52 protein-coding genes and 1 tRNA gene (2 of these 53 only partly in view) are annotated in these 57,671 nt (G+C 49.2%); 30 read left to right on the forward strand and 23 right to left on the reverse strand.

Going from position 1 to position 57,671, the window contains the following annotated elements; translation table 11 throughout:
* Positions 1 to 834: the 3' portion of an acyltransferase family protein gene (locus MKQ68_RS07645; RefSeq protein WP_264282776.1), read on the forward strand. Its footprint begins 234 nt before the window's first position; only the last 834 of its 1,068 coding nucleotides appear in the window; the start codon falls outside the window, past its left edge; its stop codon occupies positions 832 to 834.
* Positions 835 to 838: 4 nt separating this feature from the next.
* Here the strand turns inward: MKQ68_RS07645 and MKQ68_RS07650 are convergent, their stop codons facing one another.
* From MKQ68_RS07650 to MKQ68_RS07670, 5 genes are all read right to left on the reverse strand, one after another.
* Positions 839 to 1,537 carry a DUF1826 domain-containing protein gene (locus MKQ68_RS07650; RefSeq protein ID WP_264282777.1) on the reverse strand — a complete coding sequence of 233 codons (699 nt, stop codon included), beginning with the start codon at positions 1,535 to 1,537 and terminating at the stop codon, positions 839 to 841.
* Between the two features lie 106 nt (positions 1,538 to 1,643).
* Complete coding sequence (locus MKQ68_RS07655; protein WP_264282778.1) at positions 1,644 to 3,110, reverse strand: RagB/SusD family nutrient uptake outer membrane protein; 1,467 nt, start codon at positions 3,108 to 3,110, stop codon at positions 1,644 to 1,646.
* An 18-nt stretch (positions 3,111 to 3,128) separates the two neighbouring features.
* Positions 3,129 to 6,293 (reverse strand): SusC/RagA family TonB-linked outer membrane protein, encoded by a 3,165-nt coding sequence (locus tag MKQ68_RS07660; RefSeq protein ID WP_264282779.1) that lies wholly within the window; start codon positions 6,291 to 6,293, stop codon positions 3,129 to 3,131.
* A gap of 343 nt (positions 6,294 to 6,636) precedes the next feature.
* A complete protein-coding gene (locus tag MKQ68_RS07665; RefSeq protein WP_264282780.1) occupies positions 6,637 to 7,539 on the reverse strand; it encodes a lytic transglycosylase domain-containing protein in 903 nt (300 codons plus the stop codon).
* Between the two features lie 34 nt (positions 7,540 to 7,573).
* Entirely contained in the window at positions 7,574 to 8,458 is an 885-nt protein-coding gene (locus tag MKQ68_RS07670; protein ID WP_264282781.1) for a helix-turn-helix domain-containing protein, read from the reverse strand.
* Between the two features lie 333 nt (positions 8,459 to 8,791).
* Between MKQ68_RS07670 and MKQ68_RS07675 the strand changes: the two genes are divergently transcribed.
* Positions 8,792 to 9,154: an L-rhamnose mutarotase gene (locus tag MKQ68_RS07675; protein ID WP_244838223.1), complete on the forward strand. Its 363-nt coding sequence runs from the start codon at positions 8,792 to 8,794 to the stop codon at positions 9,152 to 9,154.
* A complete protein-coding gene (locus MKQ68_RS07680; protein ID WP_264282782.1) occupies positions 9,147 to 10,769 on the forward strand; it encodes an alpha-L-fucosidase in 1,623 nt (540 codons plus the stop codon). Before MKQ68_RS07675 ends, MKQ68_RS07680 begins: the two co-directional genes overlap by 8 nt.
* A 68-nt stretch (positions 10,770 to 10,837) precedes the next feature.
* On the opposite strand, the gene MKQ68_RS07685 is transcribed toward MKQ68_RS07680, so the two are convergent.
* From MKQ68_RS07685 to MKQ68_RS07720, 8 genes are all read right to left on the reverse strand, one after another.
* Positions 10,838 to 12,856, reverse strand: coding sequence for a serine hydrolase (locus tag MKQ68_RS07685; protein WP_264282783.1), 2,019 nt, complete (start codon positions 12,854 to 12,856; stop codon positions 10,838 to 10,840).
* Between the two features lie 76 nt (positions 12,857 to 12,932).
* Positions 12,933 to 13,631: a LytR/AlgR family response regulator transcription factor gene (locus MKQ68_RS07690; RefSeq protein WP_264282784.1), complete on the reverse strand. Its 699-nt coding sequence runs from the start codon at positions 13,629 to 13,631 to the stop codon at positions 12,933 to 12,935.
* Positions 13,621 to 14,673, reverse strand: a complete 1,053-nt coding sequence (locus MKQ68_RS07695) for a sensor histidine kinase (protein ID WP_264282785.1) — start codon at positions 14,671 to 14,673, stop codon at positions 13,621 to 13,623. Before MKQ68_RS07695 ends, MKQ68_RS07690 begins: the two co-directional genes overlap by 11 nt.
* Complete coding sequence (locus MKQ68_RS07700) at positions 14,670 to 15,443, reverse strand: ABC transporter permease (protein WP_264282786.1); 774 nt, start codon at positions 15,441 to 15,443, stop codon at positions 14,670 to 14,672. Before MKQ68_RS07700 ends, MKQ68_RS07695 begins: the two co-directional genes overlap by 4 nt.
* Before the next feature lie 4 nt (positions 15,444 to 15,447).
* Positions 15,448 to 16,347: an ABC transporter ATP-binding protein gene (locus MKQ68_RS07705; RefSeq protein WP_264282787.1), complete on the reverse strand. Its 900-nt coding sequence runs from the start codon at positions 16,345 to 16,347 to the stop codon at positions 15,448 to 15,450.
* A 109-nt stretch (positions 16,348 to 16,456) separates the two neighbouring features.
* Positions 16,457 to 17,491, reverse strand: coding sequence for an endo-1,4-beta-xylanase (locus MKQ68_RS07710; RefSeq protein ID WP_244838207.1), 1,035 nt, complete (start codon positions 17,489 to 17,491; stop codon positions 16,457 to 16,459).
* Between the two features lie 181 nt (positions 17,492 to 17,672).
* On the reverse strand, positions 17,673 to 17,897 hold the full coding sequence (locus tag MKQ68_RS07715; RefSeq protein ID WP_264282788.1) for a (4Fe-4S)-binding protein: 225 nt from the start codon (positions 17,895 to 17,897) through the stop codon (positions 17,673 to 17,675).
* Positions 17,898 to 17,967: 70 nt separating this feature from the next.
* Positions 17,968 to 18,552, reverse strand: coding sequence for a Crp/Fnr family transcriptional regulator (locus tag MKQ68_RS07720; protein WP_264282789.1), 585 nt, complete (start codon positions 18,550 to 18,552; stop codon positions 17,968 to 17,970).
* Positions 18,553 to 18,691: 139 nt separating this feature from the next.
* On the opposite strand from MKQ68_RS07720, the gene MKQ68_RS07725 reads away from it, so the two are divergent.
* The 6 genes from MKQ68_RS07725 to MKQ68_RS07750 all read left to right on the forward strand — a co-directional run bounded on the left by MKQ68_RS07725 (position 18,692) and on the right by MKQ68_RS07750 (position 26,693).
* Positions 18,692 to 19,711, forward strand: coding sequence for an Atu2307/SP_0267 family LLM class monooxygenase (locus MKQ68_RS07725; protein ID WP_264282790.1), 1,020 nt, complete (start codon positions 18,692 to 18,694; stop codon positions 19,709 to 19,711).
* Between the two features lie 58 nt (positions 19,712 to 19,769).
* Positions 19,770 to 20,585 carry a pirin family protein gene (locus tag MKQ68_RS07730; protein ID WP_244838570.1) on the forward strand — a complete coding sequence of 272 codons (816 nt, stop codon included), beginning with the start codon at positions 19,770 to 19,772 and terminating at the stop codon, positions 20,583 to 20,585.
* Between the two features lie 91 nt (positions 20,586 to 20,676).
* Entirely contained in the window at positions 20,677 to 21,837 is a 1,161-nt protein-coding gene (locus tag MKQ68_RS07735) for a TlpA disulfide reductase family protein (protein WP_264282791.1), read from the forward strand.
* Positions 21,838 to 22,440: 603 nt separating this feature from the next.
* Complete coding sequence (locus tag MKQ68_RS07740; protein WP_264282792.1) at positions 22,441 to 23,844, forward strand: C1 family peptidase; 1,404 nt, start codon at positions 22,441 to 22,443, stop codon at positions 23,842 to 23,844.
* Positions 23,811 to 25,481 carry a caspase family protein gene (locus MKQ68_RS07745; RefSeq protein WP_264282793.1) on the forward strand — a complete coding sequence of 557 codons (1,671 nt, stop codon included), beginning with the start codon at positions 23,811 to 23,813 and terminating at the stop codon, positions 25,479 to 25,481. The genes MKQ68_RS07740 and MKQ68_RS07745 overlap by 34 nt, the downstream gene beginning before the upstream one ends.
* 645 nt (positions 25,482 to 26,126) lie before the next feature.
* Complete coding sequence (locus MKQ68_RS07750) at positions 26,127 to 26,693, forward strand: hypothetical protein (RefSeq protein WP_264282794.1); 567 nt, start codon at positions 26,127 to 26,129, stop codon at positions 26,691 to 26,693.
* Positions 26,694 to 26,712: 19 nt separating this feature from the next.
* Here MKQ68_RS07750 and MKQ68_RS07755 read toward each other — a convergent pair whose 3' ends face one another.
* The gene (locus MKQ68_RS07755) at positions 26,713 to 27,291 is read right to left on the reverse strand and encodes a YdeI/OmpD-associated family protein (RefSeq protein ID WP_264282795.1); all 579 of its coding nucleotides are present in this window, start codon (positions 27,289 to 27,291) and stop codon (positions 26,713 to 26,715) included.
* A gap of 43 nt (positions 27,292 to 27,334) precedes the next feature.
* Between MKQ68_RS07755 and MKQ68_RS07760 the strand changes: the two genes are divergently transcribed.
* On the forward strand, positions 27,335 to 28,225 hold the full coding sequence (locus tag MKQ68_RS07760; RefSeq protein WP_264282796.1) for a Nif3-like dinuclear metal center hexameric protein: 891 nt from the start codon (positions 27,335 to 27,337) through the stop codon (positions 28,223 to 28,225).
* Between the two features lie 9 nt (positions 28,226 to 28,234).
* Entirely contained in the window at positions 28,235 to 28,471 is a 237-nt protein-coding gene (locus MKQ68_RS07765; protein WP_264282797.1) for a GNAT family N-acetyltransferase, read from the forward strand.
* Positions 28,472 to 28,539: 68 nt separating this feature from the next.
* On the opposite strand, the gene MKQ68_RS07770 is transcribed toward MKQ68_RS07765, so the two are convergent.
* Positions 28,540 to 29,130: a chemotaxis protein CheB gene (locus MKQ68_RS07770; RefSeq protein WP_264282798.1), complete on the reverse strand. Its 591-nt coding sequence runs from the start codon at positions 29,128 to 29,130 to the stop codon at positions 28,540 to 28,542.
* 104 nt (positions 29,131 to 29,234) lie between these two features.
* Between MKQ68_RS07770 and MKQ68_RS07775 the strand changes: the two genes are divergently transcribed.
* The 5 genes from MKQ68_RS07775 to MKQ68_RS07795 all read left to right on the forward strand — a co-directional run bounded on the left by MKQ68_RS07775 (position 29,235) and on the right by MKQ68_RS07795 (position 34,515).
* Positions 29,235 to 30,956 carry an FAD/NAD(P)-binding protein gene (locus tag MKQ68_RS07775; RefSeq protein ID WP_264282799.1) on the forward strand — a complete coding sequence of 574 codons (1,722 nt, stop codon included), beginning with the start codon at positions 29,235 to 29,237 and terminating at the stop codon, positions 30,954 to 30,956.
* 30 nt (positions 30,957 to 30,986) lie between these two features.
* Entirely contained in the window at positions 30,987 to 31,442 is a 456-nt protein-coding gene (locus tag MKQ68_RS07780; protein WP_264282800.1) for a ferritin-like domain-containing protein, read from the forward strand.
* 225 nt (positions 31,443 to 31,667) lie between these two features.
* The gene (locus MKQ68_RS07785; protein ID WP_264282801.1) at positions 31,668 to 32,726 is read left to right on the forward strand and encodes a cell envelope integrity TolA family protein; all 1,059 of its coding nucleotides are present in this window, start codon (positions 31,668 to 31,670) and stop codon (positions 32,724 to 32,726) included.
* Between the two features lie 19 nt (positions 32,727 to 32,745).
* Positions 32,746 to 33,408: a hypothetical protein gene (locus MKQ68_RS07790; protein ID WP_264282802.1), complete on the forward strand. Its 663-nt coding sequence runs from the start codon at positions 32,746 to 32,748 to the stop codon at positions 33,406 to 33,408.
* A 156-nt stretch (positions 33,409 to 33,564) separates the two neighbouring features.
* Positions 33,565 to 34,515: a winged helix-turn-helix domain-containing protein gene (locus MKQ68_RS07795; protein WP_264282803.1), complete on the forward strand. Its 951-nt coding sequence runs from the start codon at positions 33,565 to 33,567 to the stop codon at positions 34,513 to 34,515.
* An 8-nt stretch (positions 34,516 to 34,523) separates the two neighbouring features.
* Here the strand turns inward: MKQ68_RS07795 and MKQ68_RS07800 are convergent, their stop codons facing one another.
* A complete protein-coding gene (locus tag MKQ68_RS07800) occupies positions 34,524 to 34,976 on the reverse strand; it encodes a hypothetical protein (protein ID WP_264282804.1) in 453 nt (150 codons plus the stop codon).
* A gap of 184 nt (positions 34,977 to 35,160) precedes the next feature.
* Here MKQ68_RS07800 and MKQ68_RS07805 point away from each other — a divergent pair, with 184 nt between their 5' ends.
* Entirely contained in the window at positions 35,161 to 35,688 is a 528-nt protein-coding gene (locus tag MKQ68_RS07805) for a hypothetical protein (protein WP_264282805.1), read from the forward strand.
* 10 nt (positions 35,689 to 35,698) lie between these two features.
* Here the strand turns inward: MKQ68_RS07805 and pdxR are convergent, their stop codons facing one another.
* On the reverse strand, positions 35,699 to 37,138 hold the full coding sequence (gene pdxR, locus MKQ68_RS07810) for a MocR-like pyridoxine biosynthesis transcription factor PdxR (RefSeq protein WP_264282806.1): 1,440 nt from the start codon (positions 37,136 to 37,138) through the stop codon (positions 35,699 to 35,701).
* 77 nt (positions 37,139 to 37,215) lie between these two features.
* Here pdxR and MKQ68_RS07815 point away from each other — a divergent pair, with 77 nt between their 5' ends.
* Positions 37,216 to 37,653 (forward strand): carboxymuconolactone decarboxylase family protein, encoded by a 438-nt coding sequence (locus MKQ68_RS07815; protein ID WP_244838160.1) that lies wholly within the window; start codon positions 37,216 to 37,218, stop codon positions 37,651 to 37,653.
* Between the two features lie 6 nt (positions 37,654 to 37,659).
* A complete protein-coding gene (locus MKQ68_RS07820) occupies positions 37,660 to 38,064 on the forward strand; it encodes a GNAT family N-acetyltransferase (protein WP_264282807.1) in 405 nt (134 codons plus the stop codon).
* 4 nt (positions 38,065 to 38,068) lie between these two features.
* On the opposite strand, the gene MKQ68_RS07825 is transcribed toward MKQ68_RS07820, so the two are convergent.
* Positions 38,069 to 38,422 (reverse strand): winged helix-turn-helix transcriptional regulator, encoded by a 354-nt coding sequence (locus MKQ68_RS07825; RefSeq protein WP_264282808.1) that lies wholly within the window; start codon positions 38,420 to 38,422, stop codon positions 38,069 to 38,071.
* Positions 38,423 to 38,511: 89 nt separating this feature from the next.
* Here MKQ68_RS07825 and MKQ68_RS07830 point away from each other — a divergent pair, with 89 nt between their 5' ends.
* From MKQ68_RS07830 to MKQ68_RS07840, 3 genes are all read left to right on the forward strand, one after another.
* A complete protein-coding gene (locus MKQ68_RS07830) occupies positions 38,512 to 39,042 on the forward strand; it encodes an NAD(P)H-dependent oxidoreductase (protein WP_264282809.1) in 531 nt (176 codons plus the stop codon).
* Positions 39,043 to 39,209: 167 nt separating this feature from the next.
* Positions 39,210 to 39,803: a hypothetical protein gene (locus MKQ68_RS07835; protein ID WP_264282810.1), complete on the forward strand. Its 594-nt coding sequence runs from the start codon at positions 39,210 to 39,212 to the stop codon at positions 39,801 to 39,803.
* A gap of 59 nt (positions 39,804 to 39,862) precedes the next feature.
* Positions 39,863 to 41,335: an aminotransferase-like domain-containing protein gene (locus MKQ68_RS07840; protein ID WP_264282811.1), complete on the forward strand. Its 1,473-nt coding sequence runs from the start codon at positions 39,863 to 39,865 to the stop codon at positions 41,333 to 41,335.
* Between the two features lie 45 nt (positions 41,336 to 41,380).
* On the opposite strand, the gene MKQ68_RS07845 is transcribed toward MKQ68_RS07840, so the two are convergent.
* Positions 41,381 to 42,124 carry an SDR family oxidoreductase gene (locus MKQ68_RS07845; protein ID WP_264282812.1) on the reverse strand — a complete coding sequence of 248 codons (744 nt, stop codon included), beginning with the start codon at positions 42,122 to 42,124 and terminating at the stop codon, positions 41,381 to 41,383.
* A 302-nt stretch (positions 42,125 to 42,426) separates the two neighbouring features.
* Between MKQ68_RS07845 and MKQ68_RS07850 the strand changes: the two genes are divergently transcribed.
* The 6 genes from MKQ68_RS07850 (at position 42,427) to MKQ68_RS07875 (ending at position 51,815) form a co-directional block, all read left to right on the forward strand.
* A complete protein-coding gene (locus MKQ68_RS07850; RefSeq protein WP_264282813.1) occupies positions 42,427 to 43,008 on the forward strand; it encodes an RNA polymerase sigma factor in 582 nt (193 codons plus the stop codon).
* A gap of 68 nt (positions 43,009 to 43,076) precedes the next feature.
* Positions 43,077 to 44,114: a FecR family protein gene (locus tag MKQ68_RS07855; RefSeq protein WP_264282814.1), complete on the forward strand. Its 1,038-nt coding sequence runs from the start codon at positions 43,077 to 43,079 to the stop codon at positions 44,112 to 44,114.
* A gap of 72 nt (positions 44,115 to 44,186) precedes the next feature.
* Entirely contained in the window at positions 44,187 to 47,351 is a 3,165-nt protein-coding gene (locus tag MKQ68_RS07860) for a SusC/RagA family TonB-linked outer membrane protein (RefSeq protein WP_264282815.1), read from the forward strand.
* Between the two features lie 11 nt (positions 47,352 to 47,362).
* Complete coding sequence (locus MKQ68_RS07865) at positions 47,363 to 48,802, forward strand: SusD/RagB family nutrient-binding outer membrane lipoprotein (RefSeq protein ID WP_264282816.1); 1,440 nt, start codon at positions 47,363 to 47,365, stop codon at positions 48,800 to 48,802.
* Between the two features lie 69 nt (positions 48,803 to 48,871).
* The gene (locus tag MKQ68_RS07870) at positions 48,872 to 50,980 is read left to right on the forward strand and encodes a hypothetical protein (RefSeq protein WP_264282817.1); all 2,109 of its coding nucleotides are present in this window, start codon (positions 48,872 to 48,874) and stop codon (positions 50,978 to 50,980) included.
* A gap of 247 nt (positions 50,981 to 51,227) precedes the next feature.
* Positions 51,228 to 51,815: a ligand-binding sensor domain-containing protein gene (locus MKQ68_RS07875; protein WP_264282818.1), complete on the forward strand. Its 588-nt coding sequence runs from the start codon at positions 51,228 to 51,230 to the stop codon at positions 51,813 to 51,815.
* A gap of 214 nt (positions 51,816 to 52,029) precedes the next feature.
* On the opposite strand, the gene MKQ68_RS07880 is transcribed toward MKQ68_RS07875, so the two are convergent.
* Both MKQ68_RS07880 and MKQ68_RS07885 read right to left on the reverse strand, forming a co-directional pair.
* Positions 52,030 to 52,113: transfer RNA gene (locus tag MKQ68_RS07880), tRNA-Leu, on the reverse strand.
* A gap of 62 nt (positions 52,114 to 52,175) precedes the next feature.
* Complete coding sequence (locus MKQ68_RS07885) at positions 52,176 to 52,520, reverse strand: cupin domain-containing protein (RefSeq protein ID WP_244838127.1); 345 nt, start codon at positions 52,518 to 52,520, stop codon at positions 52,176 to 52,178.
* Positions 52,521 to 52,581: 61 nt separating this feature from the next.
* Here MKQ68_RS07885 and MKQ68_RS07890 point away from each other — a divergent pair, with 61 nt between their 5' ends.
* Positions 52,582 to 53,238 carry a sensor histidine kinase gene (locus MKQ68_RS07890; RefSeq protein WP_244838125.1) on the forward strand — a complete coding sequence of 219 codons (657 nt, stop codon included), beginning with the start codon at positions 52,582 to 52,584 and terminating at the stop codon, positions 53,236 to 53,238.
* A gap of 62 nt (positions 53,239 to 53,300) precedes the next feature.
* Positions 53,301 to 53,951 (forward strand): DUF1349 domain-containing protein, encoded by a 651-nt coding sequence (locus MKQ68_RS07895; RefSeq protein ID WP_264282819.1) that lies wholly within the window; start codon positions 53,301 to 53,303, stop codon positions 53,949 to 53,951.
* Positions 53,952 to 54,013: 62 nt separating this feature from the next.
* Here MKQ68_RS07895 and MKQ68_RS07900 read toward each other — a convergent pair whose 3' ends face one another.
* Together MKQ68_RS07900 and MKQ68_RS07905 are read right to left on the reverse strand one after the other, a co-directional pair.
* Entirely contained in the window at positions 54,014 to 55,783 is a 1,770-nt protein-coding gene (locus tag MKQ68_RS07900) for a RagB/SusD family nutrient uptake outer membrane protein (RefSeq protein ID WP_264282820.1), read from the reverse strand.
* A gap of 5 nt (positions 55,784 to 55,788) precedes the next feature.
* Positions 55,789 to 57,671, reverse strand: partial view of a SusC/RagA family TonB-linked outer membrane protein gene (locus MKQ68_RS07905; protein ID WP_264282821.1) — the 3' portion only. 1,132 nt of this gene lie beyond the right edge of the window; the window shows 1,883 of its 3,015 coding nt (coding positions 1,133-3,015); its start codon lies beyond the right edge, outside the window; its stop codon occupies positions 55,789 to 55,791.

Raw genomic sequence — 57,671 nt, forward strand, 5'->3', positions numbered from 1 at the left:
GGTATGACGCTCGGTGCTATCGGTTTCTATTTCACTGATTCCGCGATATGGCCACTTATCCATACAGTTCCCGTATGGAAGTTGCTCGTCGTTATGCTCATCGGCTACACGATATTCCCCATCCCTTTATCGATGGACATTCGCGGCTGGCAGGAGATGCATCCGCTTAACAGTGTGGGCTGGTCTTTATTTTTCGAGTACATCGCCAATATTTTATACGCTATCGGCCTTAGAAAATTATCCAATAAAGCACTCTCCGTTTTCGTATTGATCGCTGCCGCCGTCCTTTTTCATTTCGTTCTTACCAATCCTAATGGCGACGTCACCGGCGGCTGGACGCTCAACTGGGAACATATGCGCGCCGGCATGACCCGCGTGATGTATCCTTTCTTTGCAGGCTTATTACTGTCACGCGTCGCGAAACCCACTTACATCAAGAACGCTTTCCTATGGGCGACGCTGCTGATCATCGCAGTGCTTTTCATGCCCCGTATCGGCGGCGCGGAACATCTTTGGCTGAATGGTTTATACGAAGCGATCTGTATCACCGTGGTTTTCCCCGCGATCGTGTACATCGGTGCGAGCGGTGTATTGCATCAACCCCGCGAACGCCAGGCGTGTAAGTTTTTGGGAGATATATCTTATCCGTTGTATATGGTGCATTATCCGCTGGTGTATTTCTATGTGGCCTGGGTGAGTAACAACAAAGGCGTAACGATCGCGGAGGCCTGGCCATATGCGTTGGCGACGCTCGTAGGGTCAATTATACTGGCTTATGTAAGTTTGAAATGGTTCGACGAACCGGTGCGGAAGTGGTTGCGGAGGATGAGTTAACATCTTAGCAAATCAACAACAACCTGTACACCCCCGACTTCTCCTCCGGTGCCCTGTGCAAACAAGGCGGCACAGCACTTTCCGGATGATCGACCGCCAGCCGCCACAAATGCCCGACGCCCAGGTTCACCGGACGTGCCCCTGGTTTCGCCTGGTAATGCAGGTCAAAGAAGTGCTCACTTAAAAACGCTTCAAAGCCCTCCTCCGGGCCGTCATATAGTTGCCTGAGCTCGCGCCGGATCTCCGGGATCAGTACTTTCTGTACGCCCTGCGAGTTGGGCAGTATATCGCTCGAATCGCCATGATACGTGCATAAGAAAGTATCCGTCGGTACGGGCGACCGGTCTACGTGAAACGAATAAACGTCGGTAGCAAAGAACGGCAGCGCATCATCGCGGTCATAGTATTTTATCACGTTCAGGCTCGGCGACGCACCATGTGCTTGTAACAGCGCCATGTCATTTAAAAGGATGTCACGGGCAAGTTGTCCCCGCTCACTTAGCTGTAGTTCAAGCAGCTCATCCGCCTCAACCGTTGTAATATTCCCGCTTAACGGCAGCTTGTTAACGATCTCAGCGAAATCGCCCGCCAGTTCGCGCTCCCAGCAAATCGCATTCATCTGCCCGGAGAATGGCGTAGCAACCAGTTCCTGGAAACTTTTCACCAGTTGGACCTGGCCTTCTCCATGCGACAAATCTATCATGCGGTGAAGATACAAAAAAGAGAGGCTGACCAAAAAGTACTGGTCAGCCTCTCTTTTTTCGGGCTCCATGGAGAGCGATGCTCAAAGCCCTCCATCAGCCTTTAAGCTATTGATTGTACTGTGGATTCTGCTGTGCCTGTAACCCCGGGTTCGCGTTAATCTCCGTCTGCGAGATAGGAAGAAGGGTTTTAAAGAACGTTCTGTCGATCGTTTTCGGCCGCGTGGCCACGGTTAAACCAATTACCTCATCATTGAACGTGATGGATTGATTCAAACGGATCATATCAAAGAACCGGTGTCCTTCCCCAAACAGCTCTTTACTTCTTTCCTCCAGGATCATATCCAGCGTTACCGTAGCAGCGGTGGCGGCGGGTAAGTTTGGCGAGCGTTTACGAATAGCGTTCAGGTAAGTGGCGGCCTTGCCTGCATCGGTGGGCATAGCAGCTTCGGCAGCAATCAGGTAGATTTCTGAAAGGCGTATCACTTTAATGTTCACGGCTGTTGGGGTGGTCTTTCCATCGCCGGCCAATGTGGTGCTGCCATTGTATTTGTACAGGGCGCCTTTGCGGGGAGCAGCCGGGGTGGACAATTCATCATCATTCATCACGCCCCAGCGCACATCCGCCGGGTCTTGTTTCAACCGGGTCAGGAAGTAGTCGCTCGCCATGTACCAGCCCAGCACATTACTGCCGCCTTCTCCTTTTTTCCGGAGATAGGCCCCCAGGGATGTAAGCCCCAGGTCTCCTTCCAGCGGGTAAATACCCAGTTCAAAAATAGACTCCGTACCAAACTGGGTTTTCCACGAATCGACCCAATTGCCGTTGGTGTAAAGTACATAAGGACTGGTCGTGATCACCTCTTCCGCAAACTTCAACGCGTTCATATAATCCTTCATGTACAGGTAAACACGGGCCTGCAACGCAATGTTGCCGAAGTAGTTGATAAAGCCGTTGTTTTTTGTCTTACCAAGCAAAGGGGCCGCGGCTTTCAGGTCGGCGAGTATCTGCGTATAGTTTTCTTCCACAGTATTGCGCAGCGGTTGTGCGGAAGATGGGATCGGCGTCGTGATGTTCGGTACGCCATAAGCGGTCTTGTTGTCATCGTACGATTTACCGTACAGTCGCACCAGGTCAAAGTACATCAGCGCCCGTAGCGTAAGCGCCTGTCCCTTATAGGTATCAAAGCCGGTAACGCCCGTTGCCTCCAGTTGCGCAATGTTTTGCAGCAGGTTATTCACTTGCAGCAATACAAAATAAATCTGTGACCAATACCCGGAATAACTGCCCGTAGTGGGAGCGTGGTTAAAGGTGTACAGGCCGTCGTTGCCCCGGCCTTGCGATGGAATGGTCATATCGCCGCCTTTGGCATCGGCATACAAAACGAAATTCCTGCCGTAATAGTCGCCGTTGGTCATGCTGCGTTCAATACCGTTGATCATGATCTGTGCATCGGCAGGCGTTTTGATCGAGGTGCCGGCATCTACCTGGTTAGAGGGTTTTTCGTCCAGGAATTTGCTGCAGGATGACAGGCCGATCGTAACCATGCATGCCAATAGTATTTTCACTTTCTTCATCTTCAATAATTTTATCAATTAGAAATTGAGGTCGAGGCCAAAGGTGTAGGTTTTGCCGATCGGCGTTTCCCATCCGCGGGTGCCGTATTGGTTCACCTCGGGATCCGCAATTTTGTACCGGGAGAACGTCAGCAGGTTGGTGCCGTTAAAAAACACCCTTGCGTTGGAGATGCCAACCCTGCGCAACAACTGGGTGGGTAGGGCATAAGCCAGGTTGATGTTTTTAAGCCGGAAGAAGCTGGCATCGTGCAGCTGCCGGCTGCTGTGTTGTATGGGGTCGGTTAAGTCCGTGCCACGCAGCAGGGGCAGGGTACCGCCTTTTCTTTCCGGCGTCCACATATTATCCCATACTTCCTGTGCCCTGATCCTTTCCCAGTAATAGCCATCGTCTGCCACATCTTTAAAGGCCCCATCATATAACTGTCCACCGATCTTGTAAATGAAATTGAAGGCGAGGGTAAGGCCTTTGTACGAAACGTCGGTATTTAAGCCGCCATATACGTCGGGCATGGCATTCCCGATGATTTTGTAGTTCGCTTTGGCAAAGCTGTTCGTAGCACCGCGCCCGTTATACAAGAAATCGCCGGTTTTTGAATCGGCAGGATCATTCACATACCAAACGTTCGCGCCGGTTTCCGGATTTACGCCCGCCCATTCAAAGCCATAAAAGCTAAGCGTGGGTTGCCCTTCGCGGTAGATGAACTGGGCGCGGGAGTCCCCGCCGGTGGGGTCGTACCAGATAATATCCCGGCCGCCATACAACTTTGTCACCTTAGCCTGTATGAAGGAGGCGTTCAAAGAAGCAGTCCATCTGAACCCGTCTGCGTTGTTGATGATGTCTCCGCCCACTTCTATTTCTACTCCCCGGTTATTCATTTCGCCTACATTGCCTAACGCACTGCCGAAGCCGGTCGTCGTGGAGATGGGAATGTCCTGCAACAGGTTCCGGGAGTCGCGGTTGAAGAACTCAATGCTACCGGTAAGGCGTTGTGCGAACAATCCGAAGTCGAGGCCCACGTTGGCGGTGTAGTTTGTTTCCCAGGTGAGGTCCGGATTGGCGTTGGTGGCAAGGAAACCGCCAGCGTTACCATTGTACTTGTTGGTATAGTTGGTGAGGGAGCGCCATCCGTAGTTCTGCGTCGGCAGCGTACCGTTAATACCGTAGGATGCCCGCAGGCGCAGGTTGCTGATCACTTCCACATCTTTCATAAATTCTTCTCCACTGATCTTCCAGGAGGCTGCGCCTGACCAAAAGTTGCCCCAGCGCGTTTCCGGTGCGAGTTTGGAAGAACCGTCGCGACGATAAGAGGCGGATGCAAAGTATTTCTGGTCATAATTGTACTCTAACCGCGACAGCACCGAAACGATCGCATTCCCGTAGTCGAAGCCGCTGGCAGTAAACGCACCGGCGGTGGAAAGTGTCGCTAACGAACTGGAGGGAAGATTAGTGCCGGTGGCACTCTGGAAGGATACCTTGTTTTTCTCCGCTTCAAAACCTGCCAGTGCGGTTACATTATGCTTACCTAACTGTTTTGCGTAGTTGGCGGTATTGGATGAAACCAGTTTGCTGATGTTGGCGCTGGTCTCATTCACCACGCCGTTAGTAGCCGCGCCGTTGTAGTGGATGGAGCTGTAATACAGGTGATCATTGATGGCCGAGTTGTCAAAAGAAAAAACAGATTTCAGGCTCAACTCCGGCAGTATATTCAGGGTGATGGCCTCATTTACCGAGAACCGTTTGGTGATGGATTCATTGTCCCAACGGTCGTTATAGTAAACGTTGTTCTGCGCCAGGCTGCCGTAACGCGCCGTCCATGGCAGCCCTGTTTTATAATCGGTTGGCCAGTAAAAAGGCCATAACAGGTTTCTCACCTGGAAGAAGTAGTTAGCGCCGGTATTGCGTGTATCGTTGAAGCCCGACTGCCCGTTACGCGCAATCGCGATGTTCGTGGCAAATTCCAGGTGTTTGCCTACTTTCTGAGTAATGTTCGCACGGCCGGAAATACGGTCGAATTTATTGATCTTAATCCTGTTTTGATCTTTCGTATAGTTCAGCGAGGTGTAATAGGTGGTATTGGCATCGCCACCGCTTACAGAGAGATCATTCGTCTGGTAAATGCCCGTACCGAAATACGCATCTTCCCAATCATAATACGTACCCTCGCGGTTCACCAGGCCATCTGTCATACCTGTAATGTTCACGTTCTCATTCAATCCAGTACCGGCGGTAGCGAACTTATAACCATGTTTGTTGAATCGCGTATTCAGCTGGTTAAGCGCATACGTATTAGCCTGTGTCGGCGTTTGCCCGGCGGAGGTGCGGTAGTCATGAAACACCCTGTAGAGCATGTTCACCTGTTCCTGCACGCCTGCAGTCTCGTAGTTATCGGTCGCCCACGAAGGGGTAAAGCCGATAGAAGAGGCCAGGCGCACCGCAGGTTTACCCTGCCGCCCCTTTTTGGTCGTGATCAGCACCACGCCGTTGGCTGCGCGGGAGCCGTATAAGGACGACGCGGCCGCATCTTTCAGGATAGTGATCGTTTCAATGTCGGCCGGATTTAAGGTGTTCATCACGTTATTGGAACCAATGTAAGAGCCACTCAGGTTGCCCTGGTCGCCGGATACGACGGGCACACCGTCTATCACATACAAAGGCTCATTACTCGCATTCATCGACCCCATACCCCTGATGCGGATGGCAGGGGTGCCGCCGGCCTGGCCCGTAGAAGTAGTCACCTGTATGCCGGCTGCCCGTCCCACCAACGCATTCTGGAAGGAGGTGGAGGGCACATCTTTGATATCATTTTGTTTGATCACAGACGCGGCACCCGTGTAAGTACCTTTCTTCGCAGTGCCGTAAGCCACGACCATCACTTCATCCAGCGCCTGAGTGTTTTGCTGCATTTCAACATCCACTACCGCGCGGCCATTAACGGCCACTTCCTGGGTGGTAAAGCCCATCAGCGAAAACACAAGCGTATTGCCATTCGCCGGCATTACAATGGTATAGGTGCCGTCGCCTGCGGTAACGACCCCTGTATTGGTGCCCTTTACCTGTACGCTCACACCCGGCGCACCCGCCTGGGTATTGTCTGTAACTTTGCCCCTGACCGTCGTTTGGGCATACGAGGCCATACTGCCGGCTAACAGCCCGAACAGCAGCAATAATGCGTTCTTGATCATAGTCGATAATTTGAGGTGATGATGCTTCATAAAACAGATTACATATTAATGCATGGATACGCTGGCAGGGTGTACGCGCCGGGTTGGCGGCATAACGGCAACGCAATGTAGTGTGGGGGGATTGCTTCAGTTGTTCGCTATGGGCCGGAAACGGGCGATTTTGGTTGAATGGGCGCCGGTGGTCGATAGATCAGACGACTCGCCTGACACCCGCTTTGATATAGCACGTTATTTCCGAATAGTAAAGTAGAAAATAATTATTATAGTTGGCGGGAATTTTTTTTAGGCGGTTGAACAAACAATAAAAACAAAGGGCCCGATATGTATCGGACCCTTGCCAACCTTATTTAGCCGGCAGATACAACGTGTGCGTACTGCCCGCCGCTACACTCAATGATTTTCCTCGTACCCAGGGATTCATCAGCCTTAATGTTTTATAATTCGTGCCCTCCTGTATCGCAAACGCCGCCAGGTCGGGTATAGAACGTGATACGGTCACTTCGCGAGAAGCAATGGGCTGGTATTTATCTTCTTCAGCCAGATGGAATCCCAGTTCATCCGCATTCGACATCAGGTGTTTGAACGTCAGTATCCGGAAGATGTAACGACTGGTTTCCTCCGGCAGATGCAGGTCGTAATAATGCTGCGTACGCTGGTAGCTGGCGTGTGAATTATAACCGCCCATCCCGCAGTTGTAGGAAGCCGCGGCGGCCGTCCAGCTGCCGAAGCGGGCATAGGCCTGTTTCAGGTAACGGCAGGCAGCATCTGTGGATTTGCGGATGTCGTACCGCTGATCTACCTGCTGGTTCACGGATAAATTATAATTGGGCGCGGTGCCATTCATAAATTGCCAGAAGCTTACTGCACCTGCTTTCGAAATGGCGGTGGCAACCAGGTTGCTTTCCGCTACACAGAGGTATTTGAAATCATCCGGTACGCCATTGGCTTTCAGCCTTTCTTCAATAATGGGAAAGTAGCGGTTGGCTAGCTTGATGGTATACAGGATGTGCGGCTTGTTGTGGTAATTAAACAACAGTTCGCGGTCGAGCCGTTCCCGTACATCCCACCGGTCCAGGGGCACGGCTTCCCCGGCAAAGGTCATTGCTGCCGGTACCTCCGGCTGCAACGTATTCCGCAGCGTATCTGCCGGTAAGGGTTTGCTGATGCTGTTCTCTTTAAAGCCAAGCAGGGAGATGAAAAGCCCGCCGGCCAGGAACGCCAGTGTAACGGATGTAAAATGTTTCATGGGCATACCGGCGAAAAAAACATGCCATTCTCTGCTAGATGGTGTTGACTGACCGATGCTGCTGCCGGTACCGGTTCGGGGTATTGCCGGTTATCTTTTTAAACACTTTTGAAAAATGGGGCAGACTGTCGAACCCTACTTCTTCGGCAATGTCTGCATAGGGTGCGCTGCTCGCCGCAATAAGATATTGTGCCCGCTCGATCCTTTTTTCATGCACGTAATTTAAGGGCCGCATCCCGGTAAACTCCAAAAACTGGCGGGAAAAATAATCGCGGTTCTGGTTGATGCGGGCAGCAAGGTGTGCGATGGTCAGCGGCTTTTTCAGGTTGATCTGGATGTAGGCAATCGTGTCTAATATCTTGGATGGAATGATCGGGTTTTGATGGATCGTGTTTTTTTCACTGCCCACAAATCTCGAAATCAACTGCAGCAGGATGCCCTGCGTTTCCAGGTAAATCGCATCACTTTGCAAATGATTCAATTCCTGGTATTCGCGGTAATAAACATCTTTTTCATACACTTTCGGATTGTCCGACCTGTTAATGCCGCGTCCGGGATTAATTGCCAGGATGCGTTTGATATTGACAATGTCGGTGTCTGATGCAGGGACCTTCATCAGTGCGCGGTTGTGGTAGAACAGCGATATGCCATCCGGTGCCTCTTCAAAAAACTGGATAAAATACTGGCTTAAATAAGATGGGCAACTCAGGTTGCATAAGGTAAAACTGGGAATCAGGTAGAGGAATCCTGGCTCAAGGGTTAGTTTATGCTGCTCGTTCGATACCATCCCTTCGCCTTCATCGATATAGTACATCCGGTAGTATGGACTGATCACGTGTTTATAATTCCATTTCGTATCCAGTTGAACGTGATCTACGTGGAGCAGGGAAAAAGAGTGCTTCAGAAGTCTTCTACTCATACTGCTAAAATTAAGCTAATATTCTTATTGCGCAGGTCGTCGTCGCCAGTTTTTTTACGGCTTTTGCCGATGGTCGGATTTATACAAAACAAAGTCTTATTTGTAGTGTGTAAGTTCTTTTGCGGAAGGTAATTTTGATTCGTCGGCCTGTAAGCCCGGCCAGCTGCCGTCGCCCATCGACGATGCGCTGTTCAACGAAACGAAAAACAAACATACGTATTGAAATTACTGGTGCGCTCATAGCCTCCCTTGTTTCCGGAGATATTTACACGAAGTATATGATCGGGAAAGTCATCTATTATTCAGCTTAAAAAACCACGTCGATATTAAAATATGAAAAGGTACACACTGGCGCTCGATCTTGTAGACGATCCGGCGCTGATCGCAGAATATGAATTATGGCACAGGGCGGAAAACGGTTGGCCCGAGGTGCGCAAAAGCATTGCAGATGCGGGTATCGAGAATATGGAAATCTATCGTACCGGCAATCGCCTGTTTATGATCATGGAAACGCAGGAGAATTTTTCTTTCGAACGAAAATCGAACCTCGATGCCGGTAATCCAAAGGTGCAGGAATGGGAGGCATTAATGTGGAAGTTCCAACAACCGCTTCCCTGGGCACATGACGGACAAAAATGGATATTGATGAACAAAATATTTCAGTTAACGAACAAAGATATCAGCCACCATGAATAGGAGAACACTGATCAAACAACTTGGCATGTCCATCCCGGCCTACCTTGTCGCCAAACAAGCCGGCGCCTTTTTTCCGGGAGATGATGCTGCTATCGCCAACGGACCTTTTAAACCAACCTGGGAGTCTTTGAGCGGTTATGCCGTGCCGGAGTGGTACCGTAACGCAAAGTTCGGAATATGGGCACACTGGGGCCCGCAATGTGAACCGGAATATGGCGATTGGTATGCAAGAGGCATGTATGAAGAGGGTAGCGGGCAATATAAATACCATGTGCAGAAGTACGGGCATCCGTCTAAATTTGGTTTCAAGGATGTCATCAATCAATGGAATGCAGATAAGTGGGATCCCGAATACCTCGTTTCTCTTTATAAAAGAGTAGGGGCGAAGTACTTTTTTGCCATGGCCAATCACCACGACAACCTGGACCTCTGGGATTCTAAACATCAGTCGTGGAACTCGGTGAAGGTAGGCCCCAAAAAGAATATCATCGGCGGATGGGCGAAGGCGGCAAAAAAAGCCGGGCTGCCATTCGGCGTAAGTGTACATGCATCGCATGCATGGAACTGGTTGGAAGTAGCACAACGGTCGGATAAATCTGGCCCGATGGCTGGTATCCCATACGACGGTAACGTCACCGCCGCCGATGGTAAAGGCAAGTGGTGGGACGGCCTCGATCCGCAGGAGCTTTATGCGCAGAATCATCCGCTCAGTAAGCCCGGTCATCATTGGGAGTGGGGCAATGGCGCCACGCCGCCGTCTAAGGCTTATTGCGAAAAGTTCCTGAAGCGCACGATCGAATTAATAGATAAATACGAGCCGGAACTCATTTACTTCGATGATACGGTGTTGCCGTTCCATGAATTAAATGATATCGGCCTGCAGATCGTTGCGCATCACTACAACCGCAGTATCAAACGGAATAAGGGAAAGTTGCAGGGTGTGGTGAACGGGAAGATCCTGAATGAGCAACAACGTAAATGCCTGGTGTGGGATATCGAACGGGGGCAAAGTAACCGGCTCGAACCTTTTACCTGGCAAACCGACACCTGTCTCGGCAACTGGCACTATGACCAGCGGGTGTATGAAAATAATTGGTATAAATCTGCCAAAACCGTTGTGCAAACATTAGTAGATGTAGTAAGTAAGAACGGTAATTTCCTCCTCAACGTGCCCGTAAAAGGAAACGGATCTATCGATGAAAAAGAGTTGGTGATCCTCGAAGAGGTAGCCGCCTGGATGCAGGTGAACTCCGAATGTATTTACGATACGCGTCCCTGGAAGATATTTGGAGAAGGCCCGGCGATCAGCGAAGCTGCGGCTATTTCAGCACAAGGTTTTAACGAAGGAAAAGGACGCCCGTTCGGTGCAGAAGATATCCGCTTCACCCAACAAGGAGATACACTGTATGCCATCGTTTATGGCTGGCCGGAAGATCGAAAAGTAAAAATTAAAAGCCTTGCCGAAGGTGGCAGTTATCGCCCCGCTGCGATCTCGAAAGTGGAAATGCCCGGAGCGGGACAACTTGCCTTCGCGCGCAACCGGGAGTACCTCGAAGTAACATTGCCCGAAAATAAACCAGCTGTTACGTATGCGCTGGTACTTAAAATAGTTTAATGTACCGGGTGTGCTCAGCGAGGCGTAAAAGCGCCTCGCTGAGCATGTACTATAATTGCTATCTGGCACTATTTAAAAAGCTGGTACGCTTTACTCAAAAACACCGGGTAAAGCCGGTCTCTTTTCGGCATATTCAGGTAAAACAGTGCGATCATATCATTCTCCGGATCTATGATGTACTCCGTGCCATACAATCCGCCCCAGGCGAAAGCGGTATTAGACACTTCCGGTACCGGCTTTTTCTGTGCATTGTACAATTCAAAGCCAAGTCCGAACTGAAATCCTTTACCGCCTCCATTCTGTTCGGGCAGCTGGTTCACCGTGGTCATCAGCGTAACGGTTTCCGGCTTCAGTATCCGGCGTCCGTTCCATTCGCCTTTATTCAGCAACATCTGGCAGAACTTTGCGTAATCTGCAATCGGGCCGTTGAGGCCAATAGCTCCTTCGCAATAGGTTTGTACCGGGCTTACCGTGCCTTCGCTATAACGGTTCGAGGCCGCCTCCAGCTTTCCATCTGCATAGCTATACGCCTTTACAAACCGTGCCAGCCGCCCGGGCTCAAAGTACCAGTCGGTGTCATTCATCTCCAGCGGTCCGAGGATGGTTTCTTTCACATACTGACGTAACGGTTTGCCCGAAATTACTTCCACCATGTAAGCGAGCATATTTGTACTTACATGGTAATTCCATTCAGATCCCGGATCAAAACCAAGTGGATATTTAGCGAGTGCCAGCATATCATCTTTCAGGTAACGGGCGTTCATACTGGCATCCGCCGTGCGCTGTCCGCCAGCGGTTGCGCCACCCGGCCGCGCGGCCGCACGCCTTAACTGACCGGCCAGTCCGGCCCCTATTCCCGATGAATGTGACATCAGGTGCGCAAAGGTCATCGGTGTTTTTACAGGCCGTGTTTTATAATTTCCATTTTCAACGGCAATGACTACACTATCCGGAATACCCGGAAAGTATTTCGAAACAGGATCATCCACCTTCACCAATCCCCGTTCTACCAGCGTCATAAACGCAACAGTGGTTACCGCTTTGGTTTGAGAGAAAAGAATGTAATAGTCCTGCGGCGAAGCCGGGGTTTTGCGCTCCAGGTCTTTATACCCCTGCGCATTATGATAAAGCGTTTTGCCACCTTTCGCCACAAATGCCGCGACACAGCTCACTTTGCCCTGATCCACGAATGAACGCAGGAGGGAGTCCATCGCCGCAGTTTTTGCAGATGTGCTTACGAAATTCTTCGACCTGATCTGCCAGCCAGATGTAAGCTTAGCTGAATCTGCCAGGAACATTGTTGATTTTTCGTTACGGCCTTTCAGTTGCCAGTCCAGCCAATCCTTCGCCATTCCAGAGAACGCGCCTCCATATTCTTTAGCAAAAGTGCCGGCGTGCCCTACGTCCAGGTTGGCGATGGATACAGGTACGTGTTGGATACGCTCGTAATCCAGTTCCGCGTTCTTGTACGCAATATCCGTTGGCCCGCCAATCATGTAGAGGATAGGATGATGTAGTTTTGACAGGGAAGTCCGGTCGGCGCCTGCCATCTTCATATCGCCCATACCCGCATTAAACAGCACCGATGTTTTCACCCGCGGATCTGCGGATACGAACATCGTTTGCGCGCCGCCGCAGGAGTGCCCCATCACTGCGATCCTATTGGTATCGACATTTCCCTTGTAATCTTTGTTGTTCGTCCGGCTGACCCAGTTAATGGCATCCGTTAACATCGAGGCCGGCGTGGACGTACGGTCCTGCACACCATTTTTTACGAGTGGCCCGATGGCAATAATCACGTAGCCATGTGAAGCAATGTCCGACAACATCCTTTCTGTTTCTATAGATGAATTAAAGCAACCGCCATTCCCGAAGGCAATGACCGGCAGGGGGCCATTCGCCTTCGCCGCACCGGTCATATCTTTCGGCCGATATACCACATGTTGCGGTAGCGTGGCTTCGCTGGCCGCGATGGCTTTGTAAGGACCGGTGCCACCATTGTCGATGGTTTTAAAATCTTTTACCTGGCAAAAGGAGGGGAGCGTTGTACTGAGGACAACGCACGCGGATAATAAAAGCTTTTTCATAACGTAAGTTTGGTCGTGTCAGGTTGCTTGTCAGATGATTGTTTATTTGACACGTATTAAAGATAATATACGTTTTTCATTTCCCCGAACCACCCACCACAATCTGATAAAACGCCTTCTTATAAGTCTCCGAAATAGGGATGATATTCCCCGCGATCGATATTTCATCGCGTTCAATGGCATCTATCTTATCAATACCCACCATATAAGATTTATGCACGCGGCACACAATGGCTGGTGGAATGTTCTGCTCAAACTCCCTGAAGGTCTGCAGGGTCATGATTTTTTTAGCGATCGTATGCACCTTCCGGTAATCGCGCATGCCTTCGATGTAAAGGATGTCGCTGAGCATCACCTTTTCCAGCCTGTATTCCGTTTTTACAAAGATGTATTTCTTTCCGGGTGCCGCTGATGATTTCGCCAGGCTGGCCTGTGCCTTGTCCACGGCCTGTACGAAGCGTTCAAATGTAAAGGGCTTCAGCAGGTAGTCCGTCACGTTAAGGTCGAACCCCTTCAGCGCATATTCATGATAGGCGGTGGTGATAATCACCTCACATGGTGGATGGGCAGTTTCGAGCAGGCGGATGCCGGAGAGCTCGCCGATATTGATGTCCAGGAAGATGAGATCCGTTGTATTGGATTTCAGGTATACCAGTGCATCGATGCCGTTCTCGAAACAGGCTGCCAGCTGTAGATAAGGCAGCCTCGATATGTAGTTGCGCAAACGTTCCTGCGCCAGTGGTTCGTCTTCGACGATTATGCAGCTAATTCCCATTTGTTTGCAGGCTTAGAGTCACAGAATAGGTGCCACCGCTGTTTTCAATATGTAGCGTATGGCGATCGGGATACAGTAGTGTAAGGCGTTTACGAAGCAGTTCGTTGCCAAGCCCGTTATGCTCGCCGCGGTCGGGCAGCTGGCGGCTGTATTTATTGGTGCAGGTAAATCTTACGTTTTCTTTTTCGATCCAGATATGAATATCGATCGCATTCTCCGACTTCCGGTGTTCCGAGTGTTTAAAGGCATTTTCAATATAGGAGATGAACAGCATGGGACTGATCATCGTATTCCCTGCCTCACCCGCTACTTCGTATGTCACATAATGGGCATTGGAAGATCGGATCTTTTGCAGCTCAATGTACTTGTCGATATACGACAGTTCTTTTGATAAGGGGATCAGGTCGGACTTTGTTTCGTAGAGCATAAAACGCATGATGTCCGACAGCTTGTTGAGGTACAGCGAGGCTTTGTCCGCATCCAGGCCTATCAGTACATCGATATTATTGATCGTGTTAAAGAGAAAGTGCGGATTGATCTGCGACTTCACCAGTGCCAGTTCGGTTTCATAGTTCTTCTTTTGCAGATCTTCTTTCAGTTTGATATCACCATACCAGGAAATAAACCCTTTCATCACTATGGCGATCACGCCATGAATAGTGCCCAGGATCGCTACAATGACTGCCATGATGATCTTTTCTCTTATACTGCCCGCAAAATGCCATGGAACGGGTAACGACATGACAATAATCGGTATCGCGCCGCTAAGTAGTGAAAACATTATGGCCCCTGCTGCCAATGGTACAAAACGTTTACGCAGCAGGAAGCGATTGAACAGCAGGAAATAGTAGCTGTAAAACGCCGTCACTCCCGGCACAATCGTCATCAGCACAAATGGAGAAAGGAACATCATCGATAGCAGCCCAGAGAACGAAAGCGCCTGCTTATTCGCCCTCGGCAGGATCAGGAAAAAGAGGCATATCAGCAACAAGTACATGCACCAGTAACTGATATGAAGAAGTATGATGGCCGTTTTTCTCACCCTTTTTCTTTTTTATGAAGATATAATACAAAACTCAATACCAGGAAGATCAGCGCGTATCCCGCAGCAAAATGGTAAATGTTCGCTCCTGTATTGCCGGCCAGCTCGCGGCCCTGTAAGGAGCGTATATTGTAAATGTAAGGCAGCAGGTATCCATACTTCCAGGATACGGCGATCATGGAAGCTACATATAATCCGAAGCCAACGCCCACCGGCACCAGGAAGTTTTTGAATTGTAAACTCAACAAATACTGTAGTGTAATGATGGGTAAACTGGCGAGCAGGAACTTGCCGCTACCGGCCAGGAATGTAGAAAACGGAAAAGCAGCAGCCGGGTAATCGACGCCCGGTAATAGTGCGGGTAGCACCCCGTTGAGATAGATGCCCAGGTTAAACAGGATAAAGAACTGTAACAGCATCAGCAGGATCACCGATAGTTTCGCGAAGAACGTAATCGCATAAGGCGTAGGCGTAGCGAATAGCTGTTTCCAGGTATTGTTCCGGAACTCGAGCTGCGTGATGAGGCTGGTGGCGAGGATAACGCCCATGGGCAGTAACAGCACTGCCATAAACTGCCAGGCGTTACCGTAAAGCGTGTCCCATACCTGGGGTGATTGATTCGCGGCGGCGAGTTCTTTGTATTTGGTAAAACGGGCAATGAGCAGGATGGCCGGAATGAGTCCGCTGCCGGCGATGGTCAGCCAGGCTGCTGCGCTGCGGCGTTTCTTGAGCCATTCGCTCTGGAAGCTGTGTAGGAAGGTTGCTAGCATGAGTTTAGGGGTTGATCAGTTGCATGAAAATGGATTCGAGGTCGTTCTGAACGGTGTGGATGCCATATACGTCCATGCCGTGCTGCACCAGCTCCCGGTTGATTTGTGCCGTATGTTTGGCACTACCGGCGGGTAACAGGAGTTGCCCACTCTCGATAACGGGATGGTATGCCGCTAACAGCGCTGCCGCCTGTTGCGCATCGCCGGTGTCGAACTTGGTCATGGCAGACCGCTGCTGATAGCTGTTAAGCTCCTGCAGTCGTCCCTGGAACAACATGCGGCCATTATTGATAATGCCCACGTGCGTGGCCAGCTTTTCTATTTCGGGCAGCAGGTGGCTGGAAATAAGGATCGTCAGGCCTTGCTCCTTATTCAGTTTTTTGAGCAGTTCCCTGATTTCAATGATGCCATTGGGATCGAGGCCGTTCGTGGGTTCGTCGAGGATCAGCAGGGAAGGGGCGTGCAGCATGGCGATAGCAATACCCAGGCGTTGTTTCATGCCCAGTGAAAAGCGCCCAGCCTTCCTGGTACCGGTATGCGCCAGGCCGGTAAGTCGTAACACCTCATCGATGCGGCTTTTGGGTGACTGGTAGATCTTTCGCCATACTTCCAGGTTTTCCGTCGCAGTAAGGTGCGTGTAGATAGACGGGCTTTCGATCAGCGAGCCTGTTTTTTGCAGGATGGCGCTCCGCTGTTGCTGGAACGACTGACCGAAAAACCGGATGCTGCCCTGTTGTTTCCTCAGCAGGCCGAGTACCAACCGCAGGGTGGTGGTTTTGCCCGCTCCATTGGGTCCTAAAAAACCGTAAATGGCCCCTTGCGGCACCCGCAGGTTAATGTCCTGCAAGGCGTAACCCATACCGGGAAACTGGTGACTAAGGCCGGATGTTTCGAGGCAATACATACGTTCGTATTTGTTATGCCGCAAAAGTAACCGGCGGACGGCCGCGGTTGAAGAACGCTTGGTGTATCAGGCGGGTTTGTCTGCAAAAGGTGGGATTTGTTCTGCGAAATTATTGCGCAACCCTATAGTACGCCTTCTTAGGCTGCAGTTTTTCATCGAACAGCAAAGGGTAGTTTTTTCTTCCGCGCACCGGGAAGTTATCCAGCCAGCTCGACCGGTCAGACAAGTTCCAGAACGTAACGCCCGTGATCACATCACGGTACTGCCTGAATACCTGGAAGAACATATCATACTGATTGGCCTGTTGCTCCTCCCAGTTTTCGGGCGGTGCTGTTGCTTTGTCGTTCGTAAACACCGATACATCCAGCTCTGTCACCTGCAATTTTACGCCCAGTGACGCGTATTGTTTGATCGCCGTTTCGAGCAATTCACGTGTAGGATTCTTCACCGACCAGTGCGCCTGCAAGCCGACCGCCTGCACGGGCACATGCGCGTCCCGCAGCTTTTTGATAAGCCGGTATACTTTTTCCCGTTTTACCGGGTCCTCTGTATTATAATCATTGTAAAACAATACGGCCTCCGGGTCGGCTTCATGTGCGTACAAGAACGCCTGCGCTATAAAGTCTTCGCCGCATATCTGGTGCCACAATGAGTTGCGCAGCCATTCGCCCGGCGCATCGGAGATGGCTTCGTTCACCACATCCCAGGCATATATCTTTCCCTTGTACCGGCCCACTACGTCGAAGATGTGTTTACGCAGACGGGCTAAAAGCACTTCTTTGCTCACCAGCTGACCGGCAGCGTCGTAAAACATCCACTTTGGCGCCTGGTTATGCCAGCAGAGCGTATGGCCCCTCACTTTTAAACCGTTCGCCGTCGCAAACTGCACAATGGCGTCGGCTCCCGCCCAGTTGTACCGGCGCTCTTCCGGGTGTATGGGCTCCATCTTCATGGCATTTTCGGCCGTGAGGCTGTTGAAGTGTGTGCGGATGAATGTGGTGAGCGACGAGTCCTTCAGGTGTGCAGGCGTAATCGCTACCCCAATCGGGAAGTAAGACTTGTAATGATCTTTGAGTCCCTGTTGTGCACGGGCGGTGCCGCACAGCAGTGTGGCGGCCAGGAGTAGTCTTATGGCGGTAGTCATACGCTAATGTACAAACGTTCGGGTGTTTTTTTTAACATATTTCACCGACTTACCTACAGCTCGATTGTCGGGTATAAAATAACAACTCGGCTCCGGCTGGCGGATGATAGCTTGAAGTGTACCACGAGTTTACTCGCAAATTTATTTGCAAGCAACTTACATCAGATGCTTTAAAATAGCATCATTCGTCTTTTTCAACATCTTGCTGAACACTCAACGCCCCCGACGGACACCTCGCCACCTGCGCCACCAGTTCAGCAGTCGTCGCATGCTCCAATCGTATCCATGGGCGCGCTTTCGGATCATACACCTTCGGCAACGTCCTTACACAAACGCCGGCATGAATACAAGCTTTCGGCTTCCAGAGGATGGTTACTTCCCCGTTCGAATATTTCATTGTTTCCATAATAAGCAAAGCTATGGAACAAGGGATAAGGAGAAGACGGCATTCGTCAGGAAAACCCGTAGACAAATGTCTACTTCAAATTCCGCTGCCGCTTCACACGACTCAGCGTATCCTTATTAACACCCAAATAAGAAGCAATAATATGCTGCGGGAAACGCTCGCAGAGTTCAGGATAACATTCCACAAAATCAAGGTAACGTTTGTCTGCCGTGGAGCTGATCGCGGACGTCAGGCGACGGTTGTTCGCCATCATATTACGCTCGTCCAGCTTCATTTTCATTTCCCGGAAGGCAGGTACTTTATTTTGAAGTTCCAGCGTGCCTTCCATGGTGATGTACAGTAACTCGCAATGCTCCCAGGCATCGATGTGGTAGCGGCTAGGGGTGAGCATCACAAAACTTTCCCGGTCACCCATCCACCAGTCTTCCACGCCGAGCCGCACAATGTGTTCTATCCCTTTGTCATCTACCGTATACATCCGCATGGCACCTTTCACGATAAATGCGAAGTATTTGCAGCGGTCTCCCGCCTGTAACAGGAATTGTTTTTTCCGGAGTTTAAAGGGCGTGAAGGTCTGGATGATCAATGCTTTCTCCTCTTCTGTCAGCGGTTCAGCACTAAATTTCTTCAGGTAGTCAAAAAAGGCCTGGTACATGGGGACAAATATAAGGGTTAAAGCACACTCTTGCCAGCGGGGGATTTCATCGACAAATGTCTACGTTTTTTATATACAAATATCATCTTCCAGGTGGCGCGGGATGCGGAAATTTGCGCTATTAAACACAGGAGAGGATATGGAAATAGGGATACATAGTTTTGCTTCCGCCATGTATGGCAGCAATGAGCTGAGCAGTGTGGATGCCATGGAACAGTTACTCGACAGGATCGTTCGTGCAGACGAGGCCGGGCTGGACGTTTTCGGCATAGGGGAACATCATAAAAAGGAGTTCCTGGACGCGGTTCCTTCGGTGATACTGGCCGCCGCCGCTGCCCGCACGAAAAAGATCAAGCTGGTCAGCGCCGTGACGGTACTGAGTACCTCCGACCCCGTACGCGTATTTCAACAATTTGCGACACTGGACATCATTTCCAAAGGCCGCGCGGGCATCATCGCCGGCCGTGGTTCTGCAACGGAAGCCTTTCCGCTGTTCGGATATAACCTGAGTGATTACGATGCCCTGTTCGAGGAAAAACTGAAGTTATTGCTGCAGGTGCGGGATGAGGAGTTTGTCACCTGGTCGGGTAAGTTCCGGCCGGCCCTAAGGAATCAGCCCGTGTATCCGCGCCCGTTGCAAGCCAAACTGCCCGTATGGGTTGGCGCCGGCGGTTCCCCGGAATCGTTCGTTCGTGCCGGTAGGCTGGGATTACCATTGATGGTGGCCGTGATCGGCGGCGAAACCGCCAGCTTCGCCCCGCTGATCGATCTTTACAGGAGAGCCGGGAAAGAAGCCGGTTTCAGCCCCGATCAATTGAAAGTAGGACTGCATTCGCCCGGCTATGTTGGTGAAACCGACGAGTCAGCCATTGCAGATTACTTCCCCGGCTATAGGGAATCATGGAGTAAGATAGGCCGTGAACGCGGCTGGCCGCCAGTGACAAGAACGCAATTTGATGCCATGGTGGCGCCGAAAGGTGTACTCGTGGTCGGCGGACCCGAAACCGTCGTCGCCAAACTGCAACGGCATAGTAAAGCACTCGGAGGCATCGACCTCTTTTCCTTCCAGATGGATATTGCCGGTCTTACGCACGAACAGCTGATGCGTTCTATTGAGCTGATCGGCTCCAAAGTCATCCCACAAATCAATCAATCATGAAAAAGAGTAGTAGTTTTTCCACCCACGGCAAACGGGCAGATATTGGCGACCTCGAAATATACCGCCTGTTACCGAACAGGTACGCAAACGCCGTAGGCCCTTCGTATTCCTCGACCACGTTGCGCCCAAGGTTCAGGAGAAGATCAATAAGAGAGGTACCGGCGCGCACCCGCACCGCGGCATCGCCACTTTAACTTACGTGCTGAATGGTGAGGACGAGCATTTTGATAGTGCCGGCAACTACGCCATGGTACATTCCGGCGGCGTACAGTGGATGAAGGCCGGCAACGGCATCATTCACGACGAAACCCTGAATTACGACTCGCAAACCAATTCTAAATTGATCCACGCTTTCCAGTTCTGGATCAACCTGCCTTCGAAAATCAAAGCCGAATCTCCGGGGTATCTGGCGATCGAAGGCAATGAAGTACCGTTTAAAACACTGCCCGATGCGAACGGCTGGATCAAAGTAATCGTGGGTACGTTCGAAGAGTTGAAATCGGCCATCCCCGACTATTCCGGGCAGTTCCTGTATCATATCCATCTCGAAGCAGGCGCAGTTTTCAACATCGGGTTTGAGGAACAAATCGAAGTAGCCGCATATCTGCCGACCGCGTCCGCAACGATCAATGACGAAAGTTTCAATGCAGGTGACTTTGTAGAATTTGACAGGAAGGAGGGAAGTATGGAGATCCGGAACCTTAACAGTGATGCTTGTGATGTGCTGTTGTTTGGTGGTGAGCGTTACAGCGAGCCCATTGTGGCAGAAGGCCCTTTCGTGATGAACGCCGAGATCGAAATCGGAGAGGCTTACCGGGATTTTTATGGCGGGAAGTATGGGAAGATTGATTATGAGGGGCAGCGGGCGAAATAAACGAAAGCGCACGGTTACACGTAAACTTATCTTCCTCAAGATTGTCACCGTGCGCCCATTTTTTGTTAGCTTTAGGGAAATATCACGTTATATGTTCCGCATCACTTTCCTGCTCCTTTTATCATCTGCATCCGCATTCGCCCAACAACCTTATACTATCGAAGGCACGCTTAAAAACGTACCCGATGGTGCCGTGATCTCCCTCATGCGCAACGAGGGCAACCTGCTGAGCGAAATCGCGAAAGATACCGTAAAAGGCGGAAAGTTTCGCTTCGACGGCTCCGTTGATGCACTCACCTCCCTGGGCCTTTCCGGCCGGTCATCAGGCTTTCCTTCCATGTGGCTCGATCTATGGGTGAAACCAGGCAGCCAGGTAAAGGTTACGGGCAATCGCACGCACCTGAAGACCTGGACAGTAAAAAGTGACATCCCCGAACAAAAAGACCAGCAAAGATTCATGTCCCGCAGTAAAGCACTGCTCGATCAATACCAGGAATTATCCGTGCAGGAAAGTGCCCTGTTTGAAAAACGTGGAAAGGTAGATAAGTCTGAACACCCCGCTATCAGGAAAAGTATAGATTCTATACGTAAACTGCAGGAGCCCATCCAGGATGCGATCAACAGGAATGAACTCAGCCTGCTGGAATCCACCTCACAACATGGCACTTACTGGATGAAGATATTGAAAGAACGCGCCCGCTTCTCTAAATACAGCAGCGATACCACCTTGCTTTTCCGCACCAAGGCCATCTACCACGCATTGAGCGAGCAAGAAAAAAGCAGCTATAACGGCGCCGAGATCCGCAATCTTCTCTATCCTCCTACAGTAGTAAAAGTAGGCGAGAAAATAGCCGACACCGAGCTTAAAGACCTTCAGGGCAACACCCATTCGCTGGCCGAATACAAAGGTAAATACCTGCTCATCGATTTCTGGAGCATCGGTTGCGGCCCCTGCATCGCCGCTATGCCCGAACTTAAAAAGCTACACGAAAGCGCTCCCGCCAACCTGGCTGTGATCAGCCTCAGTGTAGACGAACGCACCGAGACCTGGAAAAAAGCCTCCGACAAGTTCCAGTTGAACTGGATCAACCTGAGCGACGGCAAAGGCATGACTGGGCTGGCGGCGAATTATGGTGTGACGGGTATACCGCATTATGTAATCATTTCACCGGACGGGGTGCTGCTGGATTCGTGGGTGGGGTATAGTGAGGGGGCGTTGGAGAAGAGAGTGGGGAAGTTTTTGGGGAGATAGGAAAAAGATAGTTGCCTGACGTCAGTTAAAAGAGCGAGGCCTGCCGAACAGGAGGCCTCTTTATTTGTTGACGTGAACGAGTTTTTATATGGTTCGTGTGATGCTGCCTGTATTGATCTATTTCCCCCCTCGCCACTACAGATTTTCCCCAGGGTTGTCTCATGTTAGAGATGTTTAATTTAATATGCTTTGATAATGTGCTCGACAAACGCTTAGCTTTTTTAGTCGTTTAGAAACGGCTATACTTTAATTGAAAAGCATTACTATTGAATACCGATTTACATAATGACAATGAGAATTCAACACTTGGTTAAAGTGTGACTATGGTGACAAGGGCGTATTAGGCTCCCGGAAAATGACCAACCTTATTCCGATATGCAAAAGTACTCGCTAGGGGTACTATTGGGCTCCCCAGTATATGGCTCTTTGAGTGCACTCGTAATACCAATAGTTTTTGGGCTATTCTATAAAATGTAACCTTAATGGACTTACGGCGCTCTACTCTTGTTTAGCTTTAGGAATAGTCAATTGTGTTGAATAGATTTTCTTGTCATTTATCCTATGGAAAGTATCCGGATGTTCATCTATAATAAAAGGCATTGCATGAAATTTATTTTGACATTGGTACTATCGTTGTTAGTCTGGCGCGCCCAGGGGCAAGATTATGGTTTGGGTGACAAAACAACGCAAGCGGAATTAAACAGATTGCCCCTTTCTAAAGAAATTTCAAGTAAGGAGATATTGCCCACTTCTTACACGTTAAAAAGGTATACGCTTCCCCCCGACAACCAAGGGCCTAGATCCACTTGTGCGGCCAGGGCGGTAGCTGCAGCCAGATCAATTCTCTACGCCTATGCACGAGGGTTTACAAATAGCGATAGTTTGAGGAAATACAAATTCTGTCCGGAATATTTATATTATAAGATTAAGAAACCGAACGACAGTGGTTGTATAAAAGGTGCGTCTGTTACGAAAGCGCTGGATGTTGTGAAGAAAACAGGAATCGTATTGAGAAGCCAGGGCTTAGGTGATTGTCCCCCGTATGTGGATAGTAATTCCGCAAAGCAGGCGGGCCGTTATAAATTAAAAGCGGATTCTCTCTTAAGCGATAAAGGGGCCGCTTTGAGTGCCACAACGATACTGAAGATAAAAAGGGCGCTTAAGCGAAACAATCCTGTGGTGATTTCAATGAGGTTTTATGAATCATTTCGTAAAGTTGGGCGCGATGGATTTTGGGCGTATTCACCTACCGAATCACTCGGTGATACCCTCCACCATGCGATGTGTATTGTTGGGTACGACGACTTTAAAAAGAATGGGTCATTTGAGGTGATTAACAGCTGGGGCAGCGGTTGGGGTAACAATGGTTATTGCTGGCTTACCTATGAACAACTGCTGCAACATGTGCGCTATGCCATTGAGGTGATCGACTATAACGCTAATGCGGAGATTATTACCGGAAAGATAGAACTGTTATTGCCGGATAATAGTCCGTTAAATTTTCGCTTAAAACAGCCGGGCAATAATGAGACGGATACCCGGCTTGGGAATGCCGTTCGATACGAGATGTTAGACACCTTTCCAACCGGGATCACGTTTAAGATGAAGCTCGGTCTTACCGCTAATGGTTATGTATACCTGTTTTCAAGAAAGAAAGATGATTCTTTTTCGTTGGTTTATCCCTCTCAAAAAACTACGCCGGCAACATTCAATTCTGCTAACCAATCTTGTACACTGCCTTCTAAAGGAAGCTTTCATGTAAATGAGCATAATAGCGAAGAACTCTGCGTTATATTTTCGAAGGATATCCTGGATGTAGACCGATTGCTAGATTGCGCTAATACCAACAGGATGGGCCTGCAGGAGGCGCTGCAGGAAATATGTGGTGTTCCGCCAGAGCAAATTAATGACGCCTTTTTTGACATGCAAAATATGCAGTTTAAAACACCAAAACACCGTCGCTATTTCCTGATTTGTTATTCATTCAATATAAATACGATGCTATGAGGTATTTATTAATCTTATTAACGACACTATTATCTATATCAGTTGCATACGGCCAACCAGTAAAAAATACACCTGAAGTTACCTGGATTAGCCCTAAGACAGTGCAATCCAACACAACTGCCGATAAGTTGAGTGTAGAGGTCTGCGTTAAAAGCAGTACCAAACTCAAGGATGTAAAACTGTACCTGAACGATAAAGAAGTAAAGCCTAAAACGTTAGATACCGTACCGGACGTTGTATCTGTACGTCCCAATAGCTGCAACAAGCTAGTAAAAGAGGTGTTGGTGTTGTCGAAAGGCGCCAACTACCTTAAATTGGTCGCTACGAATGAAGCTGGTGCTACCACGCAAACCTATACGGTAAGGTATAGCCAGCCGAGGATTAGTGTTGTAGACGCACCTAAGCCGGAACGAAGGAAGGCTCTGGTAATCGGCAATGCGCGCTACGCATCCCAGGCGTATATTCCCAATTGTTATAATGATGCCGATTCGATTGAACATATCTTTAAGAAATTGAATTTTACAGTGGTCAAAAAGATGGACCTTTCCATGCAATCATTTTTGCAGACCCTCGATTCTTTTTGCGTGGACATTGATCAATACGACGCCGTAGTCGTCTATTACAGCGGACATGGATTCGAAGTGAACGGGTTTAATTGTATGTTCCCGGTAGATGCCACGGTAGCCGACTTGCCAAATTTATTAGGTCAGTATAGTATCACCAGCGATCCCAGTAACCCGATCATGCAACGTTTTTTTGCAAATGGCGTAAAAAAGACAATTTTTATTTTGGACGCCTGTAGAGACAATCCGTTAAGCGATGCGCTTAAAGATGATGGGTATGGCAAACACCTAAAGTCAGCTCATTTCGATAAAAAGACCTTTTTAATCGACAGTAGTGATCGTACGAGGATGCGAATTGAAAAGGACAATGGGGTTAGTGCCCCAGCCGGCTGCCTGATAGCGTATGCGACCGTTGCGGGAATGAAAGCGGAATCTGTTTCCCGGAATAGCGGACGTAACAGTCCATACACCGCAGCGCTTTTAAAAAATTTGAAACGACAAGGACTGCCAGTCATCGACATGCTGAAAGAAGTGCAGCGTACGTTGAAAAATACCCGGCTACTTGAACAGGATTGTTCCTTTTATTACAGCCTACCGGAGGATTTTACGTTTAATATGATAGATACCTCCTTATATGCTAGTAGAAATGGCGTATTGATGAATTATACAGACGAGCGGGATAAAAAGTATTGCGGTGTATACAGGAGCATATCGATAGATACGGAAGCCATGGAGGACACCGTAAGTGGCTTGCAATTTCACCTCGATTTTGAAGTGAATGGTATGCGGGGAGATGGGCGTGTGTATATAGAGTTTTATGACGAGCAGGGGCTACCGCTGAAAGACTTTAATCAGGCCTGGACGGACGGGAATATACGGTTGAGGTCGGAATTTTCCACCAACAACTATAGTTACTCAAATAGTGATCTTAGCCGCGACCTGTTTTTGTCTTATGCCAGTTTTGATCCGGCGTTGAAGGGGCAAACAGTGCATTATGTTATCACAGCGAGCGCGAATGACTATATAAAACTAAAAACGAAATTGCGGCCTTTAGTGTTGCCAGTTTGGAAATAGAAGTTTTGGAATTTAAAGCGTTAATACGGACATCTCCGAAATTTCAATCTAAACAGAAAGTCAGCCTATTCCGGTTGGCTTTCTGTTTAATTGTTTTAATCCCTCTACTAGGCGTCAGCTCTTTGTTTAAATAAACAAGTCGCCCATGCCACCCTCATGAGCAGATATTGAGACTCGAAATACACCGCCGGATACTTCCCTCAATAGCAGGCGGGTGGTCAGCATAAGATCATCCCCCATGTGGATGGCCGAAGTTCTTTAGTTTTTTGGTTTCCCATATTTTTCGGCGGCCAGGGCTGATGGGGATGATGTATATGGGGTGCGCGGGTGGCATCTCCTTGCCCTTTGAAAAGTCGTATTTTCCTTATTCGAGTTGCACGTATCAGGTTTTTGATTTATATTCGACATAAAGGAATTTACCCCACTTTGCCGCCTCAATACCTGTTATGAAAGGATTTGTATCCACACTCAGCACATTCGTAGTCTTATACTGTGTATTAATTGGGATACTTTACGCGATTCCTGAATTGCAGCCAGGTTTAAATTTCCAACGCTCGCTTTTACGCGGAGAGGTGTTGGTACCTGTAACCGCTATTTACATACTGTTATTTTATCTTGTTTCTTACTACCTAAAAAAGCAGAAGTATGATAAAAAGAAGTCTTAGCACTATCATATTATCGCTACTTTTCCTAGCTAGGCCAGCTGCCGCTCAGGGCATAATGGATGAAATGATGGCTGTCCCTGGAACAGTTGTTTCATTTTTTTCGGGCTTAATAAAAAAGGGAGAAAGTCTCGCCACGTATCAGGATAAGAAAAGCTTCCTGAAGATTAGTTCTTCCATTTATTCAAAAACAGGCAAAGTGATTAAACGGAAACAACAAGTGCTGGCGGCGTTGAAAGACTCATCTGCCACACGCCAGCAGCTTACGCGGGATGTTGACAAATGGATGTCAACTATGCGTGATCTTATAGAGATAGTTGATAAGAGCAACGATATCGGCGAATCGGTAGGGACAGATGCCATTAATCAGTTAAATCAATTAACGGCCGATCTAAATGGGAAAATGGCCTATCTGGAGTCTGGAAAGCTTGTTAACCATACCGACCGTGCTGAGGCTGCAGTGAAATTGCAAGAAAGTATAGATGTTCTTTCGAAAGGGCATAGTCAATTGAAGGTGTTTATTGATAGTTTGAGGAAGAGTATTGAATAGAGAAGGCGACATGCCCCCCTCAATGAAACCTCTCCCCCCGCTCCAGCTTCCCAATAATCACCAACATCCTCTTCTCCCGCGTCTCCGCCTTCTTCGCCGTCTGCAACCGCCAGTTAATCGCAAAAAGATTGGTCTTATTCAGCGTCTTAAAAAAGGCGTAAGCCACCTTGTTCTTCTTTAACAGCGCAATAAAATCAGCAGGCGTCTCGCTGCTGGACGGTGGGTCGTAGGCAGCAGCCCAGCGGCCGTCTGCCTTGGCTTCTTCGATGGCTTTGTGCCCGGCGGCCTGCATCCTCCCGGCTTCGGTCAGCCGGGCTACATGATCAATGTTGACTTTCGACCAAAGGCTTTTGGGGCGGCGGGGGCAGAAGCGCTGCAGGTATGACTGATCATCATGTTTATTGGCCTGTCCGTCGATCCAGCCGTAACAGAGGGCTACGTCCAATGCGCCGGCGCGGTCCAGGGATTTAACGCCGGAATCTTTCTTATAGAGTTGCAGCCAAACGCCCGATACTTCCTGGTTTTTCTTTAACCAGGTTTCGAATGCTTTTGCTGTCGTAAAAAACTTTATTTCCTCTCCGTTTTTTGCTGTTGCCATAAGGTAAATTTAATGAATTATCTTACGGGTACAATCAATTCACATGTACCCTGAATTCAACCACTCAATTCCACGGAGAAAGTTCATTGGTGACCTCAGCAAAACTGCAGCGGGACTGGCAGTCCTGGGCTGGCAGCCGGGGCATTTATCGCTAACAGTACAGCAGGTGATGGACCTGGTCCTGAAAGAAGGCAACCTCTCACGAATCGCCGACACGGTCGATACGCTGAAAACCGGGCACGCCGCGCAGCCTGTCACGGGTATCATCACCACGATGTTCCCCACGATCAATGTCATACAGGAAGCGATTAAACATAAGGCAAACTTCATCATCGCGCATGAACCTGCGTTTTACAACCATAAAGACGATAAAGGGTGGGTGAAGGACAACGGGGTGCTCCGGCAAAAGCTGGCGATGATCGACAAACACCAGATAGTTATCTGGCGCTTCCATGACTACTGTCACGCTTTACAGCCAGATGCGGTGAGCTATGGTGTGGCCCGAAAGGCAGGGTGGGAGCGGTACTACAAAACAGGACAACTGTCGCTGACAATCCCTGCTATCTCCTTAAAGCAATTGGCGCAGCACCTTAAAACGTCATTAGGTATCTCGCAGGTCCGGGTTATTGGCGACCTGGCCCAGTCTTGTACACGTATTGCTTTGATGCCGGGCGCCTGGGGCGGACAGCGGCAGGTTAATGCGGTGGAAACGGAAAAGCCGGATGTCCTGATCGTCGGCGAATTGTCAGAATGGGAAACGGCCGAGTATATCCGCGACGCTAACCTGCTGGGGCAAAAGAAAGGGCTGATCGTTCTGGGGCATAGTGTAAGCGAGGAGCCGGGCATGGAATATTTCGCGGAGTGGCTGCGGCCTAAACTGCCTGGTATCAAGGTTACACATGTCTCCTCTAATGATCCTTTCACCTGGTTGTAACAACATAACATGTCAAATAGAACTTTCGACCCTTTTCCTTTGCTAACGACGCAAAGACTTACGCTCAGGCAGCTCCGCATTGATGATGACACGGCAATTTTCACATTGCGTGCGGATGAGGAAGTAGGGAAATACCTCAACCGGCAACCAGCCACCACTATTCATGATGCAAGAAATTTCATAAGCAGGATCAACGAAAACGCAGCTAAGGGCAACGCTGTACATTGGGCGATTACGTTGACTTAAACAGACTTGTTGATCGGCACCATTTGTCTGTTCAACTTTTCTGACAACAACGAAAAGTGCGAGATCGGCTACGAACTGCTGCCAGGTTCCCTGACCTTCTCCACGATCTTTCTGCGGATGTCGCCGGGCTTCAATACATAATCGGGATGATCATTGGCGATCAGCGTATGAGGCATCCTCGGAAATGCCGCTGTTTCCGGGTCCTGGACGATAACAATGCCACCGGCTTTCTCTATGGCGTAGGCGCCTGAAAGTCCGTCGGTGCCGGAACCGGAAAGGATAATGCCGATAGACTTTTCTTTCGCATGCTCCGCAAGACTGTGGAATAGTACATCTATACTATGGTTCACGATATCTTCCGGTGACCGTTCTTCGATCATCACCAGCCGGTCCCTGACTTTCAGTTGGTGGCCGTAAGCCGGTACGTATACAGTCCCGGGTTCCAGGTACTCCGTGGTTTCCACTGCCACAACCTTGATATCTGCCCGCCGTTCCAGGATATGCGCCAGGTTACTTTCTACATTCCTGAGGATGTGATGCATCACAATAATCGCTGCCGGCAAATCTTTAGGTAGCTGGCTGATGATTTCCACCAAGGGCTCCAGGCCACCGGCAGAGCAGCCGATAGCAATCACATAAAAGTCTGACTCGTTGATCATAAAAAGTACGGGTTCCTTACAATCCAGGGAATTGACAACATGTATGCCACTCGCATGTATGGCTGGGCACGTTATTTGGAATACTGAAGCCTCAAATCCTTTTTGTGTATAAAGATCACACCCCGAATTTGGCGATCATCGGTGGAGGGCCTGGTGGCCTGTTCATGTTTAAACGACTACTGGAGCAAGATGAAAAGAATTGGACGATTACCATTTTCGAAAAGAATGACTGCCTGGGTGCAGGAATGCCTTACAGTAAAGACGGCGCCTGCCTGGAGCATGTGACCAACGTATCCGGCAACGAGATCCCGGAAATCGTAGTAGGGTTGGCAGATTGGGTCAAAACACAGCCTGCCGCATTCCTGAAAAGTTACGGTATAGACGCAGATAAGTTTCACGAATACAAGGTCGTGCCACGGCTGCTGTTTGGCGCTTATCTCAGCGACCAGTTTAAACGCCTGAAACAACGTGCCGTCGATGCAGGCATCAAGGTGACTTGCCACTTCGGGACGGAGGTGACGGACATTATCGACGAGCCGGAAGGCCGCACAGTTACGGTTTGTACGGCGGATAAGTCTTATACGTTTGACAGTGTCATTATTGCTACAGGGCATTTCTGGCCGCGGATACATGAAAACGAGGTAAAGGGATACTTCGACTCACCGTATCCGCCTTCCAAGCTCGATTTTACGGTGAATGGCCCGGTGGCGATCAAAGGTGCGTCGCTCACCGCTATAGATGCTATTCGTACGTTGGCCCGCAACCACGGACACTTCCAATCCAATGATGACGGCCGGTTGCAGTATACGCTGAAAACGGATCATCCGGACTTTAATATCGTTATGCATTCGCGCAATGGCTTGTTACCTGCGGTACGGTTTCACCTGGAAGATAGTACGATGGGACGGAGTACGGTGTTGACGCGCGACGAGGTGGTGGCCAACCAGGAAGAAAACGGTGGTTTTCTGTCGCTGGACTATGTCTTCGAAAAGACCTTCAAAGCGCCACTCCGTGAGCGCCATCCGGCGTTTTACCAGGAAATCCACGATATGGGGATCGAAGCATTTGTCGACAGGATGATGACGATGCGCGAAAATATTCCTCCGTTCGATCTGTTTAAGGCGGAATATGTGGAGGCGGAAAAATCCATCCGCAGGCAACAACCCGTACACTGGAAGGAAATGCTGGCGGTACTGAGCTTTACGATGAACTTCCCCGCTAAATATTTTTCGGCAGAAGATATGTTACGCCTGCAAAAAACACTGATGCCGCTCATCTCATTGGTGATCGCTTTTGTACCACAAAGTTCAGCTGCCGAAATGATCGCACTTTATGAGGCAGGAATATTGCAGTTACAAAGTGTCGGTGATAATAGCCACGTAGAACCGCAGCAGGAGGGAGGTGTTATTTACTCCATTTGGGATGATGCGGGCGAAGAACGCAACACTTCGTACCCGTATTTCATCGATTGTACAGGCCAGCCGCATCTGAAATTCGAGGACTTTCCGTTCAAAGGTCTTCACAGTGGCAGTATCAGTCCTGCAAAAGTGAAGTTTGCGGACCAGGCAAAAGGCGAAGCGGCGTATAAGGATGGGGATCCCAGGGTGAGTAAGGATGCCGCAGGCAATTACTACCTCAGTGTGGGTGGGATCGCGATCAACGATCATTTCCAGATTGTGGATCAGTATAATGCTTATAACGAGCGCATTTACGTGATGGCTGTACCCTTTATGAGCGGATTTAACCCGGACTACTCAGGACTCGATTTTTGTGAAGCCGCGTCGGCAGCCATTGCAACAGCGCTGTGTATATCCGCGACAAAGTAATTTTTCCATTAACCATATAACAAAACAATCATGAGTATTACATCCAAAACAATCGGAACCCTGAATGATCTCATCGAACTGAATAATGACCGCATCGCCGGTTTTGAAAAAGCGATGTCAGACATTAACCAGGAAAATGTGGACCTGAAAGAGTTATTTCAAAAGTTTGCCGCTGACAGCCGCAAATTCTCACAGGAACTGACAGCCATTGTTGCTACCCAGGGTGGCGAGCCTGAAACGGGCAATTCTGCGTCCGGCACCTTACACCGTGTGTGGATCGACGTAAAGGCGATCTTCGGTGGCTCCGACCGCAAAAGTATTCTCGCCGAAGCAGAGCGTGGTGAAGACGCGATTAAAAAGGCTTACCAGGATGCGTTGATCGACGGCGAATTGTCCGGAAATGCATTAGAAACGGTGCGGGAGCAATCCACTGCCATCACTGCAGGCCACGATGCGATCAAGGCGCTGCGGGATGCGCATAAATAAGTCTGCGACACATGACATCCGGGCTCCTAAGCCTGGGAACTATTTAAATGACGAAAGGGGCAGTGTTGTACGCTGCCCTTTTCGTTATTGGGGCCTGGCTGATTGCCGGCTTCCAGGTTAAAGGTGAATAACCCGTGGTTAAACCCCGACTTTCAGCAACATACCAGCTGTACTAAATTCCTGCCCCGGTTAAAAAAACACTATATTCGATCTACAAAATCACCTATGTTAAAAACCACGGCCGTTTTCCTTATACTGCTGCTCTTTTCTGCAACCAGCTACGTTTCAGCCCAATCTCACATTGGTACCACCGGTTCTTTCTGCAGGTATGCCAAAAATAGTCTTCGGGATAGAAATATCTACAGGGAGGGCCATACCCAATGCCCCGCCTGTGATCTGGAAGACGAAAAAGAAGAGGTTGCCAGAAGAGCGGAGGATAAACGCCGGCAGGATGTGAAAAATGCTGCAATCGCCGCACAGCGGCTGGCAGAAAAAAAGGCACAGGAAGAACTTCTGAAAAAGAAGCGGGAAGCAGATAAGGGCGTAACTGAAGTCGCTGTAACCATGCCCGCTGATAAAAAAACGGTAAATAATGCTGTAGCTGCCAGTCCTGCAGTGGGGGACGGGATGTTAGCCGGTTACTTTTATGACGAAGCAGCCACAAATAACCAGTCGCTCGGCCACATGATCTTCCATATAAACCAGGGCGAAAGAAACAACCAGACGTATAAATTATACAGTGATGTCAATTATTTCGTACTGAACAACAAACGGATACTCGATAACAATGAATTTAAAGCGTGCATAGGGGTCAGGAGGTTGTCGGATAAAGACCAGGGTAATGCGTATCAATTTCCAGCCGGCGTCGGTATCGTTATTTTAAATGAAATCAACGGGGAGCACGTGATTGCAGACCTGGTAGACGTTACGGGAAAGAGGTTGCTGAAAGACGACAATATATCCACGATCGTTCATTTTTACGGCGACTACTTTATCCTGCTGGAAGGGAAGGTTTTTACCCCCGGCAGTTATCCTCATGCTTCTTTCCAGTTTGACGATGGCGTGATATATAATTATAAAACAAAACAACGGCATCCACTGGCCCGGTACAGTGAAACCCGGGTGAGCGTTGGATGGCATGTGAATGCGACTTATCTCCCCAAAAACAAACTCCGTGATAAATCTACTTATAACGCCTTTTTGGAAGTGCACACAGGCTGGAATACCTCTTCGATATATTATATCACCAATGAGGGCAAAGTAGCATCCGATGCTATTCATTAGAAATTTAAAACACGGAAAGTTGAAACATTTTCTTTTTCTCCCGATACTGCTGATCAATATTGTTACCGTACAGGCGCAAAAGTTAGCCTACGAGCGGGCAGACTATTACTCAAAGGCGTTAAGCGGCTATCAGCTGGCGGGCAGCAACGGCTCTTATACGATCCAGGGTGTGAAGTATTCATTCGCCTTTCCTGAAGCCAGTTTCAGGATCACCTTCTATAACCAGATGGCTGCGCTCGCCACTTACTATAGTACGGGAAATAAGGAGATGCTTGTCCTTGTTGATAGCATCGACATGGCCAAAGTAAAAGGAATTACCTACCATAAAGTGGGCGACGAAGTGGTGGACGTCAGACTACACTTAAAAGGCAGCGCGCCGGCTTTCTTCCGGGAGATTTTAGATGGGAAGGAAATATCCCGCACAAAAGTGGATGTAGTTCATAGCTATGTGAAGAAAGGTCCTGCATTAAGTGAATTTGTTACCACACTTTACAAGCTGTGTTTCGAAATGCAGGTAGCACAGGGTTTAATTACGCAGGCAGAAGCGGATGCACAAAACCGGGACCGGAACATAACGCCGGAAACTTTTATTACCAGGTATCCAAACTCTATTTTCAACATGGAGGCAAAACAGTTGATAGAAGCGAGGGCAAGGGCGGCAGGAAATAATCGCAATAACTGATTAAATAGCGAAGGACCAGGTTTTACGGCCTTTTCACCACTTAGCTGATGCCAGTTCCTTCAAAAACGGGAGCGAGGTTTATTTGATATGCCGAAATTACTTTGGTATCTTTCTACCCGGTATTGCATGTAAACTTTCTAATTAATCCTTGATATTATGCGACTGCGGCAAAATCCCCTCTCCGGAAAACGCAAGTACCTGTTCGGGTCTTTGCTATGCCTGTTTGTGGCTGTCATCTGCGTGGCTTTCACGATGGAAAGCGATGATGATTTTGGTATCGCCAGGAGAGAGGTGTTACTTCGCAGGATCGGGCACGAACTGCTTCTGCTTTCCGGGGACAGCACCTCCAGGGTGCTCCCGGTAGAAAAGATCGCGGAAAATGAGTACCAGGTAAAGTTTGAAAACGCGTTTACATTCGCACCCGCATCCCTGATAAGCACCACCCGCCGCGTACTGGCCCAGGACCCGCTGACCGGTAATTACGTTGTTAACGTCCTCAATGCTGGCACTTCCAGCGTCACCTACGCATATGCTGTTTCCAGGAATGAGAAGAATGATATTGTAACGTGTGTAGGCAGGCAGCAACCCCGGGCACATTATATGATCAACTTTAAGTTTGAGCCTACGACCACAAATACCGCCAAAACCGGATTCTTACTGGGCAGCCTGCCGTTCCTGGCGCTCGTTGGATTTGTCTTTTTGCGTCCCGATAAGCCACGAAGAGATTTACCCGGGGAGCAGGAGCCTGTAGCCGCTTTACCTGTGGATAGCGCACCTGTACCCGCAGACATTCCACAAACAAGTGGGATCACCTTAGGCTCAGTACTGTTTGACGCCAACGGCCGCAAGCTGTTAGTAGATGAAAAGACAATAGACCTCACACTAACCGAAACCCGTGTCCTGGCGATTTTTGCATCGGCTCCCAATGAAATTATCGAGAGAAGCCGGCTGCAGAAAGAGATTTGGGAGGATGAAGGGGTGATTGTCGGCCGCAGCCTGGATATGTTTATCTCCAAACTGAGGAAAAAACTGGAGGCCGACCCGGCCATCAGGATTGTGGTGGTACGTGGGAAAGGGTATAGGCTTGAAATTGGCGCTGTGAAATAATTAGTAAGCTATTCCTTTGGGACCCTCATCGGAAAGATAAACAACTTCCCCTTCTTACGATACTCCCTCATCGTATTCAGTAGCCATTTAGAGTGGTGAGCGAAGTCTGCGTCGTTATACCGGGAATAAAGTTCAAATCCCTGCCCGCCTTTGTCTACGATCACATAGGAGTAAACATCACCTTTTTTACCCGTTCCCCATAACAGGCTATCCCTCGTCTGATAAAACGGAAACCCAAAGTAATCAGCAACATGTTTTTTGAATTGATCATCCTTCCAGATATCATCTTCGAAGGGCCTGAAGAGGGGATAGGTCGCAAAAACATATTTCCCGTTCGAATATCTGTCATCTTCCCCCGTCAGATTGTCGCCCGCTATTAACTTAAATCCCTTGGGAAAAGATATTTGTCCAAATGTATTCGCAGTATAAAACAGGAAAAGAAAGCAGAAAAGGTATTTCATCGGGAAGTTTGATAGGTGAAGGCGAATGTAGAAAGAATATTTCAGTACATGGCTCAGCAGAGTAAGGATTTTGCTATGATGCAGATTGTCAATAGTTTATTTACAATGTTTACATAGAAAAATTACAATCCTTTTGCTTCAGGCTGAAAGGATCAGGGTAGATTGCTGTATCAAACTTTAAACTATGAAAAAAGTTATCTATCCACTGATTTTGGCGCTGCTCGTAGTCAGCGGCCTCGTGTTCGCCAATCGCGAAACAGAAAAAGAAGCACCTAAAAAGGCAGCTGCACAACCACTTACGGAAGCCGAACTGAGGGCAGCCAGGCAACAATGGGAGGCTACCCCCGGTGGTATAGCCTACAAAAATTGGAAAGCATCTCCCGAAGGTAAAAAAGTGCTCGCTGCTTCCGCGAAGATCCAGCGGTGTAATAAGGGGTATTCCGATCTGGAGGCGGTGATCACCTCACTTTCTCTGCCGGCGGGCTCACGCTTAGGTTTCGGGGTAATGGCCAGCATTGATGGTGAAGATTATATCCTGAGGTTTGACGATGATCCCCAGCAGCTACGTAGCCTGAAAGTGAATGACGTAATCATGATAAAACCACACAGCGTATCGCATGCGCCTAAGTATGCCTATCCGATAGTAGCGGGTGAACAGGTGGAACGGGATGGAAAAATCCTTTATAAGCATCTCCCCTGGAAAGGTTGTTAATAGCGTAATGTTATGATGGGAGGGAGTTTAGAAATTTGTTTATCTCCCCAAAATTCAGCGACGCAAACCCAAGCCGCATATGGTTCAAATCGCCCTCATCAAACAGCATATGACGATGAAAGGAAATCCCCTGCTGCTGCAGCCGCTCGCCGATAGCGCGCACCGGAAGCAGTTCCGGAAATTTCATCCATACCGACATGCCGCCGTCTGGCACCCGGTACGAGATGATGTTGCCCAGGTGCTGGTCTAGCAGCCGGCAGAGGTAGTCCCGCCGCTCCTTGTACAACTTATTCGCTTTCCGGGTATGCCGGGCGATTTCGCCCTGCTCGAATAAGTTAGCCACGGCGTTTTCCAGCAGGATGTCGCTGCGGATGTCGACCATCTTACGGAAGTGTTGTACAGCGCCGATCAGGTCCTCCGTACCGGCGATAAATCCCAGTCGCAGGGAGGCTGACAGGCTCTTGGACAGGCTGCCGATATACACCACGCGGCCCTGGTGATGGTAGCTGGCCATTGGCAGATGCGGGGCGGAGGCGTAATGATAATCGTAGTCGTAATCATCTTCTATGATGATGAAATTATATTGCTCCGACAAGGCCAGCAGCTTCATGCGCCTTTCCGGCGAAAGGGTCACCGTGGTAGGGTAGTGGTGATGCGGGATCACGTACACCGCTTTCACTTTTTTTCGTTTGCAGATGGCGCCGATCTTATCTACGTTGATGCCATGTTCATCCACCGGTACTGTTGTCACGCGCGCCCCGTTGGACGTGAAGGCCTGGTTTGCCAGGCTGTATCCCGGGGCGCCTGCCAGTACTACATCGCCGGGGGAGAGTAAGGCTTTACTCACTAAATAGATGCCCATCTGCCCACCGTTTGTTACGTAAATATTGGGTGCTGACAAATGTATACCTCTCGAATCTGCCAGGTGTGCGGCCAACGCGCGGGCCAGTCTCGATGAGCCTGCGGAGGTTCCATGATTTAACTTTTTCAGTTGATGCGGGCGGTCGGTCAGCGCCCGTAACTCGCGCAACAGGGGCTTGTATGGAGCGATGCGCGGATCTGGCAGGCCATCGTCCAGGAAGAGACCCTGTAACTTCCCTGCAGGCGGCAGGATGTTTGAAAAATGCAGCGGTACCGGCAACTTTGCCGGGTATTTGGGTGCGGTGGCTTTTTTAACGGCAACCTTTGTGATGGGCATGTCCGGGTTCACATAGTAGCCGCTTTTATTCTTTGAAGAGATCCATCCCTGGTGGATCAGCTCTTCGTAGGCCGCAGTCACCGTTTTGCGATGCAGTTGCAGCAGTTCCGCCAGCAAACGCGAGCTGGGTAGTTTGGTGCCGGGCGGTATCAAACCTTTGTTGATCAGGTGGTGTAAACCGGCAGCAAGTTGCTCGTAGCGTGGCTTTTTACCCTTCGCATCGATTTTGAGGAGCGATTTGTATGGCAGCATCTGGACTATTTGTGATCTGGTATCTGGTCCCCTAAAGTAGTCCAATTCCTGTTTACATTCGCCTAAAAAGATAGCAGATGACGAAACGGAAATTATTGGGAGATACGGATCCCGCAGCCTACGACACCATGCTCGCATTTGAACGGTACCTGGCGAAAACATCTTTAAGTAAGATACATGCAGAGCTGATTAAAATCCGTGTATCGCAGATCAACGGCTGCTCGTTCTGCATCGACAAGCACGTAAAGGACGCCCTGAAGATCGGGGAAGATCCGCGTCGCTTGTTTGTGTTATCAGCCTGGAAAGAAACTCCCTTCTTTTCAAAGGAAGAACGTGCCATTCTCGCCTTAGCGGACGCGATGACGCTGATCGCACAGCAGGGCGTGCCGGACGAAATCTACAACAACGCGCTCGACGTACTTGGACAAACTTACCTTACCGAAGTAATGATGGCCATCGTGGCCATGAACGCCTGGAACCGCATAGGCATCACCACCGGTCGCGAACCCCAATAAAAGCATATGAACACCAACATCATTTACAAAACAGGCGTATTTCCCACCATCCATCAAATCATCGACCTATATGCAAATGCCGGTCTAAAAAGGCCCGTAGCCGACATCGCCAGGATGGAAAAGATGTACGCTCATTCCAACCTTATAGTTACCGCCTTGGACAACGACGTGCTGGTGGGCATTTCCAGGGCTATGACGGATTATAGTTACTGGTGTTACCTGGCAGACCTGGCCGTGAATACCCGCTATCAGAAACGGGGAATAGGCAGGCAGCTCATCGCGCACACGAAGGCGGCCGCCGGGGAGGAGTGTATGTTGCTGCTATTGTCGGCACCGACGGCCATGACTTACTATCCGCAGATAGGATTGCGGCATTTGCAGAATGCGTTTGGGGTCGATAGAGAAAAATAGGGCATTACAACTGCTTATGCTTCTCCCCCCATATTTCCAACTGCTGGATCACCGGCTTCAGATCATACCCGATCTCCGTGAGTTCATACTCCACCCGCGGCGGCACCTCCGCATATACCGTACGTTTCACGATCTTGCTCTCCTCCAGCTTTCGCAGTTGTAACGTAAGCATACGCTCCGTAATGGTCGGTAACAACTTCCGCAGTTCGCCAAACCTAAGCTTGCCATTCATGAGCCAGGAACAGATCACCAGCGACCATTGCCCGCCAATGATATTGGATGCATATACCTCCGGGCACTCGTCCATCAGTGCCTGTTTGTTCGCGAAGTTGGTAGAGCTTTCCTTTATTTTAGACATTACTTACATTTTTTATAGTACCCTACAATCGGTAGCTAATGTACCAAATAAACGGTGGCCCCTTTAATTTTGTTGTTAAAACAGGTAAGATGAAAACATTGGTGATTGTAGCACATCCGGATATCGAAAATTCAACCGTTAATAAAAGATGGGTAGCAGCACTGCAGCAGTACCCCGACCTATATACCGTGCATCCCCTCTACCAGGTGTACCCGGACGAAAAGATAGACGTACTGGCAGAGCAACAACTGGTCGAGCAACACGATCGTATCGTCTTTCAATTTCCGTATTATTGGTTTAATTGTCCCCCCTTACTAAAGAAGTGGCTGGAGGATGTGATGTTACACGGCTGGGCATACGGCAGTAAAAGCGGCTACAAAATGGGCGGAAAGAAGATTGCATTGGCCGTGTCCGCTGGCGTTGACGAGGAAGAATATCAGCATGGAGAAAAGTATAAATACACCCTGGAAGAACTTTTACGCCCATTCGAGTTGACCTTCGAATATGTAAAGGCGGATTACCGGCCCTTTTTCGCCTTTTACGGACTGGAGTTTAATGTTTCGGAGGAATATGTGGAGCAGAGCGTACCGAAGTATTTGGCGTTTTTACAGTCGTTCTGACAATACGACCCGACCGTCACGCAACCGTCACCCGACCATCACTGAACCATCGGATGGGTAATCTGACCCTTCCCGAAATCCAACTTTGCCCGAAAGTGTATCTTTTCTGCGCGAAAAGGTCTCATTGATCCGCCGTTTTGACCCTCATATTTGCAGGAAAAAAGCATATGATCCAGGAACAATTTAACGCCATCTGCTCCGGTGCCCGCGGCAAGTTCGGCAAACAGATCGTGTCCTATTTCCGGTACGGGAGGCAAATCATCGCAAAGGCCCCGCGCAAACGTCCTGGCAGGGGCACCGACGCGCAGGAACGTACGAAGGCAAACTTCCGGGACGGGGCCGTATGGTCTGCCAGGGTACGCAAGTCGCAGGAGCTGCATGCCATTTATAAAGCCGGCAGGCATGGCGCCCTGAACGCGCATAATCTCGCTATTTCCGACTTCCTGCAAGCCCCTGTGATCCATCACGTGGAGATCGGGGATACGGGCATCGTGGTAACGGCTACGGATAACTTTAGAGTGGCGGGTGTGACCGTGCAGCTGTACAATCGTAACGGGCAGTTGATAGAAAGTGGGAAAGCCCTGGCCAGTGGAAATGATACCTGGTTGTACGAGCCTGTTAAGGAGCAGCTGGATGGCTGTCGTATTGTGGTGTCCGTAAAGGATTTGCCGGGCAACGAGGCGGTGAGGGAGATGGTGTGGAGGGGGAGAAGGTGGAGTATGAAGTGGCGGGGGATATGCCGTTGGAAGCGTGCAACGTAGCTAAAGACTGCATTCAGAAAAAAATTGTAAACTTACGCCTGACAACCTAGCATATTATCATGGGAGTACAGGCATTGCCATACGGAAGTTTGATTGAAATAGACAGGCATTCCGATGTTCCCGTTTTTAAGCAGTTAGCGAAGGGAATTGTCTTGCTGATAAAAGACGGCAAGTTGAAACCGGGATATCAGCTGCCTGCCAGTCGCGACATGGCGTCAATGATGGAGATTAACCGTACAACGGTGGTATCGGCCTATGAAGACCTCCAGGTGGAAGGATGGCTCGAAGGGATAGCACGGAAAGGAAACTTTGTGGCCAAACAGCTCCCGGAAATACATCCTAAATCTTTCGGAGCTGCCCAGGGGTCGGGCTTGCAGGAAGATCATGGCTTCTACAAACAGGTGGCCATAAGATCTGCTGCGAAGAGGGTATTGGGCGCGCATCAATTGATGATTAACGACGGTTATCCCGATGTGAGGCTGGCACCCCTGGATGCTATTTATGACCGGTACAGGTTCTTATCAAAAAGGGTTCACCTCCATAGCAGGCTTTTAAACGACAGTGCTGCCGGAAGTGTATCGTTGAGAAATGAGCTGGCACTTTTTCTATCTAAAACCAGGGCACTCGATATCGGACCGCAGCATGTAATGGTTACGCATGGCGCGCAACTCGCCATTTTTGTAGCGGCCAGCATGACGCTGCGGCCTGGCAGTACGGTCATCGTCGGCGACTTGAATTATGTGCTTGCGGACAAACTCTTTGAACAGATGGGCGCAAAACTGGTCAAAGTAAAAGTTGACGAAAATGGGATGGATGTGGACGAAATAGCGCGCATCTGCAAAAAGTCACCGCCTGATCTGCTGTATATCATCCCGCACCATCATCACCCGACAACCGTGACGCTCAGTAAAGAGCGGAGGTTACAGCTTTTGGAAATCATCCGCCAGTATCGGTTCCCGGTTATCGAGGACGATTATGATTATGACTATCATTATGAAAACGCTCCCATACTGCCGCTAGCCAGTGCGGATCATCGCGGCTATGTAATTTACATTGGCTCTGTCTCAAAGACGTTAGCGCCCTCTACCAGGTTAGGCTATCTGATCGCAGGGGATGATTTCATATACCAGGCTTCCATGTTCAAACGATTGGTCGAAATCCGCGGCGACGTATTGTTTGAGGAATCAGTCGCGCATCTTTTTAAAACAGGAGAGATGCAACGGCATTTACGAAAGTCGGTGAAGCTGTATAAAGAACGCCGGGATACTTTCTGCGAGCTTCTTCATTCCTGCGTAGGAGATATCAGCCATTTTAGCCTGCCGAAAGGCGGGATGGCTGTCTGGACCACCTTTGCCCCGGAGTATTCGATACCCGACCTCGCCGGTCGCCTGGCAAAGAACGGTATTTACATGAATGAAGGCAGCATTTACCAATATAACGATAACGTCAACGGAATCAGGGTGGGATTTGCTTCGCTGAATCCAGACGAAATGCAGCAGTTTTTCAAGGCACTGAAAGCATGTAAGGAGTGATAAGGGATGCGCAGCAGGAAACAATCATCCTGCTGCGCATGACTGTTATGACGACTTATTCCAATCATCAAACCTGATTGCTCCCGGGTAAAAATCGCCGGCAGGCACTAACGCCGATTTGGGGATATCGAAGAACATGTATTTATTGTCATCGTTAGCTATCACTATCTTGTCTTCACGCTTTTCGTCCAGGTACTTTTGCACAAATTCATTCATCGGACCACGATCGGGGCCGGCTATCTCAACGATGGCGTTTTTCGGTTCCTCCAAAGCAAATTTCACAACATAGTTTACGACATCTGCCACGGCGATCGGTTGATAGTCGACTGTAGACACATGTACTTCTTTGCCATCTCCCTGCACCGCAATGATCGTAGATGTATGTTCATGAAATTGCGTCGAACGGATGATCGTATAAGGGAGCCCGGAAGTGATGATCGTGTCCTCCTGCTGCTGCTTGGCTTGTAAATAGCCGATATGTTGAGCCAGCGGCGTTCCAACGATAGACAGTACCAGGTGATGTTTCACACTGGAAGTTTTCTCGGCTGTTACCAGGTTGTTGCCCGCGGTACGGAAAAAATTCAGTGCCGTTTCTCCATCCGGGGATGAGGAGTTAGACAGGTCAATCACAATACCAGTTCCGGCCAGTGCTGCTGCGAGGCCTTGCCCCGTCAGGATATCCACGCCTGCGCTGGGCGATCCGACAACCACATCATGACCCATACTTTCCAGCTTTTTACATACGCCTTTGCCGATGAGGCCCGTTCCTCCGATGACTAAAATCTTCATATCAAATTACTTTTTGAAATACAGAATGGAACCCCGGTAACCCTCAGGATGGCCGGCTTATGTACACGGACATGAGCTGTCATTCATTCGCCATCTGAAGCACCTGGTTTCCCGACAAAGTAATCGATTAAGTAGATGTAAGCAGCCATCCAGGATTTGTTTTCATGGCAGTCCAGGCTCTTTCTAACCAACGGTCACGGGAAACCGCTCTACGGCCCACCGCCCGCCACACAAATCCATATCACGCCACTTTACATTTTCTTAATATCCGGCCAGCGTACTGTATTTTACTTTTGCAGGTAATGAAAGTACTTCCGGATAATAATACGATCATTGCGGCACTCGCCGAAGGCGATGAGCAGCTTTTCGGGCAGTTGTATGACTATTACAGTCAAGCGCTGTTCCGAAACATCTACAAATTATTACCTGACACCCAGGAAGCTGAAGATGTATTGCAAACTGTTTTCCTGAAGTTATGGGAGCAACGGCACTCCCTTAACAGTAAGCAGTCTGTGGCAGGGTGGTTGTTTACCACCAGCTTTTATATGACGATGACCTGCGTGCGGAAAAAGGTGAAAACCAGGATGCAGGCGCTGGCGGAAACATCGCTTGAAGTGAAGCAGGAGGAGTGGGAGCATGATGATCGTTATGAAAAAAAGACCGCTTTCTTAAGAGAAGCCATTGATTCGTTGCCCGAAAGAAAACGCCTGGCCTTTGAATTGTACAAAATACAGGGCAAATCCTACAAAGAAGTAGCCGAAACCTTAGGTATCAAGGAAGAAACGGTTAAAGAATACGTGAAATCCGCCCTCCAGATGCTGCGGCAAATGGCCGCTAAAAGCGATGTTGCTCTATATACGCTCTTCGTATTTTTTATCGCCTGAGTTTGTTAACAATTGCGTAATACAGCAGGCACCCCCTTCTTTTTACTTTTTTACATTTTATGTTGAAGATGCGAAACTTATCATCACTTATCAATAAATACCAGGATGGAACTGCTTCCGTGGATGAGCTGTATGCGTTATTGAACCTGCTAGATGAGCAGGAACAGGAGCTTTACAAAGAATGGGAGTCCGCTATCAGGAATAACATTGCCTCCCTGTCAGCGCCGGTTACCGGGTTTGACCAGGAGAAGAATAAGGCGGCCATTCTGAGTAAGCTGCGAACAATGCCTGAACAGCGTCCGGATGTTAAGATAAGACGGCTGTTCAGCAGGAATAGTGCGATAGCAGCCGCTTGTACGGGCCTGGTGGTCTTACTCTCCGTTCTCTATTGGCATAACCAGCCGGGCGGTAAAAAGGAAGCGGCGATTATGGCTGCTGCCAATGCAACAACGGTGATTCATGCACCCACAGCGCAAAAAACGATTTGGCTTGAAGATAGCAGTGAGGTGTTTTTGTACGCGGGAAGTACATTGGGATATGACAGCAGTTATAATATGCTATCACGAAAGCTGGTGTTAAACGGAAGTGCCAGGTTTACGGTGAAGAAAGATAAAAACAGGCCTTTTGTCGTATACACAAAGAACAATATGACCACCGCTTTAGGTACGGTATTCGAAGTAACAGCCACAGGGGATAGTACGATTGTGTACCTGCTGGAAGGCGCGGTGAAAGTACAGGCGCTGAATGGGGGAAACAAAGAGCAGGTAATCCTCGCCCCGCAGCAACGGGCTTTGACCTATAACAGGCAAACAACGGTGATGCGTGATGGTGGCGAGAAATTGCTGGCATCGTCATCCAAAAGAAGCAAGGCGGCGGGGAAAACGGGCAACCTGACTTTTAAACAGGTAACGCTGGTAAAGGTATTAACGACACTGGAACATAAATATAAAGTCAACATCGAGTTCGATAAAGCGGAGCTGGCCGGCATGTTATTTACCGGCACTTTCCAGGAGCACGAGGAATTGCAAAGTATCCTGGAAATCATCGCGAAGATCAATAATCTGACGATCACCACAAATAATCAGGGTTTCAGCATAACTAAATAATCATTGAATCAACACGATGTACATTACACACCCGGGCGTGTACAGGGATCGTGTTGCCTAAAAAAAATAAAAATGAAATATTGTAAACAGCTAAAAGCGGCTTGTATGCTGCTGATCGTAATACTCTGTTGTCACGCACAGGGGAAGGCCCAGTCCGGGGGAATTAAGGGCATCGTGATGGATGCTGATAATGAACCGGTGTTTGGTGTAAGTATTGAATGTAAGCCACAAGCAAAGAATGAAAAAAGCATCTCTACTTTCAGCAACGAAAAAGGCGAATTTTCTTTTACCGGTTTAAAAGACGGTAGTAAATACGACCTGTTTTTCTCGCACTTGAATTATACCAGGCACAGTATTGCTGACCTGCTCATCAAAGAGGGCGATAACAATTCTTTGCTGGTGAAGCTGAAAGCGGTAGACAATAGCCTGAATGAAGTCATTGTTACTTCCCTGGGTATCACCAAAGAAAAAAAGCGCCTGGGTTACGCAGTGCAGGAAGTGAAAGGGGCTGATCTCAATACGGCTAAAGGCGGTAACATGTTAAGCGGTCTGCAAGGTAAAGTAGCCGGTTTAAATATGACGCAGGTGTCGGGCGGATTGGCAGGCTCTAACAGGATTGTGCTGCGTGGAGAATCGTCACTCAATCTCAATAAGAATATCGCCATGGTGGTGGTAGATGGTGTGCCCATTAACAACAACCTGGGCACCGGGGCTTCCAGCGACTTATCTATTGATTACGGCAGCGGTGGTGCTGAAATTAACCCGGATGATATAGCCTCCATCAGTATCATGAAAGGCCCGAATGCAGCAGCGTTGTATGGCAGCCGGGCGGCCAATGGTGTCATCATTATCAAAACAAAAAGGGCCGCTGAGGGAAAAAGACTGGGCGTGTCCGTGACCAGTAACACCAGCTTTGACAGGGTGTTGCAAACGCCGGAGTTTCAGAATGAATATGGTGGCGGTACAGGTGTGGGTTTAAACTATTATTCCTATGGCGACGGTCCCGATGGTCCTAATACTTCTAACTCAGGACACAACTGGGGCGCTAAATTCAACGGACAGAATTTTATCCAGTATGGTTCCCCCATCGGGCCCGATGGCAAAAGAATCGCCAGTCCCTGGAGGGCACATCCTGACAATGTGAAAGATTTTTATGTGACGGGCATCACTTACATGAACGGACTCTCCGTACAAAAGTCAGCAGATGTAGCGAATTTCCGTGCCTCATATAACCATTACAGGCAAACGGGTATCATGCCCAATACGGAACTGAACCGCCACCAGTTTAATACGAACAGTACCATTAAGCTGTCTTCCAAATTGAGCTTCAATGCGAACGTAAATTATATCAACAGCTTCAGCGACAACCTGCCTGTGATGGGATATGGCGGGGCTTCTCCGACCTATAATTTTATCTGGACAGAAAGAAATGCTTCCATGGACTGGTTCCGGAATTACTGGCAAAAGGGCCAGGAAGGAATTAAGCAGGATTATTATTTTACCTGGGGCGACAACCCTTATATGACGATGTATGAGCAGTTAAATGGCATGGACCGTAACAGGTTGTTTGGTAATGTACACTTTAACTACTCGATCCTGCCTGATTTAACGTTGATGGTGCGTACCGGCCTGGATTATTCCGGTGAAAGACGATCGTCTCAAAGACCCAAAAGTTCTGTGGTAGCTATCAATGGTTTGTACAGGCGGCAGGACCTGGATTACCTGGAAAGGAACTCCGATTTCTTACTGTCATATACGGCGCCTAAAATGGGTAAGTTTAACCTCTCTGCATCGGCCGGTGGTAACAACCTGCAGATCAATACCAGCAGCAATACGGTTACGGCCAATGGTCTCGTCATTCCCGGCGTCTATAACCTGGGCAATGCTTCCGGAAGGCCGATCGTAGAGGAATTCAACTCACAGAAAATAGTCAACAGTTTATACGGGGTTGCAGACCTGGACTACGATAACACGTTCTTCCTGCAGCTGACGGCCAGGAATGACTGGTCATCTACCCTGCCAAGAAACAATAATTCGTACTTCTATTCTTCTGCATCGCTGAGTGCTTTGATGACAGAAGCCTTGAACATCAAATCCGACGTACTGAATTACTGGAAATTGCGGGCATCTTATGCGCAGGTAGGTAATGATACCGATCCTTATCAAACGAGCGCTTACTACGAATACAACACACTTCCCGGCACCGTAGGCCTCCCTGCTGCCATCCCTAATACCAACCTGAAACCGGAAATCACGGGATCGTTTGAAATAGGCACGGAATTGAAACTGCTGAACAACCGCGTTAGCCTGGACGCAAGCTGGTATTCCGCTACCAGTAAGAACCAGATATTAAGAAGCCCCCTGTCGCAGGCCACCTATTACGGATCGAAAGTGATGAACGCCGGGGAAATCAGCAACAAAGGCTGGGAAATGGTACTGGGCGTAACACCCGTTAAGAAAAAACTGGTATGGGATATCTTCTTCACGGCTTCGGCTAACAGGAGCAAAGTGGTGGAGCTGGCAGACGGCGTAGAAAGCTACGTAATGGCATCTGCACAAGGTGCTACCATTGAAGCCCGCGTGGGCGGCAGAATGGGAGATATTTACGGAGTAGGTTTATTAAGGAACGAAGCAGGAAAAGTAATCTACAAAGGAGGCGTACCCGTGTTTACCAGTAACACCCTCCGGTTAGGCAACTATAACCCGGACTGGCTGGGCGGTATAAGAAACAGCCTGCGTTACAAAGACTGGTCCATGAGCGTGTTGCTGGATGGTAAGTTTGGCGGTAAAATTTATTCCTTCACCCATGTTACCGGCACAGAAGCAGGCAGCCTGGCCAATACACTACCTGGCAGAGAAGGTGGCATAATCGGAGACGGGGTAGTGCTGAACGGCGATGGTTCTTATTCACCGAATACAGAGCGCGTGGCTGCCTACACCTACTATCGTGGTTACTACAAAAGACCCAATGTGGAGTCCAGCACTTTTGATGCGAGCTTCGTGAAATTGAGGGAGGTGATATTAGGTTACCGTTTACCGGCCAGGTTCCTGAAAGATAAATTAGTGCAGTCGTTAGATTGCAGCCTGACAGGAAGAAATCTGTTACTCTTCACAAAAGTACCCGGTGTAGATCCCGAAACTTCATTTGTATCCGGCGGTACGGTAGTGCCGGGTATCGAAAATGCACAAATACCTTCCACCAGGAGCCTCGGTATTGATATTAAAATTACTTTCTAAACATAGCTGACATGCGAATTTTAAAAATAGGGCTGTTCATGCTGGCAGCAGGTTTTTCTGCCTGCACCAAAATGGATAATACCAATCCTAACGTTCCATCTACGGTAAACCCGGGCGTTATCCTGCCGCAGGTAATTTACAATACTTCCAATACACTGGTGGGCAATGCTTTTGAATTGAATAATGAATTGATTCAGTATACCTGCATGAACAATACCTTCACGGAAGTGCAACGGTTTAAACTACTGCCCTCCAACTCCAACGGGTTATGGGCCATGTACAGCCGGATGCGTGATTTGAATGATATTATCGCCATGGGAGATAAAACAACGGACATGGCGAACTATAAAGCCATCGCGATCATCGTTCAGACTTACATTTATGCTGTACTCACGGATACCTATGGTGATATACCTTTTTCAGAAGCGGGCCTGGGTACCACGGGGAACATATACATGCCTAAATATGATAAGCAGGAAGACATCTATGTTAAAATGCTCGAAAACCTGCGCACGGCGGCGGACATGTTAAAGGGTGCCAGCCCGCTTTTATATGGCGGCGATCCCGTTTACAATGGCAACCTGGTGCGCTGGCAAAAATTCGCCAACAGTCTGCGTCTGCGTTTACTGATGCGGTCCTCCGGTAAACTGTCCACTGCTGTATCGGACATAAAAACCCTGTTATCCGATCCCCAGCAGTACCCGGTAATGGAAAGCAACGACGATAACTTCGTATACCGCTACAGCGGAAGCCTGCCGGATGCCAGTCCTTTATCATTGAATTATGTGCGCGATTTTGACTTTAAATACAAATCGGTGAGCGCTTTTATTGTGGACTCTTTAAAAAAGCTGAACGACAGCCGCCTGTTCCAGTACGCAAGGCCTACCAATGCATCTGCCGGTACCGCCAATCCACAGTATGTAGGCTTACCCAATGCCTTACCCGTAACCGAGTCTGCCAACTACAACGGAGGATACAACTTTCAGTCCTACCTGGGCACACGTTTTCAATCCAACACAGAGCCAGCCATCTGGATGGGCTTTTCCGAACTGTTGTTCTTAAAAGCGGAGGCGGCACAAAAAGGATATTTCAATGGTCAGCCGAAAGAGCTGTATGAAGCAGCCATCAGAGCATCTTTCGCCTATTGGGGCGCACCCTTTACGGAAAGCTACCTGTCGCAGCCAGGCGTTTTTTATGACGGCAGCCTGAGCAAAATATACCTGCAAAAATTCTATGCTTTGTTTTTCAGCGGCATGGAAGCATGGAACGAATACCGCCGCACCGGCTACCCCGTGCTGGTACCGGGACCCACCAATATAAACGACGGCAAAGTACCGAACCGCATTCCTTATCCATTAAGTGAACAGTCGTTGAACAGGACCAACTACAACGATGCCGCTAAAAGAATGGGGAATGATAATATGAACCACAAGATGTGGTGGCAGCCTTAATTTTTAACAGCCACTCCCGTGAAATAGTGTGCATCATTGTTTCACGGGAGCTTTTTAAAAGAATATATGATGAGAAGATGTTGGTTATTGATACTGTTGTCCTTCACGGCGTTTAGCACCGTAACGGCACAATCAGGTGAAGATTCATTGCGGACCTATTTCAGTAAATGGTCAGTTACCCAGCTGGCGGAAGGGGGTAGGATAGATGCGATCCGTCAACTCGATAAAGAAGCAGTGTTATGTGCCGCCCGGGGACCGAATAAAGGAAAACTATTCATCAGCGAAGACAAGGGCCTGAGCTGGCGTTTCCTGGCCCAACCGGTAACAGCAGACATCACCTGTATTGCAGAAACCGGCCGGCGTAATGAATTTTACATCCTGACCGGCACTGCCGAAGTATGGGGCACCACCGATGGCGGCAAAACATGGACACACCTGAAGACCTTATTGCCCCACAATCGTAACCGTCAACAATATGCAGCATCCTACGCGATCATGTACACCCACCAGGGCACGCTGCTGGTAACGGATACAGATTCGGAAGGCGGCCACATTTATCGCTCCGCCGATAAAGGGAAAACCTGGCAAGACATAGGGGCCATTTCTCATAACTCATTGTACCGTTTGGAGAGGACCGGTAACGGTATTGTGGTGAACGGCTGGCAAGGTGCCGTTTACAAAAGCATTGATGATGGCATTACCTGGAATAAAATGCAGCAACTAACCGATACCGCCCTGTTCGCCACAGAGTACATGGGCATGAGCGTCGTGTTACAGGCCGACCAGTCCGGCAAGATCTTTCGTAGCCGTAACCTGGGCTATGAATGGGATTCCGTGGCTCATTTAACAGGTTCCGCAGATGACTTCGTGAACATCGGCTACGGAGCCGCCTATTACAGTACCTACACCGAAAAAAAGGAAGTCTACCTCACCACCGACTATGGCAAAACCTGGCGCTCCCTGGGAAAAATACCCACCGTTGAAAACGATTGGCTCGACCATGGCGTGCGGCTCGAAACCGCCGATTCCATTATTACCTTATCCGGCACCCACAAAGGCTTTATGCTACGAACCGCCTTTCACAAAAGCAGCCTAGCCCGGGACCTGGACCAATGGAATAACAACCAGACACACATTGCCCCTTCAAAACGCACGGATATCCCGCAGGAAGCGATTGCAGGACAGCTGGTAGACGTAGAAGCCCTGAACGAACCGGAAGACATTTTGGTGCATCGGAACTTTGCGTACATCCCTTGCCGTGATGGTAATAATGTCGCCATCATTGATGTAAGGAACCCCGTAAAGCCCTTGTTAGCATTTAATCTAAAAGACCCGGATATCCTGGATGCATTTAGCGTCGCCATTGAAAACGACCACCTTTTCGTACTTTCTATGACCAACGCAATGGTGTCCGTTTACCGGATCAGCGATCCCCGTAAACCTAAAAAAGTCGCAGCCATAAAAGTGGGAGGCGAGGGGTCTTACCTCCAGATGTACCGGTCTAACTATACCCGGCTGCGTAAAATCGTAGTACAGGACGGCTATGCCTACGTCACCCACAGCTCCGAAAGCAAAGTATACATCCTGGACGTAAAACGCCCCGCAGCACCCGTTATCGTCAGTAGTTTTCATACCGGCGACGGTGCTTTCGCTGCCTTAGTGCATCAAAATACCCTATACCTCGCCGGTTATGGCCCCGGTTCATCCCTGATCACTGTGGACATCCGCGATAAGAAAAATCCCGTCATTACCGATAGAATATACGACCCCGTAAAATTAAAAGGCACCTGCGCTTTGGCGAAACGAGGGGAGTACCTGTATGTAACAGCATATAATGCCGAAACCGTATGGAGCTTTAGTATACAGGACCCATTGCATCCGAAAGTGGTACAGATGCTTAGTGATACCGACATGCGCGGGCCGGGGCGTATTGCGTTTTATAAGGATAGGGGGTTTGTGTTGAATTCGGTGAATAACTCCGTGGCGGTTATTCATACTGATGACGGAGGGAGAATGAAAATTGAGACGTTTCTTCAGCATCCTTTGTTGAAGCGGGTGTATGGGATTGCTGTTGTTGATCACTGGGTGATGTTGGCGGGAAGGGAGGCGAAGAGTTTTATAGTGGTGGATATTGATAAGTTGGGGCGGTGGTTAGAAGCGCGCAGCAGGCGGGAATAGTCTTCCACATGGATGTTGCGGGTGTCCATCACCCATTCTCCATCGGCCGGTACCCTCGGCAGCCCCGGTGGATAAACATGCCGTTTACGATCCTGGAACTGGCGACGGGCTTCCAGTTAAAGTGCCCGGCAGCGGAATGTTTTCGAACCAGTTTGTAGAGATAATCAATATATTATCATCCTTCCAGACTTGAAAAATGTAGCCAGAAAAAAATATATAAATTAACTGGGTTTCACATAAGTCGGTTATGCCTATTTATGAAGATAAAGCTGGCATTATTTGGCTTGGCACTGGAGGTGGAGTGAGCCGTTATGATGGGAAATCGTTTCGAAATTTTACAACCCGGGATGGCCTGACCAATAATGATGTTCATGCTATCGTTCAAGACGAAACAGGGAAAATTTGGTTTGGCACACGGGGGGATATCACCATTTATGATGGAAAAACATTTACCACTCTTACCGATAAGGACGGCAAAACTTTCAGGAACGTATGGGCTATGATAAAAGACAAAAAAGACAATATCTGGTTCGGCGCCGATGGTCTTGGGCGTTATGACGGCAGTGCCTTTACCCAAATTGATCAGATGGGTGCTGGTGTTATAATCCAAGATAAAAAGGGAAATGTCCTGACTAGTATAGGTGGTCCCATTTTCCTTTATGATGAACAGTCATTATCTGATAAAAAGCCACATGTAACAGTAATAAAGACAAAATATGAAGGGCGTAGAAATCTGCCTTTTGGGATGTTAAGGGCTAATGATGGAAGTATTTGGATTGGAGTTGACCGTTATAGTTATGATGGAAAGACCCTCACGCCGTCAATTTTAAGATAAAATTATCCTTAAGACGGTGTATTTTTTCGGCATCGCCTACTCTTCGTACGTTGTACACTTCGTTGCAACACCTCCTAAATGTATTCCTCAGGACCCACGCCTGGAATCGACTATTCCTCCAGAGCGATTTGAATATTGGGTATTCAAAAAAGAAAAAGTGATTCAAACTAAAAAGGCTTCAAGTCCAATGACTTAAAGCCTTTTTAGTTTTTTGTGCCCAGAACAGGAATCGAACCTGCACTCCGTTTCCGAAACAAGATTTTGAGTCTAGCGCGTCTACCAATTCCGCCATCTGGGCAATGCCTTTCGCATTGTGGGATGCAAATGTATGGAATAGATATTTAATTTGCAATATTTTTTTTACTTCACCGCCAAACCTGCTTCCTGCAAGGCTTTATAGTCCTCCCGTACCGGGGTAAAGATATCAAACAGCTTGCAAGCCGTCAGCGCAACGCCGCCATGTTCCACCATCGAAGGGATCACTACGACCATGCCCTTGGTGTACACCTGGGTCACGGCGTCAACAGTAAGTTCAAATGAACCTTCTTCTACCTGGGTAATCTGTTCATGCAGGTGTTTGTGGACGGGCAGCCGGGAGCCCGGCAATATATCCCAGTATGCGAGGGTAACGGTATCCGTATGTACGAAGCGGGCGGTAAAGCCGGGTATTACCGCCACGGGAGCAATGTCTTTAATCGTTATCATAGAAGGCAAAGCTAGTGATTCTGATCGCGCCAACAGCTACGACTAACGGAGCTTTTCGTAGGTGATCACGCCCTGGCCTTCGGTGCCTGTCCAGATCATTCGACTGCCGCTGAAAGTAACGGTGTATAACTGGCTTACGGCGAAGTTGGTGATCAACTTCCTGCACCTGCGTAAAAATGAAGGCGCGCTGTTGTCGCCGGAGCAGGTATCTAAGCATGAACAGGAACTGGCCGAATCTGCGAACGCACTGCTCGAAAATATGGAAACGATCCTGCTCTGGAGCAAAAGCCAGATGGATGCACTCCGCCCGCAACTCACCAGCGTGTACGCACATGAGTTATTCGACTTTCTCCGTAAACAGTTCGACAAACAGGCTGACATCCGCTTTGCCGGCAATGCCACGTTCGTGACGGACGAAAACTGTATCCGCACGATCGCTTACAACCTCACGAGCAACGCCATCAAAGCTTCCACGCAAATCGAGTGGACGGCCGGCGTAGAAAACAGGCGGCCATATCTCACGATTGAAGATAATGGCCCCGGCCTTGACGCGAAGCTGTTCCAAGACGATGCCTTACGCGGTACATCAGCCACCAGCGTGAAGTCCGGACTAGGTTTATCGATCGTAAAAGACCTCGCACACGCTATCGGCGCCACCATCCAGCTTGAAAAGGTAAAAGAAGGCACCTGCATAAGGATCAACTTTCCACAGGTATAATTTTATCTCCGATTGAAGAGATTTTAAATACATTCGTCGCTGAGTAAAACAAATTCATCAGCATGAAAAAATTATTCGCAGGCTTCCTCTGCCTGTCGCTAGCCCAGGCCGTATCGGCGCAGACTTTAGACAAGATGCAATGGTTTAATGAACCGGCTAAATGGGAGATCAAAGACAAATCGCTCAGCATGTTCGTAACCCCGCAAAGTGACTACTGGCGTATTTCTCACTATGGCTTTACGGTGGATGACGCCCCGTTTATGTATACGACTTATGGCGGCGAATTTGAAGCGAAGGTGAAGATTACAGGCGAATACAAAGCACGTTTCGATCAGATGGGGCTGATGCTGCGTATCGACCAGGAAAACTATATTAAAGCGGGCATCGAGTTCGTGGATGGAAAATATAACCTCAGCACAGTGGTAACGCATCACACCAGTGATTGGAGTGTAATTACGCTCGATAAAACGCCGCCTTTCGTATGGATCAAGGCGGTACGCAGGCTGGATGCGGTAGAGGTATTCTACTCGTTCGACGACAAAACGTATGTAATGATGCGTAACGCGCACCTCAAAGATAATACGCCGGTAATGGTGGGCCTCATGGCCGCCTGTCCCGACGGTAACGGCTTTAACGCTAAGTTCGAGCAGTTCAGTGTAAAACATCTGCCCGACCAGCGTCGGCTGGAGTGGCTCAGCAAACACAAGGACTAAAATGAAAAAAGCAGTTTTGAACGCAATGTCAAAACTGCTTTTTTCTTTATCAGATCAAAATACTATTGCGGGTATTTAAAGTTCTGTGTAAACACATCGGAAGCATCCATCGCCGACTGCGGGATGGGGAACACCCTGCGGTATGGCTCTGATGGCGCTTTGCCGGCGCAACCAGCTTCGAACTTGCCGAAACGGATCATCTGTTTACGGCGATTCATTTCCCAATACATTTCATAGCCAATCTCGTTGTACAATACCTGCTCGGTAATGCTGGTCAACGCTACGCCCGGGGTGCTGCCGTAGTAAGCCTCGCGGGTCCTGGAGGTACGCAGCATGTTGATGTCATCCATCGCAGGGCCGGTGAGACCTTTACGGAAGTTGGCTTCTGCACGCATACAGTAGATGCCACCTAAACGATACAAGGGCACGTCTACGTTGCTGGAGCTGTTATCTCTCTCCGGGTCAAATTCCCATTTAAACACGCGCACACCCCGGTTTACCTGTTGCTGGGTAAGGATGGCCTGTGTAGGGTTGTCGAAGTTCAGCTCAGGCGTAAAGTCCATGGCCTGTGCTGGTGTTTTCTCGCAGAACAGTTTAGATACTTTGATACGGCCGTCTGCTGTGCGCTCCAGGGTGCCGTTCGGTAACAGGATAGGGCCATATTGCTGGCCAACCTGTAAACCACGGTTAAAGTGGAACCAGGGCAGCTGCGCGCTGTTCGGAACAATGCTCGTAGCCGGCACGCTGATGTCGGTACCGTCGTTCTTGAACCAGGTAAGGTCAGCATACTGGTACTTGCGGGAGAAACGCGGATCGTCGAAGTTGCCATTCCAGGTGTTGTAGAACTCAGGGGTAATGCAAGATGCATTGGTGCCCCTGTTGTTGGACGAAGGCTTCTGGTTACGCTCCATCGACATATACGCAAAGTCGTTGTCGCTGCTGCGCAGGGTGTTGATAGATTGCTGTACGACAAAGATCAATTCCGGACGGCCACCATTGTCGATATCGAAGTTGCGGAAGTAATTGCTTTCGAGTTTGAAACGGGCATCGTTGATCAGCAGGCTGGTGTAGTAGATCACTTTGTCCATATCAGTGCCGTTGTTGTCTACCGCAGGTTCAGTGAATTTAAAGGTAGCTGCGTAACGGTCTTTCAGCACGGCACGGTTCAGGTACATGTCTGCCAGCAGGCCATACGCCGCCTGTTTGGTGAAACGGCCGTTGTGGGTGTTCTGCTCTTTCAGGTTAGCCAGATCGGGGATCAGGGCTTCCACTTCTTTGATCAGCTCATCGATCGCTACGTCAGCCTTTCTTACCTGCACTGGAGGATTGATCTGCAGCGGGTCTACGTAAGGAGCCTGGCCGTAAAGGTCGAGTGTGTGATAAGTATAAAGGGCCAGCATGCCTTTCGCTTCGGCCATGAACATTGCCTTGTTCGGGAAGTTGGACGCATTGTTGATCGCGGTGATGGCGGTCAGCGACTTGGTAATACCTTTGTTCAGGTTGTTCCAGGTGTTGGTGAGTACAGAGTTGTCGGCACCCCAGGTAAACTCATGGATCGCACGCCAAACGCCACCGTCGCCCCAGTCGCTGCCACGTTGTGGCAGCAGGGCTTCGTCGGTAGAGTATTCCTGTAAGGCAAACACGTTACCATGGTCCACGAAGGTAGCATCGCCCATCTGGCCGTAGGCGGCAGACAATACGTTCTCCGGGTTAGAGTTGTTGGAACCCAGTACTTCGTCTATTACTTCTTCTTTCAGGTCGGTACATCCCGCCAGGCTGGCTGCGAGCAGGAGGCAGGTGAGTTTATTGATCGGTAAGAATTTCTTCATCATAAGTCTTAGAATTTAATGGTTGCGCCTAACTGGAATGTTTTTGCTGCAGGATAGGTAGCGTAATCGATACCCAGTGACTGGTTACCGTCTACGGTCTTAGTGGTGTTCACCATCGGATCATAACCGGAGTAGTCGGAGATGGTCACCAGGTTCTGTGCGGCTACATAAAGGTTGCAGGAGCGCAGCCAGGATACTTTCTCCAGTGGCAGGGTATAACCCAGGCGCAGGTTGTTCAGGCGTACCATGTCCGATTTCTCGAGGAACAGGGTAGACACTACTACCTGGTTACCCGACCATGCTTTGGCGTCGTAGTATTTCTTCAATACGTTACGGTCCGATTCAATGCCGTTTATGCTGAGGTCCAGCGCGGTGTTGTTAAACAGGTAACCGCCCATCTGGCCAATGATCGCGAAGGAGAAGTCGAAGTGTTTATAACGCATCTGGCTGTTCAACCCAAAATTGAAGTTCGGGATCGCACCTTCGAAGATCTGCCTGTCAGCCGTGTTGATCACGCCATCACCGGTTTTATCTTCAAAAATGTCTTTACCGTCTTTGTCATAACCCAGGTGCTTCAGCATAAAGAAGGAACCCGCTTCGTAACCGTTTTTGTAAATGTTGGCGTTCACACCGGAAAGGCCGGGGCCGGAAATGCTGCCGGAATACAGTTCAGATACTGGCAGGTCTTTGATCACGTTCGACAGGGTGGCGCCGTTTACGTCCATGGTCCAGGAGAAGTCTTTGGTACGTACCAGGTTAGAACCAAGCATGAATTCAAAACCTTTGTTCACCAGCGTTGCATCTACGTTCTTCCAGATGGTAGTGGTAGGGCTCAGCGGACCGGAAGGAATGTTCAGGATCGGGTCTTTCGTCGTCTTGTTGAAGTACTCCAATGAACCGTATAATTTGCCTTTGAACAGGTCGAAGTCGGCGCCGATATTAAACTGTTCTACCAGTTCCCACTTCAGGTTGGGGTTAGCAGTACGGTTTACCAGTACGCCATTGATAAGCGTGCCGTTGTCGTACAGGTAGTAACCGGCAGAAGAAGCGAGGGAATAACTAGGCTGCGTGATCTTGTTCGGTACTTCCTGGTTACCGGTCTGACCCCAGCTGGCGCGCAGTTTCAGGTCGGAGATCTCAGTCACGTCTTTCAGGAAATTCTCACGGGAGAGCGTCCAGCCGATTGCAGCTGATGGGAAGTAACCGTATTTATTGTTTTCGCCGAAACGGGTAGATCCGTCTGCACGTAAAGAGGCGGTTACCATGTAGCGGTCGTCGTAGTTGTAGTTTACGCGGCCAAAGAATGATTGCAGCTCATTTTCCTGCGCAAAGCCCTGTGGTGCGACAGGCGTGCCGGAGTAGCCGGGATTGTACTCCGGCGCTACGCCCTGGCCTTGTTTGGTAATGCCTTGCAGACCGTAAGTGGTGCCGGAATATTTAAATTGTTGGTAAGAGAAACCTGCCAGTGCTTCCACACGGTGCTTCTGCACGGTGAGGTTGTAGGTGAGGTAGTGTTCCAGCAAAGTGGTGAGGGAAGACAAGTTATTCTGTGAGTAAGCGCCCAGCGGTGTACGATCCGTTACATTCGGGTACATGGTGGTGTTACGCTCGGAGTTGGATTTGTCGATACCGAAGTTCACGCGGTAGTTCAAACCGTTCACGATGCGCAGGGCGGCTTCTACGTTACCCAATGCGCGGAAGGTATTGGTTTTATCGTCGTAGATGCTCAGCAGGTAAGCAGGGTTGTACAGCTGGTTCTTATTGAAGTTAGTGAAGCTGCTGTCTGCGGCGCGAACATTCCACGTCGGGTTCGACATCAGCGCGTGAATGAGTACCTGTCCGTCGGAACCGGCAGTGTTACCGTTCGGGATGCCGGTTTCGTTGATGTCGC

Origin of the sequence: Chitinophaga horti, assembly GCF_022867795.2 — a bacterium.
Taxonomy (GTDB): Bacteria; Bacteroidota; Bacteroidia; order Chitinophagales; family Chitinophagaceae; genus Chitinophaga; species Chitinophaga horti.

Coding starts and splice junctions, on each gene's coding strand:
- MKQ68_RS07650 (WP_264282777.1), bottom strand. CDS start 1,537: ATGATAGATTTGTCGCATGGAGAAGGCCAGGTCCAACTGGTGAAAAGT.
- MKQ68_RS07655 (WP_264282778.1), bottom strand. CDS start 3,110: ATGAAGAAAGTGAAAATACTATTGGCATGCATGGTTACGATCGGCCTG.
- MKQ68_RS07660 (WP_264282779.1), bottom strand. CDS start 6,293: ATGATCAAGAACGCATTATTGCTGCTGTTCGGGCTGTTAGCCGGCAGT.
- MKQ68_RS07665 (WP_264282780.1), bottom strand. CDS start 7,539: ATGAAACATTTTACATCCGTTACACTGGCGTTCCTGGCCGGCGGGCTT.
- MKQ68_RS07670 (WP_264282781.1), bottom strand. CDS start 8,458: ATGAGTAGAAGACTTCTGAAGCACTCTTTTTCCCTGCTCCACGTAGAT.
- MKQ68_RS07675 (WP_244838223.1), top strand. CDS start 8,792: ATGAAAAGGTACACACTGGCGCTCGATCTTGTAGACGATCCGGCGCTG.
- MKQ68_RS07680 (WP_264282782.1), top strand. CDS start 9,147: ATGAATAGGAGAACACTGATCAAACAACTTGGCATGTCCATCCCGGCC.
- MKQ68_RS07685 (WP_264282783.1), bottom strand. CDS start 12,856: ATGAAAAAGCTTTTATTATCCGCGTGCGTTGTCCTCAGTACAACGCTC.
- MKQ68_RS07690 (WP_264282784.1), bottom strand. CDS start 13,631: ATGGGAATTAGCTGCATAATCGTCGAAGACGAACCACTGGCGCAGGAA.
- MKQ68_RS07700 (WP_264282786.1), bottom strand. CDS start 15,443: ATGCTAGCAACCTTCCTACACAGCTTCCAGAGCGAATGGCTCAAGAAA.
- MKQ68_RS07705 (WP_264282787.1), bottom strand. CDS start 16,347: ATGTATTGCCTCGAAACATCCGGCCTTAGTCACCAGTTTCCCGGTATG.
- MKQ68_RS07710 (WP_244838207.1), bottom strand. CDS start 17,491: ATGACTACCGCCATAAGACTACTCCTGGCCGCCACACTGCTGTGCGGC.
- MKQ68_RS07715 (WP_264282788.1), bottom strand. CDS start 17,897: ATGGAAACAATGAAATATTCGAACGGGGAAGTAACCATCCTCTGGAAG.
- MKQ68_RS07720 (WP_264282789.1), bottom strand. CDS start 18,552: ATGTACCAGGCCTTTTTTGACTACCTGAAGAAATTTAGTGCTGAACCG.
- MKQ68_RS07725 (WP_264282790.1), top strand. CDS start 18,692: ATGGAAATAGGGATACATAGTTTTGCTTCCGCCATGTATGGCAGCAAT.
- MKQ68_RS07735 (WP_264282791.1), top strand. CDS start 20,677: ATGTTCCGCATCACTTTCCTGCTCCTTTTATCATCTGCATCCGCATTC.
- MKQ68_RS07740 (WP_264282792.1), top strand. CDS start 22,441: ATGAAATTTATTTTGACATTGGTACTATCGTTGTTAGTCTGGCGCGCC.
- MKQ68_RS07750 (WP_264282794.1), top strand. CDS start 26,127: ATGATAAAAAGAAGTCTTAGCACTATCATATTATCGCTACTTTTCCTA.
- MKQ68_RS07755 (WP_264282795.1), bottom strand. CDS start 27,291: ATGGCAACAGCAAAAAACGGAGAGGAAATAAAGTTTTTTACGACAGCA.
- MKQ68_RS07760 (WP_264282796.1), top strand. CDS start 27,335: ATGTACCCTGAATTCAACCACTCAATTCCACGGAGAAAGTTCATTGGT.
- MKQ68_RS07765 (WP_264282797.1), top strand. CDS start 28,235: ATGTCAAATAGAACTTTCGACCCTTTTCCTTTGCTAACGACGCAAAGA.
- MKQ68_RS07770 (WP_264282798.1), bottom strand. CDS start 29,130: ATGATCAACGAGTCAGACTTTTATGTGATTGCTATCGGCTGCTCTGCC.
- MKQ68_RS07780 (WP_264282800.1), top strand. CDS start 30,987: ATGAGTATTACATCCAAAACAATCGGAACCCTGAATGATCTCATCGAA.
- MKQ68_RS07785 (WP_264282801.1), top strand. CDS start 31,668: ATGTTAAAAACCACGGCCGTTTTCCTTATACTGCTGCTCTTTTCTGCA.
- MKQ68_RS07795 (WP_264282803.1), top strand. CDS start 33,565: ATGCGACTGCGGCAAAATCCCCTCTCCGGAAAACGCAAGTACCTGTTC.
- MKQ68_RS07800 (WP_264282804.1), bottom strand. CDS start 34,976: ATGAAATACCTTTTCTGCTTTCTTTTCCTGTTTTATACTGCGAATACA.
- MKQ68_RS07805 (WP_264282805.1), top strand. CDS start 35,161: ATGAAAAAAGTTATCTATCCACTGATTTTGGCGCTGCTCGTAGTCAGC.
- pdxR (WP_264282806.1), bottom strand. CDS start 37,138: ATGCTGCCATACAAATCGCTCCTCAAAATCGATGCGAAGGGTAAAAAG.
- MKQ68_RS07815 (WP_244838160.1), top strand. CDS start 37,216: ATGACGAAACGGAAATTATTGGGAGATACGGATCCCGCAGCCTACGAC.
- MKQ68_RS07820 (WP_264282807.1), top strand. CDS start 37,660: ATGAACACCAACATCATTTACAAAACAGGCGTATTTCCCACCATCCAT.
- MKQ68_RS07825 (WP_264282808.1), bottom strand. CDS start 38,422: ATGTCTAAAATAAAGGAAAGCTCTACCAACTTCGCGAACAAACAGGCA.
- MKQ68_RS07830 (WP_264282809.1), top strand. CDS start 38,512: ATGAAAACATTGGTGATTGTAGCACATCCGGATATCGAAAATTCAACC.
- MKQ68_RS07835 (WP_264282810.1), top strand. CDS start 39,210: ATGATCCAGGAACAATTTAACGCCATCTGCTCCGGTGCCCGCGGCAAG.
- MKQ68_RS07840 (WP_264282811.1), top strand. CDS start 39,863: ATGGGAGTACAGGCATTGCCATACGGAAGTTTGATTGAAATAGACAGG.
- MKQ68_RS07845 (WP_264282812.1), bottom strand. CDS start 42,124: ATGAAGATTTTAGTCATCGGAGGAACGGGCCTCATCGGCAAAGGCGTA.
- MKQ68_RS07850 (WP_264282813.1), top strand. CDS start 42,427: ATGAAAGTACTTCCGGATAATAATACGATCATTGCGGCACTCGCCGAA.
- MKQ68_RS07855 (WP_264282814.1), top strand. CDS start 43,077: ATGCGAAACTTATCATCACTTATCAATAAATACCAGGATGGAACTGCT.
- MKQ68_RS07860 (WP_264282815.1), top strand. CDS start 44,187: ATGAAATATTGTAAACAGCTAAAAGCGGCTTGTATGCTGCTGATCGTA.
- MKQ68_RS07865 (WP_264282816.1), top strand. CDS start 47,363: ATGCGAATTTTAAAAATAGGGCTGTTCATGCTGGCAGCAGGTTTTTCT.
- MKQ68_RS07870 (WP_264282817.1), top strand. CDS start 48,872: ATGAGAAGATGTTGGTTATTGATACTGTTGTCCTTCACGGCGTTTAGC.
- MKQ68_RS07875 (WP_264282818.1), top strand. CDS start 51,228: ATGCCTATTTATGAAGATAAAGCTGGCATTATTTGGCTTGGCACTGGA.
- MKQ68_RS07885 (WP_244838127.1), bottom strand. CDS start 52,520: ATGATAACGATTAAAGACATTGCTCCCGTGGCGGTAATACCCGGCTTT.
- MKQ68_RS07895 (WP_264282819.1), top strand. CDS start 53,301: ATGAAAAAATTATTCGCAGGCTTCCTCTGCCTGTCGCTAGCCCAGGCC.
- MKQ68_RS07900 (WP_264282820.1), bottom strand. CDS start 55,783: ATGATGAAGAAATTCTTACCGATCAATAAACTCACCTGCCTCCTGCTC.